General features: G+C 68.1%; 46 protein-coding genes, 1 tRNA gene and 3 pseudogenes (2 of these 50 running past the window's edge). 35 read left to right on the forward strand and 15 right to left on the reverse strand.

From position 1 onward, the window contains the following. Positions 1-1,551, reverse strand: the 5' portion of a protein-coding gene (locus GR168_RS06230; protein WP_058251564.1) for a glutamine synthetase III. Its footprint begins 621 nt before the window's first position; the window shows 1,551 of its 2,172 coding nt (coding positions 1-1,551); it begins with the start codon at positions 1,549-1,551; its stop codon lies off the left edge, out of view. A gap of 201 nt (positions 1,552-1,752) precedes the next feature. Next, positions 1,753-2,964, reverse strand: a pseudogene (locus tag GR168_RS06235) (gamma-glutamyltransferase); the annotation flags it as partial. Here GR168_RS06235 and GR168_RS06240 point away from each other — a divergent pair. Beyond that, positions 2,962-3,300 (forward strand): annotated as a pseudogene (locus GR168_RS06240) (SRPBCC family protein); the annotation flags it as partial. The pseudogenes GR168_RS06235 and GR168_RS06240 overlap by 3 nt on opposite strands. Here the strand turns inward: GR168_RS06240 and GR168_RS06245 are convergent. Both GR168_RS06245 and GR168_RS06250 read right to left on the reverse strand, forming a co-directional pair. Continuing rightward, entirely contained in the window at positions 3,297-4,943 is a 1,647-nt protein-coding gene (locus tag GR168_RS06245) for an MFS transporter (protein WP_159370313.1), read from the reverse strand. The pseudogene GR168_RS06240 and the gene GR168_RS06245 sit on opposite strands and share 4 nt — an antisense overlap. Before the next feature lie 52 nt (positions 4,944-4,995). Beyond that, positions 4,996-5,661 carry a TetR/AcrR family transcriptional regulator gene (locus GR168_RS06250; RefSeq protein WP_065630806.1) on the reverse strand — a complete coding sequence of 222 codons (666 nt, stop codon included), beginning with the start codon at positions 5,659-5,661 and terminating at the stop codon, positions 4,996-4,998. Positions 5,662-5,812: 151 nt separating this feature from the next. On the opposite strand from GR168_RS06250, the gene GR168_RS06255 reads away from it, so the two are divergent. After that, positions 5,813-7,036: an oxygenase MpaB family protein gene (locus tag GR168_RS06255; RefSeq protein WP_058251559.1), complete on the forward strand. Its 1,224-nt coding sequence runs from the start codon at positions 5,813-5,815 to the stop codon at positions 7,034-7,036. 7 nt (positions 7,037-7,043) lie between these two features. Here the strand turns inward: GR168_RS06255 and GR168_RS06260 are convergent, their stop codons facing one another. Continuing rightward, positions 7,044-8,369 carry an acyltransferase gene (locus tag GR168_RS06260; RefSeq protein ID WP_159370314.1) on the reverse strand — a complete coding sequence of 442 codons (1,326 nt, stop codon included), beginning with the start codon at positions 8,367-8,369 and terminating at the stop codon, positions 7,044-7,046. A 318-nt stretch (positions 8,370-8,687) separates the two neighbouring features. Between GR168_RS06260 and GR168_RS06265 the strand changes: the two genes are divergently transcribed. Then, positions 8,688-8,763, forward strand: a tRNA-Arg gene (locus GR168_RS06265). Positions 8,764-8,808: 45 nt separating this feature from the next. On the opposite strand, the gene GR168_RS06270 is transcribed toward GR168_RS06265, so the two are convergent. Next, positions 8,809-9,771 carry a helix-turn-helix domain-containing protein gene (locus GR168_RS06270; RefSeq protein ID WP_159370315.1) on the reverse strand — a complete coding sequence of 321 codons (963 nt, stop codon included), beginning with the start codon at positions 9,769-9,771 and terminating at the stop codon, positions 8,809-8,811. Positions 9,772-9,853: 82 nt separating this feature from the next. Here GR168_RS06270 and GR168_RS06275 point away from each other — a divergent pair, with 82 nt between their 5' ends. Genes GR168_RS06275 through cobF form a run of 3 tightly spaced genes read left to right on the forward strand, consistent with a single transcriptional unit; the run spans position 9,854 to position 11,682 of the window. After that, on the forward strand, positions 9,854-10,078 hold the full coding sequence (locus tag GR168_RS06275) for a hypothetical protein (RefSeq protein WP_159370316.1): 225 nt from the start codon (positions 9,854-9,856) through the stop codon (positions 10,076-10,078). Positions 10,079-10,108: 30 nt separating this feature from the next. Next, positions 10,109-10,918, forward strand: coding sequence for an SDR family oxidoreductase (locus GR168_RS06280; RefSeq protein ID WP_068972458.1), 810 nt, complete (start codon positions 10,109-10,111; stop codon positions 10,916-10,918). Between the two features lie 2 nt (positions 10,919-10,920). Then, on the forward strand, positions 10,921-11,682 hold the full coding sequence (cobF, locus tag GR168_RS06285; RefSeq protein WP_159370317.1) for a precorrin-6A synthase (deacetylating): 762 nt from the start codon (positions 10,921-10,923) through the stop codon (positions 11,680-11,682). A 154-nt stretch (positions 11,683-11,836) separates the two neighbouring features. On the opposite strand, the gene GR168_RS06290 is transcribed toward cobF, so the two are convergent. After that, positions 11,837-12,586, reverse strand: a complete 750-nt coding sequence (locus tag GR168_RS06290; protein ID WP_058251553.1) for an ABC transporter permease — start codon at positions 12,584-12,586, stop codon at positions 11,837-11,839. A gap of 9 nt (positions 12,587-12,595) precedes the next feature. After that, positions 12,596-13,336: a 3'(2'),5'-bisphosphate nucleotidase CysQ gene (locus GR168_RS06295; protein ID WP_159370318.1), complete on the reverse strand. Its 741-nt coding sequence runs from the start codon at positions 13,334-13,336 to the stop codon at positions 12,596-12,598. Positions 13,337-13,361: 25 nt separating this feature from the next. Between GR168_RS06295 and GR168_RS06300 the strand changes: the two genes are divergently transcribed. From GR168_RS06300 to GR168_RS06315, 4 genes are all read left to right on the forward strand, one after another. Beyond that, positions 13,362-14,252: a DNA-formamidopyrimidine glycosylase family protein gene (locus tag GR168_RS06300; protein ID WP_058251551.1), complete on the forward strand. Its 891-nt coding sequence runs from the start codon at positions 13,362-13,364 to the stop codon at positions 14,250-14,252. 53 nt (positions 14,253-14,305) lie between these two features. Continuing rightward, positions 14,306-15,049 carry an SDR family oxidoreductase gene (locus tag GR168_RS06305; protein ID WP_159370319.1) on the forward strand — a complete coding sequence of 248 codons (744 nt, stop codon included), beginning with the start codon at positions 14,306-14,308 and terminating at the stop codon, positions 15,047-15,049. Positions 15,050-15,115: 66 nt separating this feature from the next. Then, positions 15,116-15,652, forward strand: coding sequence for a hypothetical protein (locus GR168_RS06310; RefSeq protein ID WP_159370320.1), 537 nt, complete (start codon positions 15,116-15,118; stop codon positions 15,650-15,652). A 19-nt stretch (positions 15,653-15,671) separates the two neighbouring features. Then, positions 15,672-16,205 carry a hypothetical protein gene (locus GR168_RS06315; RefSeq protein ID WP_159370321.1) on the forward strand — a complete coding sequence of 178 codons (534 nt, stop codon included), beginning with the start codon at positions 15,672-15,674 and terminating at the stop codon, positions 16,203-16,205. A 47-nt stretch (positions 16,206-16,252) separates the two neighbouring features. Here GR168_RS06315 and pgi read toward each other — a convergent pair whose 3' ends face one another. Beyond that, positions 16,253-17,950 carry a glucose-6-phosphate isomerase gene (gene pgi, locus GR168_RS06320; RefSeq protein ID WP_159370322.1) on the reverse strand — a complete coding sequence of 566 codons (1,698 nt, stop codon included), beginning with the start codon at positions 17,948-17,950 and terminating at the stop codon, positions 16,253-16,255. 104 nt (positions 17,951-18,054) lie between these two features. Next, positions 18,055-18,414, reverse strand: a complete 360-nt coding sequence (locus tag GR168_RS06325; protein WP_033203695.1) for a chorismate mutase — start codon at positions 18,412-18,414, stop codon at positions 18,055-18,057. A 98-nt stretch (positions 18,415-18,512) separates the two neighbouring features. Here GR168_RS06325 and GR168_RS06330 point away from each other — a divergent pair, with 98 nt between their 5' ends. After that, positions 18,513-20,354, forward strand: coding sequence for a hypothetical protein (locus GR168_RS06330; protein ID WP_159370323.1), 1,842 nt, complete (start codon positions 18,513-18,515; stop codon positions 20,352-20,354). A gap of 164 nt (positions 20,355-20,518) precedes the next feature. Here the strand turns inward: GR168_RS06330 and GR168_RS06335 are convergent, their stop codons facing one another. Beyond that, positions 20,519-22,075: a hypothetical protein gene (locus GR168_RS06335; protein ID WP_159370324.1), complete on the reverse strand. Its 1,557-nt coding sequence runs from the start codon at positions 22,073-22,075 to the stop codon at positions 20,519-20,521. A 217-nt stretch (positions 22,076-22,292) separates the two neighbouring features. Between GR168_RS06335 and GR168_RS06340 the strand changes: the two genes are divergently transcribed. Beyond that, positions 22,293-24,794: a UvrD-helicase domain-containing protein gene (locus GR168_RS06340; protein ID WP_159370325.1), complete on the forward strand. Its 2,502-nt coding sequence runs from the start codon at positions 22,293-22,295 to the stop codon at positions 24,792-24,794. 259 nt (positions 24,795-25,053) lie between these two features. Here GR168_RS06340 and GR168_RS06345 read toward each other — a convergent pair whose 3' ends face one another. Further along, positions 25,054-26,223 carry a M23 family metallopeptidase gene (locus GR168_RS06345; RefSeq protein ID WP_159370326.1) on the reverse strand — a complete coding sequence of 390 codons (1,170 nt, stop codon included), beginning with the start codon at positions 26,221-26,223 and terminating at the stop codon, positions 25,054-25,056. A gap of 437 nt (positions 26,224-26,660) precedes the next feature. On the opposite strand from GR168_RS06345, the gene sucC reads away from it, so the two are divergent. From sucC to GR168_RS06365, 4 genes are all read left to right on the forward strand, one after another. Beyond that, positions 26,661-27,824, forward strand: coding sequence for an ADP-forming succinate--CoA ligase subunit beta (sucC, locus tag GR168_RS06350; RefSeq protein WP_010843609.1), 1,164 nt, complete (start codon positions 26,661-26,663; stop codon positions 27,822-27,824). A 14-nt stretch (positions 27,825-27,838) separates the two neighbouring features. After that, a complete protein-coding gene (gene sucD, locus GR168_RS06355; protein ID WP_058251543.1) occupies positions 27,839-28,741 on the forward strand; it encodes a succinate--CoA ligase subunit alpha in 903 nt (300 codons plus the stop codon). 93 nt (positions 28,742-28,834) lie between these two features. Beyond that, positions 28,835-29,545 carry a hypothetical protein gene (locus GR168_RS06360; protein ID WP_159370327.1) on the forward strand — a complete coding sequence of 237 codons (711 nt, stop codon included), beginning with the start codon at positions 28,835-28,837 and terminating at the stop codon, positions 29,543-29,545. After that, positions 29,542-30,054, forward strand: a complete 513-nt coding sequence (locus GR168_RS06365; protein ID WP_058251542.1) for an RDD family protein — start codon at positions 29,542-29,544, stop codon at positions 30,052-30,054. The genes GR168_RS06360 and GR168_RS06365 overlap by 4 nt, the downstream gene beginning before the upstream one ends. On the opposite strand, the gene GR168_RS06370 is transcribed toward GR168_RS06365, so the two are convergent. Then, complete coding sequence (locus GR168_RS06370) at positions 30,038-30,502, reverse strand: SRPBCC family protein (protein WP_159370328.1); 465 nt, start codon at positions 30,500-30,502, stop codon at positions 30,038-30,040. The genes GR168_RS06365 and GR168_RS06370 overlap by 17 nt on opposite strands. Before the next feature lie 156 nt (positions 30,503-30,658). Between GR168_RS06370 and GR168_RS06375 the strand changes: the two genes are divergently transcribed. The 3 genes and pseudogenes from GR168_RS06375 (at position 30,659) to GR168_RS06385 (ending at position 33,234) form a co-directional block, all read left to right on the forward strand. Next, positions 30,659-32,131 carry a carboxyl transferase domain-containing protein gene (locus GR168_RS06375; protein WP_159370329.1) on the forward strand — a complete coding sequence of 491 codons (1,473 nt, stop codon included), beginning with the start codon at positions 30,659-30,661 and terminating at the stop codon, positions 32,129-32,131. Then, positions 32,128-32,433 (forward strand): annotated as a pseudogene (locus GR168_RS06380) (NUDIX domain-containing protein); the annotation flags it as partial. The gene GR168_RS06375 and the pseudogene GR168_RS06380, both read left to right, overlap by 4 nt. A gap of 180 nt (positions 32,434-32,613) precedes the next feature. Beyond that, positions 32,614-33,234, forward strand: coding sequence for a nitroreductase family protein (locus tag GR168_RS06385; protein ID WP_159371847.1), 621 nt, complete (start codon positions 32,614-32,616; stop codon positions 33,232-33,234). 15 nt (positions 33,235-33,249) lie between these two features. On the opposite strand, the gene GR168_RS06390 is transcribed toward GR168_RS06385, so the two are convergent. Next, the gene (locus tag GR168_RS06390) at positions 33,250-33,903 is read right to left on the reverse strand and encodes a TetR/AcrR family transcriptional regulator (protein WP_159370330.1); all 654 of its coding nucleotides are present in this window, start codon (positions 33,901-33,903) and stop codon (positions 33,250-33,252) included. 226 nt (positions 33,904-34,129) lie between these two features. Here GR168_RS06390 and GR168_RS06395 point away from each other — a divergent pair, with 226 nt between their 5' ends. Next, positions 34,130-34,798 carry a DUF5336 domain-containing protein gene (locus GR168_RS06395; RefSeq protein ID WP_159370331.1) on the forward strand — a complete coding sequence of 223 codons (669 nt, stop codon included), beginning with the start codon at positions 34,130-34,132 and terminating at the stop codon, positions 34,796-34,798. Next, complete coding sequence (locus tag GR168_RS06400; protein ID WP_159370332.1) at positions 34,776-35,576, forward strand: methyltransferase; 801 nt, start codon at positions 34,776-34,778, stop codon at positions 35,574-35,576. The genes GR168_RS06395 and GR168_RS06400 overlap by 23 nt, the downstream gene beginning before the upstream one ends. A gap of 241 nt (positions 35,577-35,817) precedes the next feature. Here GR168_RS06400 and GR168_RS06405 read toward each other — a convergent pair whose 3' ends face one another. Next, on the reverse strand, positions 35,818-39,390 hold the full coding sequence (locus GR168_RS06405; RefSeq protein ID WP_159370333.1) for an indolepyruvate ferredoxin oxidoreductase family protein: 3,573 nt from the start codon (positions 39,388-39,390) through the stop codon (positions 35,818-35,820). Positions 39,391-39,614: 224 nt separating this feature from the next. Between GR168_RS06405 and GR168_RS06410 the strand changes: the two genes are divergently transcribed. From GR168_RS06410 to GR168_RS06475, 14 genes are all read left to right on the forward strand, one after another. Continuing rightward, positions 39,615-41,192, forward strand: a complete 1,578-nt coding sequence (locus GR168_RS06410; RefSeq protein WP_159370334.1) for a carboxyl transferase domain-containing protein — start codon at positions 39,615-39,617, stop codon at positions 41,190-41,192. 59 nt (positions 41,193-41,251) lie between these two features. After that, positions 41,252-43,294, forward strand: coding sequence for a biotin carboxylase N-terminal domain-containing protein (locus tag GR168_RS06415; RefSeq protein WP_159370335.1), 2,043 nt, complete (start codon positions 41,252-41,254; stop codon positions 43,292-43,294). Positions 43,295-43,304: 10 nt separating this feature from the next. Next, positions 43,305-44,450 (forward strand): acyl-CoA dehydrogenase family protein, encoded by a 1,146-nt coding sequence (locus tag GR168_RS06420; RefSeq protein WP_058251531.1) that lies wholly within the window; start codon positions 43,305-43,307, stop codon positions 44,448-44,450. Next, positions 44,447-44,941, forward strand: a complete 495-nt coding sequence (locus GR168_RS06425; protein WP_159370336.1) for a MaoC family dehydratase — start codon at positions 44,447-44,449, stop codon at positions 44,939-44,941. Before GR168_RS06420 ends, GR168_RS06425 begins: the two co-directional genes overlap by 4 nt. Positions 44,942-44,946: 5 nt before the next feature. After that, positions 44,947-45,861, forward strand: coding sequence for a CoA ester lyase (locus GR168_RS06430; protein ID WP_159371848.1), 915 nt, complete (start codon positions 44,947-44,949; stop codon positions 45,859-45,861). A gap of 55 nt (positions 45,862-45,916) precedes the next feature. Further along, on the forward strand, positions 45,917-47,560 hold the full coding sequence (locus GR168_RS06435) for an AMP-binding protein (protein ID WP_159370337.1): 1,644 nt from the start codon (positions 45,917-45,919) through the stop codon (positions 47,558-47,560). Then, positions 47,557-49,536: an acetoacetate--CoA ligase gene (locus GR168_RS06440; protein ID WP_159370338.1), complete on the forward strand. Its 1,980-nt coding sequence runs from the start codon at positions 47,557-47,559 to the stop codon at positions 49,534-49,536. Before GR168_RS06435 ends, GR168_RS06440 begins: the two co-directional genes overlap by 4 nt. A 170-nt stretch (positions 49,537-49,706) precedes the next feature. Continuing rightward, entirely contained in the window at positions 49,707-50,891 is a 1,185-nt protein-coding gene (locus GR168_RS06445; RefSeq protein ID WP_159371849.1) for a DUF5336 domain-containing protein, read from the forward strand. A 200-nt stretch (positions 50,892-51,091) separates the two neighbouring features. Further along, positions 51,092-52,717 (forward strand): DUF6350 family protein, encoded by a 1,626-nt coding sequence (locus GR168_RS06450; protein WP_203235901.1) that lies wholly within the window; start codon positions 51,092-51,094, stop codon positions 52,715-52,717. Between the two features lie 77 nt (positions 52,718-52,794). Continuing rightward, on the forward strand, positions 52,795-53,418 hold the full coding sequence (gene purN, locus GR168_RS06455) for a phosphoribosylglycinamide formyltransferase (protein ID WP_068972637.1): 624 nt from the start codon (positions 52,795-52,797) through the stop codon (positions 53,416-53,418). Then, positions 53,415-54,989, forward strand: a complete 1,575-nt coding sequence (gene purH, locus GR168_RS06460) for a bifunctional phosphoribosylaminoimidazolecarboxamide formyltransferase/IMP cyclohydrolase (RefSeq protein WP_065630238.1) — start codon at positions 53,415-53,417, stop codon at positions 54,987-54,989. Before purN ends, purH begins: the two co-directional genes overlap by 4 nt. Then, a complete protein-coding gene (locus tag GR168_RS06465) occupies positions 54,976-55,719 on the forward strand; it encodes a sulfite exporter TauE/SafE family protein (protein WP_083229517.1) in 744 nt (247 codons plus the stop codon). Before purH ends, GR168_RS06465 begins: the two co-directional genes overlap by 14 nt. 236 nt (positions 55,720-55,955) lie before the next feature. After that, positions 55,956-56,822 (forward strand): ABC transporter permease, encoded by an 867-nt coding sequence (locus tag GR168_RS06470; RefSeq protein ID WP_159370340.1) that lies wholly within the window; start codon positions 55,956-55,958, stop codon positions 56,820-56,822. A 5-nt stretch (positions 56,823-56,827) separates the two neighbouring features. Next, on the forward strand, positions 56,828-57,671 hold the 5' portion of the coding sequence (locus GR168_RS06475; RefSeq protein ID WP_137808926.1) for an ABC transporter substrate-binding protein. Its footprint extends 224 nt past the window's final position; only the first 844 of its 1,068 coding nucleotides appear in the window; it begins with the start codon at positions 56,828-56,830; its stop codon lies beyond the right edge, outside the window.

Genomic DNA, 57,671 nt, shown 5'->3' on the forward strand with positions numbered 1-57,671 from the left:
GAGTTCGAGACCGTCGGCGAGGAGCTTCTCGAGGTCCGAGGCGATGAAGTCGATGGAGTCGGCGAGGATCGTGTTGATGGCGACCATGGGATCGGAGATCGACTGATTGGAACCCGGTGCGCGGTACTCGAACCGGTTGCCGGTGAACGCGAAGGGGCTGGTGCGGTTGCGATCCCCCGGATCGGCTTTGAGGGGCGGCAGGGTGTCGACCCCGAGTTCGATGACCCCCGCGGCCTTGGAACCGGTGGCGCCGCCCTTGGCGATCTGCTCGAAGACGTCCATCAGCTGGTCGCCGAGGAAGATCGAGATGATCGCCGGCGGAGCCTCATTGGCGCCGAGACGATGATCGTTCGACGCCGAGGCGACCGCCGCGCGGAGGAGCCCGCCGTAGAGGTGCACCGAGCGGATGATCGCGCCGCAGAAGGTCAGGAACTGCATGTTCTCGTGCGGGGTGTCGCCGGGATTGAGCAGGTTGCCCTGATTGGCGTTGCCGAGCGAGAAGTTGACGTGCTTGCCCGAACCGTTGACGCCGGAGAACGGCTTCTCGTGCAGCAGGCATTTCATGCCGTACTTCTCGGCGACGGCCTTCATCGTGGTCATCATCAGCTGCTGATGGTCGTGGGCGAGGACCGACCGCTCGAAGACCGGTGCGATCTCGAACTGGCCGGGCGCGACCTCGTTGTGCCGGGTCTTCGCCGGGATCCCCTGCTTGAACAGCTCGCGGTCGAGTTCGATCATGAACGACAGCACGCGTTCCGGGATGGCACCGAAGTAGTGGTCGTCGAACTCCTGGCCCTTCGACGGCGGTGCGCCGAACAGGGTTCGGTTGCAGGTCATGAGATCTGGTCGCGCATAGAAGAAGTGCTCGTCGATCAGGAAGTACTCCTGCTCGGCGCCGGCGTAGGAGACGACGGTGTCGACGTCGTCGTGGCCGAAGAGGCGGAGCAACCGCATGGCCTGCTTGCTCATGGCCTGTTGGCTGCGCAGGAGCGGGGTCTTCTTGTCGAGGGCCTCGCCGGTCCACGAGATGAAGATCGTCGGGATGCAGAGGGTGTTGCCGTTCGGGTTCTCCAGGATGTACGCCGGGCTGGTGACGTCCCAGCCCGTGTAACCGCGGGCTTCGAAGGTGCCGCGCAGACCGCCGTTGGGGAAGCTCGACGCGTCGGGCTCGCCCTGCAGCAGCGTCTTGCCCGCGAACTCGGCGAGCGATGCACCGGTGGAGTCGGGTTCGAGGAATGAGTCGTGTTTCTCGGCCGTGAAACCGGTGAGCGGGTAGAAGACGTGGGCGTAGTGGGTGGCGCCCTTCTCGATGGCCCAGTCCTTCATGGCCACCGCGACGTAATCGGCGAGGGTGGGGTCGAGCGCGCAGCCGGTGTCGACGGTTGCGGCGACCGCCTTGAAGACGTGCTTGGGCAGCCGCTTCTTCATGACCGACAGGCTGAACACATTGCGCCCGAACGTGTCTGCGAGGGGTTCGGTGAACCCCGGCGCCGACACGTCGTAGGTCGTCACGGCCTCGATCGCCTGTCGGCGGGACATGCTGCCACTCATGGATACTCCTGGATGATCTGGGCCCCCCTGTGCGCGGGGGCGCACGACGACGTCGCTACGCCGTTTGTCGCAATTGCGAGCGCTTCGACGCTATGAGCTGGGTGTATGCGCCCGATTGCCCCTGTGTGACGCCGAGGAAAACTAGTGCCCCTCGGAACCGATCGGGGCAACGCCGTTTTCGAGAACCCGTGGCGCGACGGTCTACCGCAGCGTCGCGTTGTCGCCCATCACCGCGCCCTCGCGGCGCGGATCGGCGCCGCCGATCCAGCCGCCGCCGTGTCGCAGCAGTGCGCTGAGCCCGCTCGACTGTTCCTCGACCGACACCTCGGCTCCGCGTTCCCGGAGGCCGCGGACCAACGGATCGTGTGCGCCGTCGTCCGTGGTGTCGACGAGCGGGTGTTCGCCGCCGACGTTGGAGGTCGGGGTGTTGGCCGAGCCGAAGTCGATCATCGACACGGCCTGCTGGGGATCGAGGCCCCAGTCCAGCATCCCGACGATCGTCTTGATGACGAACTGGATGATCACCGACCCGCCGGGGGAACCCAGGGCCGCGACCACCTCGGCCGGCGCTCCGTCGGCGCCGGGCTGCAGAACGAGTGTGGGCGCCATCGATGAGCGCGGCCGCTTGCCCGGCGAGACCCGGTTGGCGAGCAGCGTCCCGTCGTCGTCGCGGGGTTCGGCGGAGAAGTCGGTCAACTCGTTGTTGAGTAGGAACCCGTCGACCATGTGGTAACTGCCGAAGGCGGATTCGATGGTCGTCGTCATCGTGGCGACGTTGCCGTACCGGTCGGCGACGGTGATGTGACTGGTTCCGTGTTCGGTGCCCGGGTGCGACCCCAGGGGCACCGGTCCGAGGTCACCCGCCGGCGCCTCGCCGAGCGAGGAGTCGGGTGAGATGAGCGCTGCCCGAGACCGCAGATAGGCCGGATCGAGGATGGTCGCGACCCCGCGCCCGGGCAGCGGGACGAAGTCCGGGTCGGCCACATACTTGTCGCGATCGGCGTAGGCGAGGCGTTCGGCCTCGGTGACGAGGTGCACGGCGGCTGGGTCGGGACGCCCGCCGTCGGCGTCGAGATCGGACGGCGGCATCGACGGCAGATCGAAGTTCGCCAGGATGCCCAGCGCCGACGCGACGGCGATCCCGCCGGACGACGGTCCGGGCATGGCCACGATCTGTCGCCCCCGATAGGTGGTGACCACCGGCTCCCGGGCGATGGCACGGTAGTCGCGTAGATCCTGCTCGGTCATCAGGCTCGGTGTCATGCCGCCCGCGGTGCTGCCCGCCTCGGCGACGATGGCTCGGGCGAGCGGCCCGTCGTACATCGCGCCCGCGCCGTCGGCGGCGAGGGCGCCGAGCGTCTTGGCGTACGCGGGGTTGACGAGCCGCGTGCCCGCCGGCTTCGCGGCACCGTCACCCGGTTCGAGCCGACGACGGAGAAGACCAGCGGACTCGGCGCGAAGTTCGCGGTCTCGATGGACGTCGGGCCGAAGACACTGAAGTCGGTGGTCGAGTGCACCGAGTACGTCGAGAACGAGCTCATCGAGTTGAAGGCCGTCGAGGGTTTCGACGCGAACACGACGTGGCGGTTCGCCGACGCGGACGGTGGATCGGGCACCGAACTCGACGTCGAGATCAATTACAACCTCCCCGGCGGTATGGCGGGCAAGCTCCTCGGCAAGGTCGTGGGTCCGTTCGCCGCTCAGGCGGTGCGGCACACGGAAGCGACGATCAGGAAGAAGATCGGCTAGGAGCCGGATTTCGGCTCGGGCTCGGCAGACTTCCGTTCGAGCGCCGGACCGGGTTCCGGTATCCGGTTGGGCAGGTGCCGCGAGAACAGCAACGCCAGCACGAGCAGGCCGAAGACGACGAACAGCGACTGCTGCAGGGCTGCGATCTGCGAATCCGAATAGGCCTGTGACACCGCCTGTGCGGACTCCTCCGAGCCGCCCGCATCGAGGACGAGGGTGCGCGCCTCGTCGGCGGAGATGATCGGCACTCCCTGGTCGTCGACGGCGGCGATGATGCGTTGCTGGTCGGTGGGGGAGAGGTTCTCGGCGTCGTTGACCGCCGACACGAAGCCCGACGACAGCATGAGCAGGAAGACCGATCCCGCGACCGCGGTGCCGAACGACGACCCCAGGTTCTGGAAGGTGCCCTGCAGGCCGCCGACCTCCGAGGTGTCCTTCTCCTCGACGGCGGACATGTTGACGTTGCCGAGTTGTGAAGCGAGCAGACCGAAGCCGGCGCCGACCACGAACATGCCCGCGGCGAAGGCGGCGTTGCGCAGATCGATTCCCACCGAGGCGATGACGAGGAGTGTCCCCAGCGCCATCGTGATCTGTCCGCCGCGGGCGATGAACCGTGCGGAACGCCGTGCGGTGAGCCAGGATCCAAGGATCGAGAACAGGACGAGCCCGACCGAGAGCGGCAGGATCTTCACCCCGGTCTGCAGTGCGTCGCGTCCGAGCATCGTCTGCAGGTAGACGGGGACCACGAAGAACAGGGCGGCGATCGCGAAGTACTGGGCGAGGAAACCGCCGAGTCCGCTTCGGAGAGCAGCGATGCGGAAGAGTTCGACACGCAGCAGCGGTTGGCGGCCGGACTTCGCCAGGGTGCGCTGCCGCAGGACGAACAACCAGAGCACGACGACCCCGGCGAGCAACAGGTATGCCACGGGGGAGACGCCCAGCGGGGCGATCTCGTCCCCGCCGATCTCCGGCGGATGCTGCGGCTTCAGCCAACCCCACGTCTTCGATTGCAGTACGCCGTAGACGATCAGCGACAGGCCGCCGGCGGATGCCACGACGCTGAGCGGGTCGATGCGTACCTCCGGGTCGCGGGGTACGTCACGAATCAGCTTGGCCGCGAACAGGACCGCCACCATGACGACGGTCTCGGCGACGAACACGTAGCGCCACGACAGGTATGTGGTCATCACGCCACCGAGCAGCGGGCCGACGGCGGCGGCCAGCCCGGTGACCGCGCCCAGGATCGAGAATGCGGTGACCCGGGCCTTGCCCGTGTAGTTGATGGCGGCCAGCGATGCGATCGCAGGGATGACGAGCACCGCGCCCAGCCCCTCGACGAGTGACCAGCCGATGAGCAGGACGGTCAGGTTGGGACTCAGCGCCGTGGTCAGCGAGCCGATGCCGTAGATGACCGCACCGATCTTGAATGCTCTTGCGCGCCCCATCAAGTCGCCGAGCTTGCCTCCGGTCAGCATGAAGGCGGCCATCGTCAGCGCATAGAAGGTGATCGCGGCCTGCATGCCGGTGATCGAGGTCCCGAGGTCGTCGGCCACGACCGAGATGGACACGTTCATCACGGTGCTGTCGAGCACCATCACGAACTGTGAGACGGCCAGGATGATGATCACAGACCAAGAGCGCATCGTCAGTCTCCTCAGATGTGGTGAGCGCTCTGATCTTTACAGGTTCGGCGGTTTACTGCGCGGGATTGAGCATCGGTACGAGGAACTGGCGCGCCACCGTGGCGAGCTGCGCGTCGTCGGTGATGTCGACGACGCGGCTGGGCACGGTGAGGAACGACGCGGAGATGCGGACCATCATCTCGGCCACGAGATCGACGTCGAGTTCGTCGGAGATGTTGCCCGCCAGCTGTTCCCGGCGCAGCTGGGCGGCGACGAAGTGCTGGACCGTCGCGAGCAGCATGCCGTCGCCGCCGATCATCGATTCGATCAGCATGCTGGGCTCGGCGTCGCTGATCTCACCGATGAGCGGGTTGCCGGAGATCGCCCGCAGCGAACCGACGAACCCGACGACGACGCGGTCGGCCACGGTGTCGGCGCGGGGGATCTCCGCGCGGAACCGGTCGAAGTACCGACGGAACTCGCGGAGCACCACCTGGTCGACCAGGGCGTCCTTGGTGGCGAACTTGCGATACAGGGTGACCCTCGTGACGCCGGCGCTCTTCGCCACCTTCTCCATCGGCGTCCGTTGCACGCCCAGCCGGCAGAAGAGTTCGAAGGCCGCGTCGAGCAGACGTTCGGCGGTGGGATCGGCGGCCTCGTCGGACTGAGCCGCGGATTCGAGAAACGCCCGCTGGAGAAGCGAGCTGGACAGCGGAGCGCCGGACGGCTGCGTGGTCATTCGCCTCACCCCCTTCCTCACATCATGACCGCATGAGCTTCCATGATCGCAAAATTCGCGAAAGAGGTGTGTTCTGGACCACGCGGTGGTAACAATGATACAAGGATACGTTGTTTGGCACATTGATACATGGAAGTGATGGGACGGGGTCATGGAAGATCTGAACAGGCGGAACCTGATACGCGCGGGCGGTGTCGTCGGCGCAGCCGGTGCGGTCGCGGCGCTCTCGCAGACGACGCCGTGGACGTGGTCGCCGGCGAACTCGGTGCCCGGCCGTGGGCGCGGCGCGGACCCGCGGCAGCTGTGGGACGACGAGGCCGACCCGGTGATCGCCAAGGTCATCGACAGCGGGCAGGTGCGCAACGTCAATCGCCTGCTGCGCACGTGGCATCGTAACTCGCAGCCGCTGCCCGCCGGGCTGCCCTCGGAACTGCGCGACTTCATGGAGCACGCTCGTCAGCTGCCCGCGTGGGCCGACCAGGCCAAGCTGGCCGACGCGGTCCGATTCAACCAGAAGCGCGGAACCTACCTCGGCGTCCTGTACGGCTTCGCCAGCGGCATGATGAGCACCGTCATCCCGCGCGAGGCCCGGTCGGTCTACTACTCCAAGGGCGGATGGGACCTCAAGGACCGCATCACCAAGACCGCGAAGCTCGGATACGACATCGGATCGCTCAACGCCTATCAGCCCGGCGGCGAGATGATCGTGACCTGCGTGAAGACCCGTATGGCGCATGCCGGCGTGCGCCACCTCCTGCCGCAGTCGCCGCACTGGGTGCACGGCGCGACGGAGAAGAAGCCGATCAGTCAGGCCGACATCATGGTCACCTGGCACAGCCTGCCGACGACCGTCATGCGCAACTTCGACAAGTGGAACGTCCCGATCGCGGCCGACGAATCCGCCGGATTCCTGCATTCGTGGCAGATCACCGCTCGCCTGCTGGGCGTCCAGGACGAGTACATCCCCGCCTCCTGGGCCGCCGCCGACTCGCAGGCGCAGCAGGTCCTCGACCCGATCCTGGCGCCGACCCCCGAGGGTCGCAAGCTCGCCGACATGCTGCTCGACCTCGGCATGAACCTCGACCTCTCGCTGATCTCGCGCGGCGTCCTGGGGGCGCTCACGCGATTCGTGCTCGGTGACAAGGTCGCCAACTGGTATCAGATCCCGCGGGAGCCCGTGTGGAGCCCGCTGCTCGAGACGGCGTGGGGTCCGTACGTACAGATCCGCGAGGGTCTGCTCAATGTCGGCATGCCGCGTGAGGCCTACTGGCTGTTCGACGAGTTCCTCCGCCAGTTCGTGCTCTTCTACATGTCCGAACTGCGGATGCCGATCAACATCGAGATCCCGGTGATCAACAACCCGAAGTACAACTAGCCAGAAACTAGCCGGCGGACTCCTTCTCAGCCCCTGCCGACTCACCGACTTCCACCGCCCGGTCCTGCTTCTTCTTGTTCCGCTTCGGCAACAGGGGGATGCGGGGACGGGCGGTGAGCCATTTGCTGAACGGTAGGCGTAGGAGGACGTCGACGAGCGCCAGCGAGGCCGTGAGTACCAGCACGACCAAGATGATCGAGCGCAGGATCGCCGAATGCGGGAACCAGTCGAAGAGGCCGCTGAGGAATCCGACGCGACCGAGGACGTCCAGGATCAGCGGGTGTACCGCGAAGACCCCGAAAGCGCGCAGGGTCGCCTGGGACACCAGTTTTCCGCCGGCAGGCCGGCCGGCCGCGCGTCGGTCATCCCAGACGAGGCCGATCAGCCACAGCAGGACGAAGCCGCCGATGTACCAGGGGAGCGACACCGGGTTCCAGGCCGTGTTGGCCTTCCACGGCACGTTGCCCGGCGATGTCGCCAGCAGGTATCCGACAACGGTGAAGGCCGCGCAGCCCGCCGCGACCAGGACGACTGTCGCCATGTGGTCGCGGAGCCAGCGGTCGACCGCCTCGCGGTGCTGCGCGGCCAGCACGCCCATGGTGATGAAGAGCGCGTACATCGGCAGCGTCTTCCACAGGTGCTGGTAGGCGACGTCCCACGCATGACCCGACGGCCGGGGTAGGTACTGGTAGATGACGAACACCAGGAGCTGGATCGCGGTCCCGCCGGCCAGCATCAGCCACGGCCGGCTCCGGCCCCGCTCGAACAGCCACGAGATCAGCGGGAAGAACAGGTAGATCTGCATCGAGATCAGCAGGAAGTACAGCTGGTACTTGCCCTCGCCGACGAGGAGGTCGTGTGCGAGGCGGGGCGCCATCTCGCCGATCGGCGGGAACGGATTGTCGGCGATGATGATGTGGTCGGTGATCGTGTAGATCAGCGTCCATGCCAGGTAGGGGCCGACGACGAGCCCGAAACGACGCCGCCAGAACTGCCACGGCGACATCTCCCGACCCTGCATGCTCAGCACGAGGACGTAGAGGGTCACCGCCACGAAGCCGTATCGGGTCAGGTGGCACAGGGTGCCGACGAGATTCGCGCCCCTGATCTCGTCGGCACCGCCGTTGATGGCGTTGATGCTGTGCGCGACGACCACGAAGGTGAACAGGACGACCCGGACGAAGTCGGCGGTGTGCGCCCGACCGCGGGGCTTGGTCGTGGGCGCGGGAGGGGCCGACTCGGCGGGACGGCGTGCCACGGAGTCCGCAGACCCTTTCGCGCTGGTCGTGGTCTCGTCGTCGGCGGTGGGTGCCGACCCTGATGCCGCATGCACCAACGAAAAGACCTCCCCGGGTGAAACGGTAGAACGTATGCGGTAGGCAGTGTACGGACACAGGCTGGCAGGAACCTCAACGCCGGGGTGTCCTCAGTGGTGACGATCACAGCCGGAAATGTCCGGTTCGCGTCGGGGTCGATCGTACCGGTGCTCGCATTCCGACGCCGGGCGTCACACATCGTCGTGGGTGTTCCCGGCGACGGGGGGCGAACTACACGATCTTCACCATCTGAGGTGTGTGGTGTGGCCGGGTGAGGTCGCTCGCGTAGACTCCCGCTGTCGGGGAGCCGCGCCACCGTGGGCTCTTCGCGGTCCGCCTTCGTAGCTCAGGGGATAGAGCAACCCTCTCCTAAAGGGTAGGTCGTAGGTTCGAATCCTACCGAGGGCACCAGTCCGGCCGTTCCACTGCGCGAGTGCCGTCTCGCGGGGTTTCGGGCTACGAACTCGCGCCGGATTTCGCGAACCGCCGACGGTAGACGAGTGGCGAGACGCCGACACTCGCGGCGAAATGGTGTCGCAGCAGCGTCGCCGACGTGAAGCCGACCTGGCGTGCCACCTCGTCGACGCTGGCGGTGGTCGTCTCGAGCAGGTTCTTCGCCGACAGCACTCGCTGTTCGGTCAGCCAGCGGCGAGACGAGATGCCGACCTCGTCGACGAAGCGACGCGCAAAGGTACGTCCGGACATGTGCATCCGGGACGCCATGTCGTCGATGCTGATGTCGCGGTCGAGGTTGGCCGTCATCCAGGCCAAGAGCGACCCGAAGCCCTCGTCGGTGCACGCCGGCATCGGGGCCTCGACGAACTGGCGTTGTCCGCCGTCGCGGTGCGGCGGCACGACCATGCGCCGCGCGATGCGGTTGGCGACGGCCGGTCCCCAGGATTCGCGGACCAGATGCAACGACGCGTCGATCCCGGCGGCAGTGCCGGCGCTCGTGGTCACGGGTCCGTCGTCGACGAAGAGGACGTCGGTGTCGACCTGCGCCTGGGGGAACATGCGCGCGAGATGGTCGCCGTAGCGCCAGTGGGTGGTGCACCGACGGCCGTCGAGGAGTCCGGCCGCGCCGGCGACGAACGCGCCCGAGCAGACGGTGAGGACACGTCCGCCGTTGTCGACGACCGCCCGGATGGTGTCCAGGATCTCGACGGGGTAGTCGCCGCTGACGCTTCCGCCGGGGATGACGACGAGATCGACGTCGCGGCACTCGTCCAGGGTGTGCGACACCTGGATCGACACCCCGTTGCCGACGGCCAGCGCGGTGTCGGGGTCCGGTGTGGCGACCCGGAAGTCGAAGGCGGGGACGTCGTCGTCGGTGCGGTCGAGGCCGAACACCTCGTGCACGACACCGAATTCGAAGAGCGCGACGTGTCCGTACAGGAGGACACCAACCGAATGCAGCACCTGACCAGTATGGCAGATAATTTGCGAACATTGACTGAACTGCCACTGGTGGCCGAAATGATGTGGGCGGAGGATTACTGCCATGACACTCCTCTTCATACTCGCCCTTGTCGTCGTCGCCTCGGTCGCCGGCGCAGCCGGCCTACTGAGTCTCACCGCGCGACGTACCCCCGTCGGCCAGCGGACGCCGGGCCAGCGGATTGCCGACTGGTTCACCCGGAATCCGAGGCGCCCCTACGGCCCCGACACCGAGCGTGTGGCTGCAGAACTGAGCATCCTCACCCGCCGGTACGACAAGCTCATCTGACCCGCCGGCCGCTGCGCTACCGTTGCGGTCGTGAGTTCACAGACTGTCCTCGTGACCGGCGCGACCAGTGGCATCGGGGCCGAGGTCGCCCGCCAGTTCGTAGCCAGGGGACACCGGGTCTACGGCACCACCCGCAATCCGGATTCCGTGCGCAACCCGATCCAGGGCGTCACCTATGTACGGCTCGACAACGCCGACTACGAATCCGCCGAGTCCTGCGCGGCCCTCGTCGGCGACGTGGACATCCTGATCAACAACGCGGGCGAGTCCCAGGCCGGTGCGCTCGAGGACACCTCGATGGCGGCCGTCGAGGATCTGTTCCGGGTCAACGTCTTCGGGCCGATCGCGCTGACCAAAGCGGTGTTGCCCGGCATGCGTCTCCGGCGCCGGGGCACGGTCGTGATGGTCGGGTCGATGTTGTCCAGCTTCCCGGTCGCCTTCCGGTCCAATTACGCCGCGACCAAGTCGGCGCTGAAGGCTTTCGCGCTCGCGTCGCGACGCGAGTTGGCGCCGTACGGGATACGGATGATCAGTGTCGAACCCGGCACGATCGCCACCGGCATCGGTGATCGCCGCAGCATTCACATCGGCGACGACTCGCCCTATCGCGCCGAGTACGAGACGCTCGCCGCCGCCACCCGGCGCAACGAGGACGCGGGCATCAGTGCGGCGAGCATGGCCACCCAGATCGTCGACGCCGCGCTGGCCGAGCATCCGAAACCGTTCTACGCCAAGGGCAATCAGGCGGGAGTGGTCTTCCTGCTCCGGCGTCTCGCGCCGCGACAGCTGATCCTGGACATGACCGCGCGCAAGCACGGACTCCCGAAGGTGAAGATCTGACCGTGCGACTCACCTTGCGAGTCATCGGGATCGGGCCCGGCGGACCGCGTCAGATCACGCTGCAGGCGATCGACGCGATGGCCGACGTCGATGCCTTCCTCGCGCTGGAGAAGGGCACGGCGAAGAGCGGCCTGCTCGACGCACGCCGCGCCATCCTCGACGAGCATGCGCGCCAAGGGCATTCGCTGGTGGAGATCCCCGACCCGCCACGCGACCGGGAGCCGGCGGACTACGACGCCGAGGTCCGGCGCTGGCACGCCGCGCGCGCCGAGCTGATCGCCGGCGCACTGCGCGACGAGGTCGGCGACGGGGGAGTGGCAGCTTTCCTCGTCTGGGGCGATCCCGCCCTCTACGACAGCACGCTGCGGATCGTCGACGATCTCGCCGCCCGCGACGACCTCGAACTCGAGGTCGAGGTCATCCCCGGCGTGACCAGCGCGAGCGCGCTCACGGCGGCCCACGGCGTCGTCGCCAATCGCGTCGGCGAACCGATCCACACGACCACGGGCCGACGCCTCGCGGAGACGCCCGCGGGCGCCGACGCGAATCAGATCGTGATGCTCGACGCCGACCTCACCTTCCGGCACACCGCCGACCCGGACGATCACATCTGGTGGGGCGCCTACGTCGGCACCGAGGACGAGATCCTGATCAGCGGCAAGGTCGGTGAGGTGACGGACCGGATCGTCGAAGCTCGCGCCGAGGCCCGGGACCGGATCGGCTGGATCATGGACATCTATCTGCTGCGGAAGAGTCGCCGCTAGCCGGACCCTTCGTGACGCGCCCTCCGCAAGCTCCGGGCGCTCCTCAGGGAACGGAGGGGCTGCGCTCGCTTCCTCGCACCTCGGGGCCCACCCCGCTCCCTGAGGAGCGAGCTTGCGAGCGTCACGAAGGGTCCTGGTGAGATGCGTCGCCAGATCACAGGTGCTCTCGCGCCACCAGTTCCACCGTCACGAGCATCGCGATGGAACTCACCGCGAGCAAGGCGATCAGCACGAACATCTGCATCGCCGCGGCCGCCCACACCGACGCCCCGCCGAGGACCATGCCGACGAACGCGCCGGGGATCGTGACGAGTCCCACCGACTTCGTCTGATCGAGGCCAGGGACGAGCGCGGTCGCCGAGGGCGGGCCGGCGATCTCCATCCGCGCGTCCCGCGGGTCGAAGCCGAGCGACAGCGCGGCTTCCACCTCGCCGCGACGGACCGACAGCTCGTCATGCGCCCGGCGTCCGGCGAGCGAGGCGGTGACCATCGCGCCGCCGAGCATGATGCCGGCAGTGGGGATCACGGCGATCCCGCGGGCGGGAAGCACACCGACTGCCACCAGAGCGGTCACGATCGCGATCGTCGGCGCCGCCACCGGCCCGGCACACCACGCGGTTCCCGCCAGGCGGGGACCCCCCGGTCGCACGCGTCGGGCCGAGGTCCAGGACGCGGCGGTCGCCATCACCGCGACGAACAGCGCTGAGGCCCACAGGTGGGGGATGACGGCGGCGAGCACGGCAGCCAGCGCCGCGAGTTGCGCGCCGGCCCGGAGCGTGGCGACGACGGTCTCCCGGGCCAATCCGCTCCGACGGTTCACCAGCACGGCGACCACGGCCAGCAGTACGACGGCCACCACCAGTGCGGGCCCGATGCGCACCACCGCGTCGCCGATGCCGTTCACCGGTTCAGTTCACCAGATCTGACGCAGCGCGCCGAGCATCTCCTCGCTAATCTCGCTGCGGCAGATGACGAAGTCCGGCATGTACGGATGCCGGTTGTTGTACACGATCTCCGACCCGTCGAGGCGACTGCAGTGCAGTCCGGCCGCCAGCGCGACCCCCACCGGCGCCGCGTTGTCCCACTCGTACTGACCGCCGGCGTGGACATAGGCATCGGCATCGCCGCGGACGACGGCCATCGCCTTCGCGCCGGCCGAACCGACCGGCACCATCTGCAGACCCAACCGGTTCGCCACGTAGCTGGTCTCATACGAGCCGCCCCACCGGGAGGTGACGAGACGCCGGGTCAGTTCGCCGGTGGTCTCCGCGACGGTGTCGGAACGGAACAGTTCACCCGTCGCAGGCAGCGACACCGACGCCTCGGTGACGATCCCGCTCTCGGTCAGGGCGACGTGTACGGCCCAGTCCGACGAGCCGCCGGCGAATTCCCTTGTGCCGTCCAGGGGGTCGATGATCCACACGCGCGACGCGGTGGCCCGGTCGCCGACGTCGGCGGCTTCCTCGGACAACACCGCGTCGCGTGGCCGGTGTTTGCGGAGCACCGTCGAGATCCACGCCTGCGCAAGCGCATCGCCCACATCGCCGAGCATCGCGCCGCCGAGCAGGTCGCCCGAACGGATTCCGAGGAGTACTTCGCCGGCTCCCTGCGCGATCCGGGCGGCCAGCTCGGCGTCGGAAAGTCGGGAGTTCATCCCACAACTAGAGCACACTGGTGGCATGCCTGAGCTCCCAGAGGTGGCCGCCATCGCCGACTACGTCGACGGCCGTGCGGCCGGACTGCCGATCCGCCGGGTCGACGTCGCGTCGTTGTCGGTCCTGAAGACCGCCGACCCGCCCTACACGGCGCTGATGGACCGGATCGTCGAATCCGTCGGCCGGGTGGGGAAGTACCTGGTCATCCGTACCATTCCCGGTTCGGCGGCCACTGCGTCAGAGCCGTTGCTGCAGCTGGTCATCCATCTGTCGCGGGCGGGCTGGGTGCGGTGGAGCGAGGACCTGTCGCCCAAACCCCTGCGGCCGGGCGGGAAGAGCCCGATCGCCCTGCGCGTGCACTGCGGCCTACCCGGTGAGGGGTTCGACGTCACCGAGGCCGGGACGCAGAAACGACTCGCGGTGTGGCTGGTCCGCGACCTCGCCGACGTCGAACGGATCGCCGGTCTGGGACCCGACGCGCTCGAGCTGACGTCCGAACAGTTCGCCGAGATCCTCGCCGGCACCACCGGCCGGATCAAGAACGTGCTCACCGACCAGCACACCATCGCCGGGATCGGCAACGCCTACTCCGACGAGATCCTGCACACCGCACGCCTGTCGCCGTTCGCGTCGTCGAAAACACTGAAGGCCGACCAGGTCGCGACCCTCTACGACGCCATGCGCGGCGTGCTCACCGACGCGACCGGGCGTCTGGAGGGGCAGGCCGTCGCGCGGCTGAAGTCCGAGAAGCGCACCGGTCTGCGTGTGCACGCCCGCACCGGCCTGCCCTGTCCGGTGTGCGGCGACATCGTCCGCGAGGTGTCGTTCGCGGACCGGTCCTTCCAGTACTGCGCCACGTGCCAGACGGGCGGGAAGGTGCTGGCGGACCGTCGGATGTCGCGGTTGCTGAAGTAGGTCGCGCCGGGCGACCGGGAAGGCAGAACTTACCGGCCGGTAGCCTGGTCCTCGTGACGACACGGCAGAGGATTCTCATCACGGGTGCGAGTTCGGGGCTCGGGGAAGGCATGGCCCGACGATTCGCCGCCCAGGGACGTTCGCTCGCCCTCGCGGCGCGCCGCCGCGAGAAGCTGGACGCGCTGGCCGGCGAACTGCGGCCCACCGCCGCACAGGTCGAGGTCGCGACGCTGGACGTCACCGACGTCGACGCCGTCCCCGAGGTCTTCGGGAGGCTGGCCGACGGTCTGGGCGGTCTCGACCGGGTCATCGTCAACGCCGGACTCGGCAAGGGCGCACCCCTCGGCACCGGCAAGGCCGCCGCGAACATCGAGACGGTGCAGACCAATCTCGTCGGCGCGCTGGCCCAGGCCGAGGCGGCGCTGGAGATCTTCCGCGCGCAGAACGCCGGGCACCTCGTGCTGATCAGCTCCATCTCGGGTGTTCGCGGCATGCCCAAGTCGCAGGCCGCCTATTCGGCGTCGAAAGCCGGGCTGACGGCGCTGGGGCAGGGACTCCAGGCCGAGTTCGCGTCGTCGCCGATCACGGTGTCGGTGGTCGCGCCGGGCTACATCGAGACCGATATCAACCGAGGCGTGCAGACGTCCCTGATGGTCGAGACCGACAGGGGCGTCGACGCGCTCGTCAAGGCGATCGAGGCGGAGAAGGACTGGGCCCCGGTGCCCGCGTGGCCCTGGACACCCATCGCGGCCGCGCTGAAGTTCCTGCCGGCGTCGGTCAGCCGCCGACTGGTCTGACTTGTGTAGTTCGTTCAGACAGTGGATGTTTCGCGTTCGACTCCGGCGACGGGCTACCGTTACGGGATGGGTGTTCATCGGTTCGAGCGGCTGATGGCCGTCCTCGCCGCGTGCGCCGCGGGGTCTGGCGTTCTCGCGGGTTGTGCGCCTGCGGCACCGCACGATCGCGATCCGATCCCCTCGCCTCCGGCGTCGACGTCAGCGCCGCCGCCCTCCACCAAGATCGTGACCGCCGGCCCACAGCGTGACGAGGGGCCGGTGATCAGACGGTTTCCGCTCCTGCAGGGTTCGGTGATCGAGGGTTGGACGGCCGGCACCCTCGGTGGCAACTCGTCGGACAGGGTCCCCGGACCATCCACGTACTGGTTCGACGCGGTCGTGAACGTCGGTACCGAGCGCGCGGCAGCATGGGCGGGGCAGTACGACGCCGATCCGGTGGCCCCGCCTGACTCGGTGGCGGGCGCGTTGCGCGACCTGGTGCCGCCCGGCGGCTTTGTCGGCGGGCCCGCCCTCGACCGTGCGTTTTCGTCACCGGAGTGGCGCGCGACGGTGTACCTGTCGCTGACGACGGGTCGCGTGGTCGTCCTGGGTATCGACGACTGACCTGCGTAAGGTGGCCGTCGTGGCGAACAAGCAGGGACAAGTGGTGGCCTCGGGCGCGTTTCAGGTGTTCGGCGCTCGACAGCGGGATCAGGTCGGCGAACTGCTCGGCGAGATCTTCGACCGCACGGACATCGCGGCCTTGGGCTCCGACTGGCGGGGCATCGTCTACTTCACCCTCTCCGACGACGAGACCACCGCCGCCGACACGGTTCTCGGCTTCGACCCGTCGAGCGGGACCTCGGGTGAGCTGGCCACCGTCGACGAGGTGTACGAGGCCGTCCGGACCGGCGACGTCGCCGAGGCCGTCGACGTGGCGAGCTTCGATGCGTGGCGGGAGGCGACCGGTACCCGCGCCCTGGACATGGGTGCCTGCGTGCCACCCGCCCTGTATGAATTCCTCGGCGGTGATCCCGCCGAACGAGACGTCGAGCCAACCGATCTCGTCACCTACGTGGCGACCGTGGCCGCGATCATGGGCCGCATCCAGTCGCTCGGCGTCGAACCCGGGGACGAGATCCCCGATGCGGTCTTCGACGAGGAGTACTGGACCTAACCGCCGGTTGAGCCGCCCTTGTGCCGGTTGAGCTTGTCGAAACCCCCTCAGACCGCGCGGCCTCGTCGTTCCCGGTACCACGTGACGAGGGCGTCGGTCGACGAATCGTCGTGTGTGTCAGGGGCTTCGGGTCGGGTGATGGTGCCGAGTAGTTCCTTGGCCTGGGTCTTGCCGAGTTCGACGCCCCACTGGTCGAAGGGGTTGATGCCCCAGATGGCGCCTTCGACGAAGACCTGGTGCTCGTAGAGCGCCACGAGCTGGCCGATCACCGAGGGGGTGAGCTGCGGGGCGAGGATCGAGGTGGTGGGGCGGTTGCCCGGCATCACCTTGTGGGCCACGACATGTGCGGGCACGCCCTCGGCGGCGATCTCGTCGGCGGTCTTGCCGAAGGCGAGCACCTTGGTCTGGGCGAAGTAGTTGCTCATCAGCAGGTCGTGCATGGAACCCGAGCCGTCGGGAGCGGTCGGCAGGTCGTCAGTGGGTTCGGCGAAGCCGATGAAGTCCGCGGGCACCATCCGCGTGCCCTGGTGCAGCAGTTGGTAGAAGGCGTGCTGGCCGTTGGTTCCCGGTTCGCCCCAGAAGATCTCGCCGGTGTCGGTGGTGACGTGCTGGCCGCCGGCGGTGACCGACTTGCCGTTGGATTCCATCGTCAGCTGCTGCAGGTAGGCGGCGAAGCGGGCCATGTCGTTGCTGTAGGGCAGGACCGCGCGAACGCCGACATCCCAGAAGTTGTTGTACCAGAGGCCGATCAGGCCGAGGATGACCGGCGCATTGCGTTCGAGGGGCTGGGTGCGGAAATGCTCGTCGACCAGGTGGAAGCCGTCGAGGAACTCGGCGAAGCGTTCTTTGCCGATCGCGGCCATCACCGACAGCCCGATCGCGGAGTCGACCGAGTACCGGCCGCCGACCCAGTCCCAGAAGCCGAACATGTTGTCGGTGTCGATGCCGAACTCGGCCACTTCGGCGGCGTTGGTGCTGACGGCGACGAAATGCTTTGCCACGGCGTCGGTGTCGGCGTCGAGCGCCTGCAGGAGCCAGGTGCGTGCGGCGGCGGCGTTGGTGAGTGTCTCGAGAGTTGTGAAGGTCTTCGAGGCGATGATGAACAGTGTCGTCTCGGCGTCGAGGTCGGCGAGGGTGCCGACCATGTCCGCGGGGTCGACGTTGGAGACGAAGTGGCAGCGGATCCCGGCGTCGACGTAGTGGCGTAGCGCCTGATAGACCATCACCGGACCGAGGTCGGAGCCGCCGATGCCGATGTTGACGACGTCGGTGATGGGTTTTCCGGTGTGTCCCTTCCACTCTCCGCTGCGGAGGCGGTCGGTGAACTCGCCCATCCGGGTCAGGACCTCGTGCACGTCGGCGACGACGTCCTGGCCGTCGACGGTCAGTGTCGCATCGGCCGGCAGGCGTAGCGCGGTGTGCAGGACGGCGCGGTCCTCGGAGGTGTTGATGTGGGCGCCGGCGAACATGTCGTCGCGGATCTCCTCGAGACCGACCTCGCGGGCCAGGCTCATCAGGAGTTCGAGCGTCTCGCGCAGCACCCGGTGCTTCGAGTAGTCGATGTGCAGATCGCCGACGTCGACGGTGAGTTCGCGCCCGCGCGTGGGATCGATCGCGAACACCTCACGCAGGTGCATGGCGTACACATGCGGCTGATGAGCCGCGAGCGCCTGCCAGGACTGCGTCGCGGTGATGTCGCCGTGGTCGGTGCCGGTGAAGTCGCTGCCAGGTGCCTGGGTGCTCATGACCACCAACCTTATGTGCTCGGCGTCGTGCCCGCGACGGTCGTCACACGTGGCGCGCAGGCGTCAGCGGATCACCGCGTCGTCGGTGTCCCGGGGCCGACAGGTCAGCGGCCCAGTGGCCCTCGCCCCAGACGCAGCAGCAGCATCGCGAGGGTGTGCCCCTCCTGACCGAGATCCTGGAAGCGCTCGAGCACCTTCACCTCGCGGCTGTGGACCAGGCGAGGGCCGCCGGAGGCCATGCGTGCGGCACCGATCTTCTTCGACACCGCCGACCTGCGCTTGATCGCGGCGAGGATCACGGCGTCGAGCCGGTCGATCTCGAGCCGCAGCTGGTCGATGTCGTCGGGCAGGTCGCCGACCTCGGACGAGAGCTCGTACTTGTCGAGGTCGATCGAGTGCTCGAACGACGTGCCGCCGGAAGGGCGGGGGTCCTGAGCGCCGGGGCTGGGGCTGCGGTCGGTCACGCGCCCGATTTTGCCACGACGCCCCGCGACGGCCCGCACGCGGCCGAGTCACCCGACCCGACCACGACGCAGCTCGCGCCACATGGAAACTGGAGCGCATGCCCAACGCGCGGATGGTGTCCCTCGTCGCCCTGTCCCTGATCGTGGGTCAGCTGATCATCCGCGGCTGGCTCGTCGCGACGGGCAACTTCTACTGGGACGACCTGGTCCTCGTGGCACGCGCGTCGTCGAACCCGATCCTGTCCTGGGAGTACCTGGGCCACAGTCACGACGGGCACTTCATGCCGGCGGCGTTCCTGCTCGCCGGGGTGGCCACGTGGCTGGCACCGCTGAACTGGGCGCTGCCGGCGCTGATGCTCGTGGCGATGCAGGCGATCGCGTCGGTGGCGGTGTGGCGGATGGTGCGGGTCTTCGCGCCGCGCGCCCGCATCGGTGCACTCGTCGCGCTCGCGTTCTATCTGTTCAGTCCGATGACGGTGCCCGCCTTCGCCTGGTGGGCGGCCGGCCTCAACACCCTGCCCCTGCAGGCGGCGATGGCGTGGATCGTCGCCGACGCGGTCCGCCTCGCGCGCGGTGACGTCGACGACGCGCGACGCCGGCTGGTGTGGATCCGCTCGACGATCGTCTTCCTGATCGCGCTGGCGTTCTTCGAGAAGTCGTTGTTCATCCTCCCGGTGGCGCTGGTGGCCGCGGTCCTCGCGAACGGCGGTCCCCGCGCGACGACGGCGACGCTGCGGGCCGCCCGGGAGCTGTGGCTGGCGCTGACCGTCGTCGCCGCGTCGTGGGTGGCGGTGTACTTCATCACCACCGACCCGACGTCGGGTGAGCATTCGGTGGCGCAGACCGCGCGCCTGGTCTGGCGGTCGGTGACCGATGCGATCGTGCCGTCGCTCGTCGGCGGGCCGTGGGAATGGGAGCGGTGGACGCCGAGTCCGCCGACCGGCTTCCCACAGATGTGGATGATCGTCGGCGGCTGGCTGGTGCTGGCCGCGGTGACCTGGTGGGCGGTGGCCCGCAGACGCGGCGGCGCGGCGATCGTCGTGTCCGCGTTGATCTACGCCGTGGCCGCCCAGATCCCGGTGATGTGGAACCGGTCGAGTCCGCAGACGGCGATCGAACTCGCCCAGCACATGCGCTATCTCCCGGACACGGCGCTGGTGTTCACCATCGCTCTGGCCCTGCTGTGCGCCGCGCCGGCCCGGTCCACCGACGTGGGCGGACGGCATGCGCGCACGTCCGACGCCGAGGCCGGGCGAGATGAGGAGCGGTCGGCCGCGCTGCCCGCGTTCGCGTCCGTCGTCGGTGCGCTCGTCGTGGTGTCCGCGCTGGTGTCGCTGGTCTCGTTCTCGTCGTCGTGGCGGGACAACCCGACCGGTGACTACCTCGAGACCGCGACCGCGTCGCTGCACGACGCCGCGATGCAGGGGCCGAATGGCGTGACCATGCTCGACCAGTCCGTGCCCCTGGAGATCCTGCAACCCTTCGTCTACCCCGACAACCAGGTCAGCCGCATCTTCGGCCGCGTCGAACCCCGCCCCGACTTCGGGGTGGCCACCGACCGGTTGTTCGTGCTCGACACCGCGGGAAATCTCGTGCCCGGCGGCGTGACGCAGCGTCGCACCATCTACGCGGGGGCGGGGACCTGCCGGACCCCGGAGGTCGACGGACCCACCCGACTGCGACTCGACGGTCCGCTCTTCTCCTGGCCCTGGACGATCGCGCTCAGCTACTGCGCGACCCGGGACGGCGAGATCGAGATCGCGCTCGCGGACGGGGAAGCGGTCCGGGCACCGGTTCGCGCGGGACTGGGGTCGGTGTATGTCCGGATCAACGGTGGCGGCGACCACGTCGATCTGCGGCCCCTGACGCCGGGGCTGCGGCTGCACACCGGCGCCGGCCGGGTGGGCGAGGCCGCCGAGGCGCGCTTCGCGGGCGGCTGAGTTTTAGTGGTGTGTCTCGGAAATAAGCGACTGGTCTCCGGCGCTCGATCGGCGCCTGGCTGCGTTGTCGTCGGTCGCGATAGCTCCGCTATCCCTCCCTCCTCCGCCTTCCAGACCACCGATCGCTCCACCGGATACCGGCCACCTATTTCCGAGACACACCACTAGTCGTAGTAGAACGCGGAGATGTTGTCGCTCTGGTTCTCCGCGGCGATGAGGGCTCGCAGCGCCGACGCGGTCTCCTCCTCGGCGACGAAGTAGACGACCTGCGCGTCGCCCGCCGCTGCGACCTGCTGCTCCATCTGCTTGCGGAGCACCTCGGTGCCTTCCCAGGACGGATCGAAGGTGCCGCCGACGATGTGGTCCTGATACCCCTCACCGAAGGTGATGTGCATGTTGCCGTCGGTGCCGATGCCGTCGAAGACGTAGTCGCCGCGCTTGATCGCGTAGTAGCTCGGCAGGCCGGTCACGCCGGAGCCGAACCGGGCCTGTGCCGGTTCCTTGTTGCCGGTGCGGACGTAGACGATCTCGGTGTTGGTCTGCTTCTCGTTGTTGTCGATGAGATCGTTCAGTTCGTCTGTGGTCGCGTCGATGAACGCGAGATAGGTGAAGGTGTACCGCGACGCGATGTTGGTGTCCGGCGGGAGGTTGGTCGCCGCGCAGCGGGTGGTTCCGTTGCGTCCGAAGTCGACCCGCAGGACCACCTTGCACTCACCGCCGACGGCGCCGGGCGGGCGGTTGCCGACCGCGAAGTTCAGCGTCAGGCCGTAGTTGAAGTGGCCGCGGACGTCGTCGGCGTACGGGCTGCCCTGCACGGTGTAGTCGAAGGCGCAGGACGAGGTGGTGCATGCACCCGTCTGGCGCGAGGACACCACCGGCTGCTCCATCCAGAGGCCGGGAGCGGGCACCGACAGCAGGTCCGAGACGAGTGCACGCTGGTTCGCGAACACCTTCTGGGCCTGGTCGGCCGGCTGCAGGCTGACCGCGGCGTCGATGTCGTAGGTGACCGGGCCCTGCACGCTCTGACCCTTGACGTTCGTGACGTTCTTCGTCTCCGGGTCGAAGGTGACCTCCCACGCTCCGATCTTCACCTTGTCGTCGCCGACGAACTCGATCGGCGGGTCGGTGGTGGGCCAGCGCCGGGCGTCGGGGGTGCCCTTGTTGGGCGCCGGGAGCTCGGCCCCGAGCTGCGGCGCGTCGCCGTTCTCGATGTTGCCGATGTCGCCGGCGAGGTTGTCCGGGCCGAGGATCGTGCCCAGGCGCGGCAGGCTGGTGAAGCGGGTCGAGGCCCACTTGTTGTCGAGCGGCGCGGCATCGAGATTCGTCTTCTCGGCGTCGACGAGGAGTTCGTTCCACAGAGCGCCGGGGGCGCTGAGGAACGGGCTGTTGCCGATCTGCCGGTACTCGCCCTGCTGTGAGCCCAGGGTGATCGTGCCCTCGGCGGTGTTCGACGTGGTGACGATCAGGTCGTCGAACTCGACCGTCCCCTCGCCGCGCTCGTCGTCGTACTTGTAGGTGACCTTGCCGGTGAACTTCGCCGCCGGGCTGGTCGCCATCTTGAACAGCACCTCGTCGAGGCTCTTCTGCGCGCGGAAGGCGGGGGTGGGCTCCACGGTGCCGGCGCTGCTGAACGGGACGAACGACAGGACGAGCGCGATGACGAGGGCCAGTGCTCCGACACCGAGGGCGATGGCGGCGGGGATGATGGACGGTCTCTTCATGGCGCCTCTTCCTGCTCGCCGGGGCGTCGTCGCCGCGTGCGAGTTGTTCGCAGACAGGGCACCCCGAGCCGGTGATACCGCGTCATATTAGCCGCGGGACACGGCGATCGGGGCCTCAACCCACGGGGCCGGTCGGCTGTTCGGTCGACCACGTGCCGGGGTGGAGCGGACCGGCCGACGGGGGTCTGTCGGCGGTGGCGGGTAACCTGGACAACCGATGAACAGCTCTTCTTCTGCCCCCCTTCTCGCCGGTCGCGCGGGCGCCGCTCCCTCGGGTGCGGCCGCCGACGACCGGGTCGCGCGCCTGCTCGACGGTCTCAACCCGCAACAGCGCGCCGCGGTGCTCCACGCCGGCGCGCCATTGCTGATCGTGGCGGGCGCGGGCTCGGGCAAGACGGCGGTGCTGACCCGCCGGATCGCCTACCTGCTCGCCGCGCGGGACGTCACGCCCGGGCAGATCCTGGCCATCACCTTCACCAACAAGGCCGCCGCAGAGATGCGCGAGCGGGTCATCGACCTCGTCGGCCCCCGCGCCGCCTACATGTGGGTCTCGACCTTCCACTCCACATGCGTGCGCATCCTCCGGGCGCAGTCGGGGTTGCTGGAGAAGATGAACTCCAACTTCTCCATCTACGACGCCGACGACTCGAAGCGGTTGTTCGGCATGGTCATCCGGGACCTAGACCTCGATCCCAAGAAGTTCAGCCCACGCGGGGTCTCGGTGGCCGTGTCGAACTTCAAGAACGAACTGATCTCGCCCGACGAGGCGCTGGCCGCGGCACCCGAGGACGACCCGACGTCGACGACGATCGCGCAGATCTACGCCGAGTACCAGCGCCGTCTGCGCGCCGCGAACGCCTTCGACTTCGACGATCTGATCGGGGAGACCGTCGCTCTGCTGCATCGGCATCCGCAGGTCGCGGAGTATTACCGGCGCCGGTTCCGTCACGTTCTCGTCGACGAGTACCAGGACACCAACCACGCGCAGTACGTGCTCATCCGCGAACTGGTGGGGGAGCAGACCACCGCGAGTGGTCTGGAGCCCTCGGAGCTGTGCGTCGTCGGCGACGCCGACCAGTCCATCTACGCCTTCCGCGGCGCCACCATTCGCAACATCGAGGAGTTCGAACGCGACTTCCCGTCCGCCGAAACCGTTCTGCTCGAACAGAACTACCGGTCGACACAGACGATCCTGTCGGCGGCCAACGCCGTCATCGCGCGCAACTCGAACCGGCGCGAGAAGAAGTTGTGGACCGACTCCGGTGACGGCGAACTCATCGTCGGCTACGTCGCCGACTCCGACCGTGACGAGTCGACGTTCATCGCCAAGGAGATCGAGGAACTCACCGACTACTCGATCGGGGGGAGCTCGAGCCACAAGTACTCCGACATCGCGGTGTTCTACCGCACCAACACCGGCTCGCGTGCGATCGAGGAGGTGTTCGTCCGGCACGGGATTCCGTACAAGGTCGTCGGCGGCACCAAGTTCTACGAGCGCAAAGAAGTGCGGGATGTGGTGGCCTACCTGCGGGTGGTCGCCAACCCCGACGACTCGGTCAGCCTGCGCCGGATTCTCAACACCCCTCGGCGCGGTATCGGCGATCGCGCGGAAGCCTGCGTCGCCGTGCATTCGGAGAACACCGGACGGAGCTTCTACGAGTCGCTGATGGACGCTGCCGAGGGCAAGGTCGCATTGCTCAACACGCGGGCGGTCAAGCAGATCGGCGGGTTCGTCGAACTCATCGAAGGGCTCCGGTCGGACTTCCTGACCCACTTCGGCGAGGCCGGCACGGAGGACGCGGATGTGGCCTTCCTCGATGCCACCGAGGAGTCGGCCGACATCGGTGAACTCGTCGACGCGATCGTCGAGCGCACCGGCTACCGCGCCGAACTCGAGGCGTCCAACGATCCGCAGGACGGCGCACGCCTCGACAACATCAACGAACTCGTCGCCGTGGCACGGGAATTCAGTGCCGACGCCGCGCAGGTCGACGCCGATGCCGACGACCCCGACGTCGAGGTGGACCGCGAGGGCGAGCCCGAACCCGGTTCGCTCGCAGCGTTTCTCGAGCGGGTCTCACTCGTCGCCGACGCCGACCAGGTGCCCGACGAGGGCGAGGGCGTGGTCACGATGATGACCCTGCACACCGCCAAGGGCCTCGAGTTCCCGGTCGTCTTCGTCACCGGTTGGGAGGACGGCCATTTCCCGCACATGCGCGCGCTCGGCGACCCGGCCGAGCTGAGCGAGGAACGGCGCCTGGCCTACGTCGGGATCACGCGCGCCAAGCAGCGTCTGTACCTCACCCGGTCGGTCACCCGCGCCTCCTGGGGGCAGCCGGTGTCGAACCCGGAATCCCGCTTCTTGCAAGAGATCCCGCAACACCTCGTCGACTGGCGCCGAACCGAACCCAAGCGCTCCATGCGCGGCTTCGGCGGATCGTCGGGCGGCGTGTTCGGCCGCGACGGGGCATTCTCCGGTTCGGGTGGTTCGTCGATGGGCCGTGGCCGGTCGTCGTACTCGTCGGATCCGGCGCGCGGACGCAACAAGCAGGTTAAGCTCGACATCGGCGACCGACACAACCATCCGAAGTACGGCATGGGCAAGGTCGTGGCCAAGGAGGGCAGCGGCGCCACCGAACGCGTCACCATCGACTACGGCGGCAGCGCGGGACGCGTCACGCTTCTCACCGCGGGCGGGATTCCCGGGGACAAGCTCTAAAGGCGGGCCAGACCCTTCGTGACGCTCGCAAGCTCGCTCCTCAGGGAGCAGAGATTGACGCTCGCCAGCTCATTCCCCGGTTCGATTGGAAATTCTCGTCCCCCTCAGCATGGTCGAAGGGCAATGTGCCCTTCAATCATGCTGAGATGGACGAGAATTTACGTCAGTTCGCAATCCGGCCAGGTATCACTACGGATGCGCAGCGTGAGTGCGCTGGAGTGGCGCCACCAAGCAAAAGGGGACCTGTGGGGCCCTTCTGCTAGCCGGTGTAGCCGGAGAGCTTCACGCCCTTGGCGGCGAGCCAGGGCACGGGGTCGATCTTGGTGTTGCCGTTCTTCCACACCTCGAAGTGCAGGTGCGGGCCGAACGAGAAGCCTTCGTTGCCCACCAGGGCGATGACGTCGCCGGCGGTGACGCGCTGGCCTTCGGTGACCAGGACGCCCGAGGAGGCCATGTGGCCGTACATGGTGACCGTGCCGTCGGCGGCCTGGATCTGAACCCAGTGGCCGTATCCCGACGCGGGCTCGGCCTTGATCACGACACCGTCGGTGGCGGCGTGGATCGGGGTGCCGAGGGGAGCGGCCATGTCGATGCCGCCGTGCATGGTGCCCCAGCGCATCGCGAAGGCGGAGGTGAAGTCGTAGCTGCCGAGCGGGATCGGCGAGGTGAAGAGCGGGCGCCGGGCCAGGGCCTCGCGACGATCCTGGTCCGCCGCCATCTTGGCGCCCACACCCAGCTGGTTGGTGAAGACGTTCATCTGGTCGGTCTGGGCGGTCGCAGCAGCGACGCCGGGGCCCAGTTCCACGGGTGCGGCGCCCGGGGCGGTGGCGTCGTTGACGGCCGCGGCGTTCACGGGTGCGGGCGCCTCGTCGTTCGTGCCGACCTGGGCGACCGCGGCGACGGCCGCGCCGGCGGCCATGGCGATGAGGGCTGCGCGTCCGCCCTTGAGGGCGTTCGGCGGCGCCGCGATGCGGTGCTTGCCGCCACGTCGGACCCGTTGTCCGGCCGGATTCGTCCGGAAGGGGCGATGCTCGGTGTCGTCATCGAGATCGTCGTCGTCGAGCGAACGGAGTTCGCCCCCGTCGAAGATGTCGAGCTCGGCGCCCTCGACGTCGAACGGCTCGTCGTGCTCGTACCGATCGAACTCGTGCTCGGGGATCAGGATGTCCTGAGTGATCTCCGAACGGGTGGGACGGTAGTAGCCCTGCCACGACGACGGCGTCCAGCCGGCGTCGGAGTGCTCGCGAGTGGAGGTGTCGGAGTCTGCGAAGTCGAACTCGTAGTCGGTGAGGTCGTACCCGGCCGCGTCGTCGGTGTCGACGATGGGGATGATCGTGGTCATCTCTTCCGCTGTGACGTCATCGATCAACCCGCCCGATCGGACGCGGCCCGATCCGCGTGAGACACCGAGTCCCGCCAAATCGTCCACCTCATCTCTTCGCTACCGCATCTCGTCGCCGGCGGATCGAAGTCACCGTCCGTAATCCTTCTGTGACCACCGCTGAGAGCCGACGGTAACGAAATGATTGCGGCAAGTCCAACCGTAGAAAGCGACAAACCGGCATATTGTGAGCTGAGTCACATGACTGGTCGCCGAGTATAGAAATGCCGGATCTTCTGTTCACTACAGCAAATTCAACCTGTGAAGACCGCGCACCGATGGATTCTGCGGTCGTCGCAGTTCATGGGGTCGCACCGTCGCTGTGGACCTCACGTCCCGACGTCAATACTGTGAGAACCGACCGAGCGAGTGATCTGTCGCACAAGCGCAGGGTGCGCGCGGGGTGGCGATTTCCGACAGGTTTAAAGTCCGATATGGCCCGCATTACACCCTTGCGCGGGCAAATCTACGAGATGGTGAGCTGAATGGATCTCTTCGAATACCAGGCGAAGGAACTGTTCGCCAAGCACGGGGTTCCCACCACACCCGGTCGGGTGACCGATGATGCCGCCGATGCGCGGGCGATCGCCGAGGAAATCGGCAAGCCCGTGATGATCAAGGCGCAGGTCAAGACCGGCGGGCGTGGCAAGGCAGGCGGCGTGAAGTACGCCGCGACCCCGGACGACGCGCAGTCCCACGCTTCCAACATTCTTGGCCTCGACATCAAGGGCCACGTCGTCAAGAAGCTGCTGGTCGCCGAGGCCAGCGACATCGCGGAGGAGTACTACATCTCCTTCCTGCTCGATCGCACCAACCGCTCATACCTGGCCATGTGCTCGGTCGAGGGTGGCATGGAGATCGAAGAGGTCGCGGCGACCAAGCCCGAGCGCCTCGCGCGGGTCGCCGTCGACGCCGTGAAGGGTGTCGATCTGGAAACCGCGCGCTCGATCGCCGAGCAGGGCCATCTGCCTGCCGAGGTGCTCGACGCCGCAGCGGTCACCATCGCGAAGCTCTGGGAGGTCTTCGTCAAGGAGGACGCCACCCTGGTCGAGGTCAACCCGCTCGTCCGCACTCCGGACGATCAGATCCTCGCCCTCGACGGCAAGGTCACCCTCGATGCCAACGCCGACTTCCGTCAGCCCGGCCACGAGGAGTTCGAGGATCGCGACGCCACCGATCCCCTGGAGCTCAAGGCCAAGGAGAACGACCTCAACTACGTCAAGCTCGACGGCGAGGTCGGCATCATCGGCAACGGCGCGGGCCTGGTCATGTCGACCCTCGACGTGGTCGCCTACGCCGGTGAGAAGCACAACAACGTGAAGCCCGCGAACTTCCTCGACATCGGCGGCGGCGCCTCGGCCGAGGTCATGGCTGCCGGCCTCGACGTCATCCTCGGCGACGAGCAGGTCAAGAGCGTCTTCGTCAACGTCTTCGGTGGCATCACCGCATGTGACGCCGTCGCCAACGGCATCGTCGGTGCTCTCGAGAAGCTGGGGTCCGACGCCAACAAGCCGCTGGTCGTCCGCCTCGACGGCAACAAGGTCGACGAAGGCCGCAAGATCCTGGCCGATGCGAACCACCCGTTGGTCACGCTCGCCGAAACCATGGACTCGGGCGCCGACAAGGCCGCCGAGCTGGCGAGCAAGTAAGGGAGCCACGGAACATGTCGATCTTTCTGAACAAAGACAACAAGGTCATCGTCCAGGGCATCACCGGCGGTGAGGGCACCAAGCACACCGCTCTGATGCTCAAGGCCGGCACCAACATCGTCGGCGGTGTCAACGCGCGCAAGGCCGGCACCACCGTGTCGCACGTCGACGCCGACGGCAACAACGTCGAGCTGCCGGTGTTCGCATCGGTCGCCGAGGCCATGAAGGAGACCGGGGCCGACACCTCGATCGCCTTCGTGCCGCCGAAGTTCTCCAAGGACGCCATCATCGAGGCCATCGACGCGGAGATCCCGCTGCTCGTGGTCATCACCGAGGGCATCCCGGTGCAGGACTCCGCCTACGCGTGGGCCTACAACGTGGAGAAGGGCGAGAAGACCCGCATCATCGGCCCCAACTGCCCCGGCATCATCACGCCGGGTGAGGCGCTGGTGGGCATCACGCCGAACAACATCACGGGCAAGGGTCCGATCGGTCTGGTCTCCAAGTCGGGCACCCTGACCTACCAGATGATGTACGAGCTGCGCGATCTCGGCTTCTCGACCGCCATCGGCATCGGCGGCGACCCGGTCATCGGCACCACCCACATCGACGCCATCGAGGCGTTCGAGAAGGATCCCGAGACCAAGCTGATCGTGATGATCGGTGAGATCGGCGGCGACGCCGAGGAGAAGGCCGGCGAGTACATCAAGGCCAACGTGACCAAGCCCGTCGTCGGCTACGTCGCGGGCTTCACCGCGCCCGAGGGCAAGACCATGGGCCATGCCGGCGCCATCGTCTCCGGCGGTGCGGGCACCGCCCAGGGCAAGAAGGAAGCCCTCGAGGCTGCGGGCGTCAAGGTCGGCAAGACGCCGTCCGAGACCGCCGCGCTGGCCCGGGAGCTCTACGAGGCACTGTAAGAAGTCACGAGAACCGAAGAACCCGAGCGGGTCTGCCCGCTCGGGTTTTTTCGTGGGCCGACCGACCGGATCGGCCCGTGCGATAATTCGTCGGTGAACTCCCCGGCGCGACGCGGCGCGATCTCCCAGCTGGCAGGGGAGTCGATGCGGTTCGCCGGGGTGGTGGCCGATGTCGCGGAACGTCTACCCCTCGCGGGCGGGGTCATCGGGTCCGTCCGCGCGCGGCTGGCCGAGGCCGCCGACACCGCTGTCACCGTGGTGGTCTCGATGACGCGAGCTGTTCTGGGAGTCGTCATCCGTGAAGTCGTCGACGCATTGGTAGAGGAGGTCGACCTCACCGACCTCGTCCTCACCCACGTCGACCTGAAACGTCTCATCAGCGAGGTCCTCGCACTCATCGACATCGACGAGGTGATCACCACGGTCGATCTCGATCGGGCTGTCGCACAGGTGGATCTGATGGCGGCGATCGATCTGGTGGACCTCGACAGGGTGATCGGCAAGGTCGATCTCGACTCCGTCGCCACCCGGATCGACATCGACGCCATCGCGGCCCGGATCGACATCGACGCCATCCTCGGGCGCGTCGACCTGATCGGACTCGCCGAAGAGATCATCGACGGTGTCGACCTTCCCGACATCATCCGGGAGGCGAGCACGTCGGTGACCGCCGATGTGATGACCGACGTGCGCAGCACCAGCGAACGTGCCGACGACGCGGTGGCCAACGCGGTCAACCGATTTCTGCGTCGCCGCGGTGCCGCGGCCATCGAGGCCGCTCCCGATGAGGAGGGGCCACGATGACCGCGGAACCGAAACCGACAGAGCCGCTGCAGAACTCGTCCCCGACGACGCCCGGTCTGCCGCCCGTGCACAAGGCCCATGCGGTGCAGGACCGGGACAAGAACGCGGGCATCGTGAGCCGGGGTGTCGCCTCGTTCCTCGACCTCCTCGTCGTGTGGACGATCCTCGGTGCCGCCTATGCGGGCCTGTCCCTGATGAAGTTCGTGCTCTCGGTCAGCGAATTCTCGTTGCCGGAGGTCAATCTGGTCTTCACCACGACCGGCTTCGTGCTGGTGGCGGTGCTCTACCTCGCGACGTGCTGGGAGGTCTCCGGACGCACCCTCGGGTCGGTCGTGATGGGCCTGCGGGTGGTCAACTCGGAGGGTGCACGCATCCGGCCGACCATCGCGGTGCTGCGCGCCCTGCTCTGTACGTTCTTCGCGATCGGTCTGGTGTGGGTGGTCGTCGACCGGCGTCGGCGGTCGGTGGCCGACGTCCTCCTGCGCACCCGGGTCATCTACTCTCGCTGACCGCCTTGAGCTGAGCCAGTCCCTTCTCGAAGTCCTTGCCCAGCATCTTGTCGAAGATGCCGAAGAACCCTGCCACGCGGCTGAACAACGTCTGTGCGCCGACCATCGTCCAGGACACCCGCGTCGCCTGTCCCTCCGGCGCGAGTTCGAAGGTGACGGTGTTGGTGGCCTTCATCGGCTTCTCGAAGGCCAGGTGCACCTCGACCTCGCGCGGCTCGTCGACGCGCGTGATCTCCATGGCGCCGTGACCGGCCTTCTTGTTGCCCGACCACGCGTACTTCGCCCCGACACCGGATTCCGCACCGGAGTAGTCGCGCGTCATGTCGGGGTCGACTCCTTCCCACGGCGACCAGTGCACCCACTGGTGGAAGTCGACCAGGTAAGGCAGCACCGCAGAGGGCGGCGCGTCGATGATGGTGGATCGGGTGATGCGGAAGGTGTCGGACATGCGGGCCCCCGGAAGAGATCGGTCGGATACGGAACGGGTGTCGGGCTGACGAGAGTATGACACCGTGCGCCGACGGAAATCGTCGCGCCGGGGCGTCGCGGAGGGTGTCGACGTCAGGCCGGAGCCGCCCGGCCGCGGCGGGATACGGTGTGAGGCATGGGTGAGCGGGCATGGCTGACGGCGACAGACCTGCGCGTGATGATCGTCGACGACGGTACGTGGGAACCGTGGGATGCGCCGGTCGGTGAGCCGGCCACGACGTCCGATGGTGCGGACGACACCTATGCCATCGAGCTCGACCGGGCACGCCGAAAGAGCGGTTCGGACGAATCGGTCACCACCGGCGCCGGCGCGATCGGCGGCCGGCGAGTGGCGATCGTGCTGGGGGAGTTCGAGTTCCTCGGCGGGTCGATCGGGCGCGATGCGGGGGCCCGGATCGTCGCAGCGGTCCGACGCGCGACACGCGAACGACTTCCGCTGCTGGCGTTTCCCGCCTCCGGAGGCACCCGGATGCAGGAGGGGACCGCGGCGTTCCTGCAGATGGTCGCCATCACGGGTGCCGTGACCGACCACAAGGCCGCCGGCCTGCCCTACCTGGTGTACCTGCGTCATCCGACCACGGGCGGGGTATTCGCGTCGTGGGGTTCGCTCGGCCACATCACCTGGGCGGAACCCGGAGCGCTCATCGGTTTTCTCGGGCCGCGCGTCTACGAAGGCCTGTACGGGGAGCCCTTTCCGGCCGATGTCCAGACCGCGGAGAATCTGGTACGCACAACGGTTGTCGACGACGTGGTCGATCCCGTCGATCTGCCGGCCCGCCTCGCCGCGGTGCTGCGACTGCTCGACGCGCGTGACCGGCCGTCGTCGGACGGCTCGGTGACGGTACGTCCGCAGCGCGCGCAGACGGGGGAGCAGGAGGACACCTGGGCCTGTGTGCTCGCCACCCGCGAGGCCGGACGCGCGGGCCTGGTCGAGTTCCTGGCCGGCGGGGATTCGGCGCCACTGTCGGATGCCGGGCCACTGCGCTTCTCGCTCAGCGACTTCGACGGTCGGGTCGCGTTGGTCGTCGGCTACGACCGGACGTCACAGGCGGCGGGCGACCTCCCGGGGCCGCGACACCTGCGCGAGGCGCGGCGGGCGATCATGGCGGCCGGCGACCTCGGACTCCCGGTGGTCACCGTGATCGACACCCCGGGCGCGGAACTGTCGGTCGTCGCCGAGGAGGGTGGCCTCGCCGCGCAGATAGCGCGCTGCACAGTCGAATTGCTCAGTGTGCGCGTGCCGACGGTCTCGGTCCTCCTCGGGCAGGGTGCGGGCGGCGCCGCGCTCGCGCTGTTCCCCGCCGACGTGCGGGTCGCGCGCGCCGACGCCTGGCTCTCGCCGTTGCCGCCCGAGGGAGCGAGTCTCATCGTGCACCGTGATCTCGACCATGCCGGTGAGATGGCCTCGCGGCAGGGCATTCTCGCCGGGCGCATGGCCGAGCAGGGCATGATCGACCACGTCGTCGACGCCGGATCGGACGACGAAGCGCTGTCGGCGATCCGCGACTGGATCGGCCGGTACCTCGCGGGATCGCCGGTTCCGGACGACGAGGCACGAACGCGCGTGCCGACGAAGGACGCGCGATGAGCGCGCGCGTCGTCGCCGTCGGGGCGCTCATCACCGACGAGTCGGGGCGGATCCTGTTGATCCTGAGGCGGAACGAGCCGTCGGCCGGGCACTGGAGCCTTCCCGGCGGTCGGGTGGAACCCGGGGAGTCGCTGGAGCAGGCGGTGATCCGCGAGGTCGAGGAGGAAACCGGTTTGCGGGTGACGGTCGGCGAACCGGCCATCCAACTCGAGATCCCGGTCGGCGACGGACGGGTGTATGAGGTCCACGACTTCCGTGCCGAGATCCGTTCCGGGGAACTACGTCCAGGTGACGACGCCGCGGACGCGGCGTACTTCACACCGGCCGAGGTCCGTCGGGCGAAGGTCACGAACCGCTTGGTGGAGTACCTGGAGCAGGCCGGTGTGTTGGGCCGCCGGAGTCGCCCTGACGGCCCACCGCCGACGGTCCCGGCGCAGCGGGCCGACGTGGTGCACGGACGTGGTTTTGTGCAGGATGGGGGGATGACCGATCTACTGCCCCTGGACCCTGACCAACTCCTCACCACCACCCGCTCGGTGCGCAAGCGTCTCGACTTCGAGCGTCCCGTGCCGCTCGACGTGGTCAAGGAGGCGCTCGAGGTCGCGTTGCAGGCACCGACCGGCAGCAACAGCCAGACCTGGCACTGGATCGTGCTCACCGATCCCGAGCTGAAGCAGAAGGTCGCGGATTACTACGCACAGTCGTTCGCCAAGTACTACACCGGCCAGGCTCCACGGGACGAGACCGGCAAGCGCGTCGCGTCCAGTGCCCAGTACCTCGCCGACACGATGGGTCAGGTCCCGGTGCTCGTCATCGGGGCGATCTACACCGGTGGCGACCTGCCGTCGGGTAACCAGGCCGGCGTCTGGGGCTCGCTGCTGCCGGGTGCCTGGAGCCTGCAGCTGGCGTTGCGTGCCCGCGGCCTCGGGTCGGCGTGGACGACTCTTCATCTGAACTACGAGAAGGAGGTCGCCGAACTCCTCGGCATCCCGGCCAACATCCATCAGGGCGTGTTGCTGCCGGTGGCCTACAGCAAGGGCACCGATTTCAAGCCCGCGCCGCGGAAGCCTCTCGACTCGGTCCTCCACATCGACGGCTGGTGAGGGCGGGGTGCCGGATCACGGCTGACCCGGCACCTCACACCGGAGTGCCGCCAGCGCCATCGCGGTGAGGAGGCGGCGCAGTCCGTGCTGGTCGAACGCGGGCAGGCGAGGCGACGAGTTGAGCAACCCGAACATCGCGTGAACGCGCACGCGGGCTTCCTCGCGGTCGAGTGTGCCCCCGTTCTCGTCGACCACCGCGAGGAGGACGTCCACCCACCGTTCCACGTAACGGCGCTGCAGCAGCCGGACCCGGTGATTGGCGTCCGGGGTCATCGACGGCAGGTCCCGATCCTGCACCGTGATGAGGTCGGGACGGGTGACGAGGACGTCGATGTGAAAGCCGATGAGCGCCACCAGGGTTTCCGACGGTGAGCCGCCGCGGTCGGCGACCTCGCTGCCGCCGTCGTGCAGTCGCTGACTGATGTCGATGAGCATCTCGTCGAGTAGCTCGGTCTTGGAGGAGAAGTGGCGGTACATGGCCGGGCCGCTCACCCCGACGGCTCGTCCGATGTCCTCCAGTCGCACGCCGGCGAACCCGCGCTCGGCCATCTGGTGGGCGGCGGCGGACAGCAATTCGGCACGACGGGCCGCCTTGGCCTGGGTTCGGCGCGTCGGCGGACGATTCGTGATTCCCGATTCGTCCTCGCGCGGTTCATGCGTCGCGGACATCGATCCCGAACTCTACGCGTTCGCGCGTGCGGAAGAGATGCAGCGTGTCCGACGTCGGCGCGTGGATCGCGGGGTGGGTGACCCGGTCGAATGAAAACTGCACGGGCCGGTGCTCACGAGGCCGGGAAGGGCTTAGTCTTGCGCATGATCGCGCGCCGGACGGCGGGCGCAGAACAGCCCGCGAGGGCGGCGGGCCGAGTCCCGCAGCAGCGACGAGGAGCGGATCGTGAATCCAGGCGAACCCCAGCACCCCGGCGGTCAGTGGTCAGGCGTTCCGCAGGGCCCGCCGCAGACCGGGGGCTTCGCCGGCAACCAGGATCAGACGGCCCACGTCCAGCACCCGGGCACCGGGAGTCTTCCTCCTCAGCAGTGGAACCCCGGCGCGCAGTACCCGCCTCCCGGTCCCGGCTGGGGACAGCCGGCACGCGGACCACGTGCGGACCTGTCGGTGATCTTCGCGCTGGCCTCCGCGGTCGCGGGGGTGGTCACGTACTTCATGGGCTTCCTCGGGTGGATCTCGGTCGGGGTCGGTGCCGAGGAGGAACTCAACCGTTGGGGAACGGATTTCGAGGAAGGGCAGGGCGGCATACCCGCGTACTTCTCCTATGAGATCGTCCTGAACCCCGGCAAGTTCTTCATCCTGCTCGGGGTCGTCGGCATCGCGGCGACGTTCGTGCTGGTTCCGAGCTACCGCAAGGCACTGCCGTTCCTCGCGGTCGTCGGAGTCGCCGCATGGCTGGCCCTGTTCGCCGCGGCACTGATCACGCCGCCGTTCCTCGACCTCGGCGCCGGTGCGATCGTCGGGCTGATCCTGGGATTCCTGCAGGTGGCGCTGCTCATCGCAGCAGCGTTCTTTTACGGTCTGAAGAAGGATGACTCGCCCAACCGGGGATGACGGCCCCGACGATCCGATCGTTCGCCTCCTACGTCGCGCGGGATGTGTCTTCGCCGACGAAGAAGCTGCGCTGCTTCGCGAACACACCGCCGACGCAACCGAACTCGACGCGCTCTGTGCCCGACGCGTGGCCGGCGTGCCGATCGAGCATCTGGTGGGCTGGGTGCAGTTCGGCGAGTTGCGGTTGTTCGTGGGCACGGGCGTCTTCGTCCCGCGGCAGCGCTCACTGTTGTTGGCGCGCACCGCGGTCGACGCAGCAGATGCGTGCCGGTCGCCGACCGTACTCGAGGCGTTCTGTGGTGTCGCACCCATCGCCGCGAGTGTTGCGGCCGCGGTGCCCGGCGCCGAACTGCATGTCGTCGATGCCGACGCCACCGCGCTCGGCTTCGCGCGCCGAAACCTGCCGGGCGGGACCGGGATTCACCTCGGTGCCGGGCTCGTCCCGCTGCCGCCAGCACTACGCGGCCGCCTGGACGTGATCGCCGCAGTACCTCCCTACGTGCCCGAGTCTGCGCTCGGACTGCTGGCGCCGGAGGCGCGGGATCACGAACCGCGCGGCGCGCTGCTCGGCGGCCGGGACGGCCTCGACCACGTCACGGCGTTGATCGCCGACGCCCGGAGATGGCTTGCCGTCGGTGGCGAGTTGCTGATCGAGATGAACACCGCCCAGTACGACCTGGTCGCCGTCGCCCCGCCGACCAGAGCGCACTACGAGTGCGAGGTCGTCGCGGGCGACGACGGCCAGACCGCCGTGGCGCGTCTTCGGCGGGCACGCTGAGGACGGATGGTATGAGCGAAGCGCTCCTACCTGCCTCTGAGGTGCGAGCGAAACGCTCCTAACTGCTCCCTGAGGTGCGAGCGAAGCGAGCCACGAAGGGCCTCGCAAGGTAATCTCACCAAGCCCTTCGAGGCTCGTCGCTATCGCTCCTCGCACCTCAGGGGGCAGTGGTTTGGCGGTTCGTTCAGATTGGGGAACAGTTGTTCTCAGGTTGTGTCGGATCATGGACCGGTGCTCAGCCTCAGATCCCCAGCACCTCCCGCTGCCGTGCGACCGCTTCCCGGTAGCGCTCGACGTTGGCCATCTTGATCCCCTCGTAACCCCGGACCATGTCCGGTAGTTCCGCGAGGTCGACGACCGCGGGTAGCTGGTCCGCGCCGATGCGCCCACTCGCGAGCGCATCGAGCGCGGCGTCGACGAGTTCCCGGTATTCGATGATCAGCGCACGTTCGGTGCGACGGATCTCGCTGCGGCCGAACGGGTCCAGGCGGGTTCCCCGGAGGCGCTTCATCTTCGCGAGCGCGCTCAGCGGGGTGTCGGCCCACGATCCCAGCGCCAGCTTCTCGCGCATCCCCATACTCCGCAGGGTCGGCGGATGGAGCCGCACCGCGACCTCGGCGTCGGCGCCGAACTCGTCGGCGATGCGCGCGGCGAACGCCGGGTCCTGCGTGAGCCGGGCGACCTCGTACTCGTCCTTGTAGGCCATCAGCTTGAACAGGTTCCGGGCGACGGCGGCGGTGAGCGAGGGGTCGGATGCGACGCGTCGTACGCGGTCGACCGTGTCGAGGTAGGTTCGCGCGTATTTCTCGTCGGAGTGGGCGGTCAGCTCGTCGTACCGGATCGCGATGGTGCGCCGGAGGTCGGCGTCGATATCCCCGAGCGCGCTGACCACCTCGAGGGCGTGGCGGCTCGGTTCGATCTCGGCGACCCCGCGACCGTGCAGTCCGTCGATGGTGCCGGACACGGAGTCGGGATCGGCCACGACCTGCCGCCCGCGCCGGAACGCCTGGACGTTCGCATCCACGGCCACGCCGTTGAGCTCGATCGCCCGCTCGATGGATTCCGCCGAGATGGCCAGCGCCCCGGCTTGATACGCAGCACCGACCATCAGCATGTTGGCGTACTGCTCGTCGCCGAACAAGGCTGTCGACACCGCTCCCGAATCGAGGTACACAGTCCGCGCGACCCGGGAGTCGACCGCGGAGTGGACGGCGGAGTCCGCCGGGAACCCGACCGAGGTGTCGATGACCATCAACCCGGTCGGCACCTGGGTGGTCGAGACGATCGCGACCGTCTTCTCGGGAGCGGTGACCTTGAGGTTGACCGGGTCGGTGCCGACCAGCGGATCGCACACGAGGTACAGGTCGCAGTCCTCGGACGCCACCTTCGCCGCCTGCTCCAGCGGATGCGGGGCCACCTTGATGTCGCTGACCACGGCGCCGCCCTTCTGCGCGAGCCCGGTCATGTCGACGGTCCGGGCCGAGTGGCCGTCGAGGACGGCAGCGGTGGCCAGGACCTGGGACACGGTCACCACGCCGGTACCGCCGATACCCGTGATGCGCAGGGAGAAGGTGTCGCGGATGGCGGGGACCGCGGGCATCGGCAACACGGTGTCCGCCAGATCGGCTGCGCGCGTGCGGATGCGGTCGGTGCCCGGGGTGACCGTGACGAACGACGGGCAGTCGCCCTTGAGACAGGAGAGGTCGAGGTTGCACGAACTCTGGTCGATGCGCGTCTTGCGTCCGAACTCGGTCTGGACCGGGTGCACCGAGAGGCAGTTCGACTTCTCGCCGCAGTCGCCGCACCCCTCGCAGATGCGTTCGTTGATCACGACGCGACGAGTGGGGGTGGGCATGGCGCCGCGCTTGCGCTTGCGGCGCTTCTCGGCGGCGCAATGCTGATCGTGCACGAGCACCGTGACGCCCGCGACGCCCGCGAGTTCGGTCTGTACCTCGAGCAGGTCATCGCGGTGGCGGACCTCGACGGTGTCGGGGAGTCCCAGCGTACGAACATGTTTCGGGTCGTCGGAGGTGACCACGACCCGGCTGACGCCTTCGTCGAGCAGCAGTGACGTCAACCGCGGCAGGGTCATCCCGCCCACCGGGTCCTGTCCGCCGGTCATCGCGACGGTGCCGTTGTAGAGCAGCTTGTAGGTGATGTTCGCGCCCGACGCCACGGCCGCCCGCAACGCCAGCGACCCCGAGTGCGAGAAGGTTCCGTCGCCGATGTTCTGCACGAAGTGGTCCGCGGACACAAACGGGGCCATGCCGATCCACTGCGCGCCCTCGCCGCCCATCTGGGTGACCCCGGCGATGTCGCCGACCTGCCGGGGATCCATCAGCAACACCATCGCGTGACAACCGATGCCGGCGCCGACCAGGGTGTTCTCGGCGACCTTCGTCGAACTGTTGTGGGGGCAGCCGGAGCAGAAGTACGGCGTGCGCACCGCCAACGGGAGTTCGATGCGGGTGCGGCGAGCGGCTTTGCGGTCGAGCCAGATCCGCGCGGCGTCGACCCCGTGGCGGGCGAGACGGTCGGCGAGTCCTCGGGTCACCGCGTCGACGTCGAGTTCGCCGAAGCGGGAGAACAAGGTCGATCCGTCTTCGTGCACCTTCCCCACGATGCGCGGGGCCCGCGGGTGGCGGAACAGGATGTCGCGCATCATCGTCTCGATGAAGTCGCGCTTCTCCTCGACCACAATGACCTCGTCGAGATCGCCGGTGGAGGTGTCGAACATGAAGCGATTCAGGATCTCTCGCTCGATCGGGTAGACCATGCCGAGCTTGAGGATGCGGATTCCGAGCCGGCGCAGATCGTCGTCGTCGATCCGCATCAGTCGCAGTGCTTCCCGGAGATCGAGGTAGGTCTTTCCCGCGGCGACGATGCCGATGCGGTCGTCGGGACTCGAGACCACGATCCGGTTGAGGCCGTTGAGCCGTGCGTACTCCTGCGCACGCGGGAGCCGGGTCGTCAGCTGATTCTGTTCGAGTTCCATGAGATGGGCGCCGAGTAGGCGCCCGCTGGGCACGTGGGGGCTCGTCCCGAGGTCGCCGTAGACGGGCACTATGCGGTCCGGGTCGACGCGTGCGGTCGACGCTCCGTCCGCGACGTGCGCGGAGATCTTGAGCGAGGTCCAGACCCCGCTGGTGCGGCTCATGAGCGCCGCATGGACACCGAGATCCAAGATGTCCTGGGAATCGGCCGGATAGAGGATCGGGATGTAGAGGTCGGCCAGAGCCATCTCCGACGCGCACGGGACCGTCGAGGATTTCGCACCCGGGTCGTCACCGACGAGCGCGACCGCGCCGCCGGCGGAATGGGTTCCGATGAGGTTCGCGTGCCGCAGGGCGTCCGTCGCGCGATCGAGACCGGGCGCCTTGCCGTACCAGTATCCGACGACGCCGTCGCGGGGGAGCCCGTCCGCGGACGGCGTCAATTCGGCACCGCCGATGACCTGTGCGGCGAGCTGCGAACCCATCACCGAGGTCGCGGCGAGCTCTTCGTTGAGACCGGGCCGGTGGATGACGTCGTACGGGGCGAGATGCTCGTGCCGTCGGGCGAGTTCGAGATCGTAACCGGCGAGGGGAGAGCCCTCGTAGCCGGAGATGAACGAGGCCGTCCGGAGGCCGGAACGGCGGTCGACGCGAGCGCGGTCGCGGACCATGCGTACCAGGGCCTGGATGCCGGTGAGGTAGATGTCGCCGGACTCGCGGGTGTAGCGGTCGTCGAGCGAGAACCCGGTGGCTGCCGTCTCGGGCGGCGTGCCGGGGGTCGGGACGTGCTCGGAGCGAGCGCGGTCGTCTGCGAGGGTCATGGGGTCACCTGGCCTTCTATGTGCGGTGGCCGGTCCGGGGTTCCGGGGTGTCGGCGCATCGGTTGTGTCGGCCCGGGGGTGGTGGGCCTGCCACAACAGTACGAGAAGACGTGATGCGCGTCACGTAGGTTATGTCGACGCGGTGGATGAACCGGGGCGTGACATGGGCCGCTTCATCGCGTACGATCACTTTCAGTTAATAGCCACTAACTGAAGGGTCGACGGTGACCAGCACGCTCGACGGCTTCCGGGCCGCACATCAGCGCAATCTCGACCTGCTCGACGAACGCCTGCGAGAGGTGTCCGCCGGCGGCGGCGCGAAGGCTCGTGATCGCCACGTCGCTCGCGGAAAGTTGCTTCCGCGGGACCGGGTCGACGGGCTGCTCGACGTCGGGTCGCCGTTCATCGAGGTGGCCCCGCTCGCGGCCTTCGGGATGTACGGCGGCAAGGTGCCCGCCGCCGGGGTCATCGCCGGCGTCGGGCGTGTTGCGGGTCGCGAGTGCATGATCGTCGCCAACGACGCCACGGTCTCCGGCGGCACGTACTACCCGGTCACGGTCAAGAAGCATCTGCGTGCGCAGGAGATCGCGGCGGCCAACCGGCTCCCGTGCATCTACCTCGTCGACTCGGGCGGCGCGATGTTGCTCCAGCAGGACGAGGTGTTCCCCGACCGGGATCACTTCGGACGGATCTTCTTCAATCAGGCGACCATGAGCGCCGCCGGCATCCCGCAGATCGCCGCGGTGCTCGGGTCGTCGACCGCCGGCGGGGCCTACGTCCCGGCGATGAGTGACGAGACGGTGATCGTGCGCAATCAGGGCACCATCTTCCTTGCGGGCCCGCCGCTGGTGAAGGCGGCGACCGGGGAAGACGTCTCCGCCGAGGACCTGGGCGGTGGTGCGATGCACTCGTCGGTTTCCGGTGTCACCGATCACCTCGTCGACAACGACCAGCAGGCGCTCGCCAAGGTCCGCGAGATCGTCGCGACCCTCGGGCCCCGCGAGGCGCCACAGTGGGAGACGATCCCGGTCCGCGAGCCGGTGCGGCCGCAGACCGACATCTACGACGTGGTGCCCACCGACCCGCGAACTCCGTACGACGTCCGGTCGGTCATCGAGATACTGTGCGACGGAGGAGGATACAACGAGTTCAAGGCGAACTACGGCACCAGTCTGGTGACGGCGTTCGCGCACCTGCACGGTCACCCGGTGGGGATCGTCGCCAACAACGGTGTCCTGTTCAGCGAATCCGCGCTGAAGGGAGCTCATTTCATCGAACTGTGCGATCAGCGTCGCATCCCGTTGCTGTTCCTGCAGAACATCACCGGCTTCATGGTCGGCAAGGCCTATGAGCAGGGCGGCATCGCCAAGAACGGGGCCAAGATGGTCAATGCCGTGGCGTGCGCACGCGTGCCCAAGTTCACCGTCATGGTCGGCGGCTCCTTCGGCGCGGGCAACTACTCGATGTGCGGACGCGCCTACTCGCCCAGATTCCTCTGGATGTGGCCCAACGCCCGCATCTCGGTCATGGGCGGACCGCAGGCCGCCGACACCCTCGGAACGGTGCGACGCAACCAGATCGAGCGATCCGGCGCGGAATGGTCCACCGAGGACGAGGAAGCGTTCAAGGCCCCGATCCGCGAACAGTTCGAACAACAGTCGGATGCCTACTACTCGACGGCCCGGCTGTGGGACGACGGGATCGTCGACCCCGCGCAGACCCGGACACTGCTCGGCCTCGCTCTCGAGACCGCCCGCTACGCACCGCTCGCCGATCCGCGCTACGGCGTCTTCCGGATGTGACCGCCGAGTCCGAACCCGATCTCCACCGCCCCGTCCCGCCGAGCCCGAGGACCCCGACCGTGAGTACCAGACCCATCCGCAGCGTCCTGGTGGCCAACCGTGGTGAGATCGCCTGCCGGGTGATAGACACCCTGCGCCACATGGGAATCCGCAGTATCGCCGTCTATTCCGACGCCGACGCGCAAGCGCGCCACGTCCGGGAGGCCGACGTCGCCGTGCACATCGGCCCGGCCGCCGCCACCCAGAGCTACCTCGACATCGCAAAAGTGGTCGACGCGGCACGCAAGACCGGTGCCGACGCCGTCCACCCGGGCTACGGATTCCTGTCGGAGAACCAGAAGTTCGCGGCCGCTCTGGCGGAGGCGGGCATCGTCTTCATCGGGCCGCCCGCGGAGGCGATCGCGACGATGGGAGACAAGATCACGGCCCGGGCCGCCGTCACCGCTCGCGACGTGCCGGTGGTGCCGGGTCTGTCGCGCCCCGGCCTGACCGACGACGACCTCATCGCCGCGGCACCCGACATCGGGTTCCCGGTTCTCATCAAGCCCAGTGCGGGTGGCGGTGGCAAGGGGATGCATCGCGTGGCCGAGGCGTCGGAGCTGCCGGCCGCGCTGGAGCGGGCCCGCCGCGAGGCCGCCGCCGCGTTCGGCGACGACGCGCTGTTCCTCGAGCATTTCGTCGACACCCCGCGCCACATCGAGGTGCAGGTCCTCGCGGATCAGCACGGGAACGTCATCCACCTCGGCGAGCGCGAGTGCTCATTGCAGCGGCGGCACCAGAAGGTGATCGAGGAGGCGCCGTCGGCGCTGCTCGACGCCGAGACCCGTGCTCGCATCGGTGAGGCCGCGTGCGATGCCGCGCGCAGTGTCGGCTACACCGGCGCGGGCACGGTCGAGTTCATCGTGTCGGCGCACCGGCCCGACGAGTTCTTCTTCATGGAGATGAACACCCGCCTGCAGGTCGAGCACCCGGTGACCGAGCTCGTCACCGGAGTCGACCTCGTGGAACAACAGATCCGCGTCGCCCGCGGAGAAGTCCTGGGTCTGACGCAGGACACGATCACCCTCAGCGGCCACGCGATCGAGGCACGCGTGTACGCCGAGGACCCGGCCCGCGGTTTCCTGCCGTCCGGCGGCACGATCGAGCATCTCGTCCATCCCGACACCTCGGCCGGCGGCGGCATCCGCGTCGACTCGGCCATGCTCGACGGATTGCGCGTCGGCAGTGACTACGACCCGATGCTCGCGAAGATCATCGCCTACGGTGCCGACCGGGAGGAGGCGCTCGAACGTCTCGATCAGGCACTGGCCCACACACGCGTGCTGGGCGTGGTCACCAACATCGACTTCTGCCGCTTCGTCCTGCGTCAGCAGGCGGTCGTGGACGCCGACCTCGACACCGAGCTGTTGGACCGCCTTGTCACCGATTACGCTGCGCCGGAGCCCATTCCCGAGGCGCAGGTGCTCGTGGGTCTGGCGCGGATCGGTGCTCGCGATGCCGACGACATCTGGTCCTCGGCGGTCGGATGGCGGGTCGGTCGATCCGCTCCGGTCCGCACCCGCCTCGTCGCCGGCGGACGGCATTCGACGGTGGCCATCCAGGTCGATGCCGCCGACGAATGGTCCGTCTCGGGAACCGCCACCGTCACCTTCGACGACGACGCCGAGGCGTCGTGGACCGGGCACGTGGTCTACCAGCCGGCGCAGCCCGGCGACGGTCGCGGCTCGGACCGCCTGGTCGTCGACGGGGTGACGCAGTCGTGGTCGAGTGTTCGCGTCGGGGAGAGCTGGTGGGTGGGAGGGCCGTCGGGCACCTGGGTCCTCGAACTCGCGAAGCCCCTGCTCGACGAGGCCGCCGACGAGCACGCCGGCGAGATCACCAGCCCGATGCCGGGCACCGTGGTCGCCGTCGCCGCCGAGATCGGGGCCGACGTCTCCGCCGGCCAGTCGGTCGTCGTCGTCGAGGCGATGAAGATGGAACATGCACTCACCGCGCCGGTGGACGGCACCGTCGACATCTCCGTGAAGGTGGGGGACAAGGTCGACGCGGGACAGATCCTCGCCGTCGTCACCGCACCCGAATCAACTGTCGACTCCCAGTAGAAGGGCTCACATGGAACTCACCCAGGAGTACACCGACCTCATCGCGACGGTCCGCGACTTCGCGCAGACCGTGGTGGCGCCGGTGGCCGCGAAACACGATGCCGAGCACAGCTTTCCGTACGACGTCGTCGCCCAGATGGGCAAGATGGGACTGTTCGGTCTCCCCTTCGACGAGAAATACGGCGGCATGGGCGGCGACTACTTCGCCCTGTCGCTCGCGCTGGAGGAACTCGGCAAGGTCGACCAGTCCGTCGCCATCACCCTCGAAGCCGGGGTGAGTCTGGGCGCCATGCCGATCTACCGATTCGGCAGCGAGGAGCAGAAAGAGCAGTACCTCCCCGAACTCACGGCGGGCACGGCGCTCGCCGGCTTCGGGCTGACCGAACCCGGGGCGGGATCGGATGCCGGGGCCACCGCGACCACGGCCCGCGACGACGGTGACTCGTGGATCATCAACGGCGGCAAGCAATTCATCACCAACTCGGGGACCGACATCACCTCACTGGTGACGGTGACCGCGGTGACCGGGGTGAAGGAGAACGGCAAGAAGGAGATCTCCACCATCATCGTGCCGTCCGGCACGCCGGGTTTCACCGCCGAGCCGGCGTACAACAAGGTCGGGTGGAACGCCTCGGACACCCATCCGCTGACCTTCACCGACGTACGCGTTCCCAAGGAGAACCTGCTCGGTGTCCGCGGGCGCGGATACGCCAACTTCCTGTCCATCCTCGACGAGGGGCGGATCGCCATCGCAGCCCTCGCGACCGGCGTGGCCCAGGGCTGCGTCGACGAGAGCGTGAAGTACGCCAAGGAGCGACAGTCCTTCGGCAAGGCGATCGGTGAGTACCAGTCGGTGTCCTTCGCGATCGCCCGGATGGAGGCGCGCGCGCACGTCGCGCGGACCGCCTACTACGACGCGGCGGCGAAGATGTTGGCGGGCAAGCCCTTCAAGAAGGAGGCGTCGATCGCCAAGATGATCGCCAGTGAGGCGGCGATGGACAACGCCCGGATGGCCACGCAGATCCACGGCGGGTACGGCTTCATGAACGAATATCCCGTCGCCCGGCACTACCGCGATTCGAAGATCCTCGAGATCGGTGAAGGCACGACCGAGGTGCAGCTCATGCTCATCGCGCGCGAGTTGGGGTTCGCATGAGCGACACCACCGGCGGGCGTCGAATCGTACAGCGCGGGTTGTGGTTCGAGGAGTTCGAGGAGGGCACGATCTACGAACACCGGCCCGGACGCACTGTCACCGAGGCCGACAACGTGCTGTTCACGACACTGACCATGAACACGCAGGCGCTCCACCTCGACGCCGCCTGGTCGGCCGAACAGCCGGGTTTCGGCGGGCAACGCCTGATCAACTCCATGTTCACCCTCTCGACGATCGTGGGATTGTCGGTCTCCCAACTCACCCAGGGCACCCTCGTGGCGAACCTGGGTTTCAGCGAGGTCGCCTTCCCGGCGCCGTTGTTCGCCGGCGACACCCTGTACGCGGAGACCGAGTGCACCGGTAAACGCGAATCGCGGTCGCGACCGGGTGAGGGCGTGGTGAACTTGACCCACATCGGACGCAACCAGCACGGCGTGGTCGTCGCCCGCGCCGCACGAGCAACGCTGGTGCGCAGGCAATGGACGGAGTGACGACGATGTTCTTCGAGGACCCACCCGGCGGCCCGGTCGCGGGTTCCGGACTGTCGGGGCAGCTCACCAACGCGTGGCTGCCGCCCGGGCCGGCGATGTTGTTCTGCCCGGCGGACCGTCCCGAGCGATACCAGAAGGCCCTCGACCGGGCCGACGTCGTCATCCTCGACCTCGAGGACGCGGTGTCGCCGACGAACCGCGCCGCAGCCCGGGAGGCTCTGGTCGCCAATCCGGTCGATCCGGACCGCACCATCGTGCGGATCAACCCGGCCGGTACCGGCGACTACCGGCGCGATCTCGCCGCCGTCTCGGAGACGAACTACCGGGTGGTGATGCAGGCCAAGGCCGAGGACGTGTCCTCGATCCTGGACACCGCGTTCCAGACGATCGCACTGATCGAGACGCCGCTCGGCGCGACCCGCGCCCGCGACATCGCCGCCACCTCCAACTGCATCGGACTGATGTGGGGGGCAGAGGATCTCGTCGCGGGCCTCGGCGGCACGTCGAGCCGGTTCGGTCCGGGTGAACCCCGGCCGGGTGAGTACCGGGACGTCGCGAGTTGGGTCCGGTCGATGGTCCGCATCGCGGCCGCCGCGTACGGAAAGTTCGCCGTCGACTCGGTGCACCTCGACATCGCCGACGTCGACGGACTCGTCGCCGAGGTCCGCGACGCGGTGGCCCTGGGTTACACCGCGACCGCATGCATCCATCCGTCCCAGGTCGATCACATCCGGAACGGTTACCGCCCGTCGGACGAGGCGGTCGAGTGGGCGCGCAAGGTCCTCGACGGTGCGGCCGAACACGCGGGCGGGGTGTTCAGCCTCGACGGTCAGATGATCGACGGGCCGGTCCTGCGCCAGGCGGAGGTCGTCCTGTCCCGTGTGAGCGGTACGCGTACCGATCCCGCCCCCGAGAACTGACGAAGCCCCCGACCATCCGGGCATCCACCCCCCGAGAACAGACCGGAGCAAGAACATGAGCACCGAGGCTCACCCGAAGCCTGCACACACGCGCGGTGAGGAGACACCGGCACTGCTCACCGAGACCATCGGAGCCACCCTGGCCCGAACCGTCGCGGACCACGGCGAGCGAACCGCGTTGATCGACGCCGCCGCACGGCGGGAATGGCGATACACCGAGTTCCACCGTGACGTACGCGCGCTCGCGGCCGGATTGCTACGACTCGGCGTGTCGGTCGGCGACCGCGTCGGGCTGTGGTCGCCGAACCGGTTCGAATGGGTGTTGACCCAGTACGCCGCGGCCGAGATCGGCGCCGTGCTGGTCAATCTCAATCCCGCGTACCGGCAGAACGAGATCGAGTACGTGCTGCAGCAGTCCGGGACGAGCGTCGTCCTGGCCGCCGAGAGCTTCAAGGACTCGGCCTATTCGGCGATGCTCGAACAGGCCCGGCCACAGTGCCCGGAGCTGCGCGAAGTGGTCCTGTTCGAATCCCCCGGCTGGGATGCGCTGTGTGTCGAGCCGAGCGCCGACGAGCTCACACGCGTCGACGAGATCGCTGCGTCGCTCTCACCCGACGACCCGATCAACATTCAGTACACGTCGGGCACAACGGGTTTCCCGAAGGGTGCGACGCTGTCACATCGGAACATCGGGAACAACGGGTATCTCGTCGGCGAACTGCTGAACTACACCGCCGACGACCGGATCTGCCTACCCGTGCCCTTCTACCACTGCTTCGGCATGGTGATGGGTAACCTCGCGGCGACGAGTCACGGTGCCGCGATGGTGATTCCGGCGCCGGCCTTCGACCCGCGGGCCACCCTCGAGGCGGTCGCGGAGTACCGCTGCACCAGCCTCTACGGCGTGCCCACCATGTTCATCGCCGAACTCGGCCTGCTCGACGACGGGCTCGACATCGACCTGTCGAGCCTGCGTACCGGCATCATGGCGGGGTCGCCGTGCCCCGAGTACGTCATGCGGCAGGTCGTCGACCGCATGCACATGCGTGAGGTGTCGATCTGTTACGGCATGACCGAGACGTCGCCGGTGTCGACGCAGACGCGGGTCGACGATCCCCTCGAGTTGCGTGTGACCACCGTCGGGCGGGTCGGCCCGCACCTGGAGATCAAGGTCGTCGATCCCGGAACCGGGGAGACCTCGGCGCGCGGCGAGACGGGCGAGTTGTGTACGCGCGGTTATTCGGTGATGACCGGATACTGGAACGACCCGGAGAAGACGGCCGAGGCCATCGACGCCGACGGCTGGATGCACACCGGCGACCTCGCCGACATGGACGAGAACGGTTATGTCCGGATCACCGGGCGCATCAAGGACATGGTGATCCGCGGCGGGGAGAACATCTACCCGCGCGAGATCGAGGAGTTCCTCTACACCCATCCCGACATCCTCGACGCCCAGGTGATCGGGGTGCCCGACGTGAAATACGGCGAGGAGCTGATGGCCTGGGTGCGGTTGCGCGACACCGCCACCGAGTTCACCGCCGACGACCTGCGCGAGTTCGCGACCGGCAAGATCGCGCGACACAAGATCCCGCGGTACGTCCATGTGGTCGAAGAGTTCCCGATGACCGTCACCGGGAAGGTCCGCAAGGTGGCGATGCGCGACGAGGCGGTCTCGATCCTCGAGCAGTTGCGATGACCACGTCGAGGACTGCGGAGCGGGTCACGAGCACCCAGATGGACCGGTTCGGTCGCTTAGTCGCCGAGCGATTCGGGTCCGGCACAGGCGATTACGACGATCTGTGGTCGTGGTCGGTGGAACATCCGGCCCGGTTCTGGCGTGCCGTCTGGGAATTCTTCGACCTCGACGCCCTCGCCGCGGAACCGCTCGGGCCCGGGGACGAGGCGGTGCTCGCCGACGACCGGATGCCCGGTGCGGTCTGGTTCCCCGGGATGCGGTTGAACTACGTCGATCAGATCCTCCGGCACGCCGCCCTGCCCGGTGCCGCGATCGTGGGCATCGACGAGGCCGGTGACCGTTCCGAGATCGCGTGGGCGGAACTGCCGGCGCAGGTCGCGGGCCTGGCCGCGACCCTGCGTGCGCGCGGAGTGGGGTCGGGGGACGTGGTGGCCGCCTACCTCCCCGACATCCCGGAGGCCGTCATCGCCTTCCTGGCCACCGCATCCCTGGGCGCGATCTGGACCGGATGTGGACAGGACTATGCCCCGCAGGGGGCAGCCGGTCGACTAGGCCAACTCGCACCCAAGGTCCTGTTCACCGCCGCCGGATATCGCTACAACGGCAAGGTCGTCGACAAGCGCGCCGACAGCGCCGAGCTCGCCGGGCTACTGCCGGAACTGTTCGCGCACATCACGATCGGCGCGACCGCGGAGTCCTCGTCGGCCCTCGACTATGTCGATGCCGTCACCAGCGACCCCGGCGATTTCCACCCCGTCAAGGTGCCCTTCGACCATCCGCTCTGGGTGCTGTTCAGTTCTGGCACCACCGGACGCCCCAAGGGCATCGTGCACGGACACGGGGGAGTCCTGCTGGAGCACCTGAAAGCCGGTGCGCTGCACGGCGATCTGTCGGCAGACGACGTGTTCTTCTGGCAGACGGCCCTCAGCTGGATGATGTGGAACTATCAGGTCGCCGGACTTCTCTGCGGTTCGCGGATCGTCTGTTACAGCGGCTCGCCCCTGTACCCGGACGCCGACCGCCTGTGGCAGGTCGTCGACGACGAGCACGTCACCTACTTCGGCACGAGTCCCGGTCAGCTGCAGGCCTCGCGGAAGGCGGGTCTGGAACCGGGTCGCCGGCACGACCTCGGTCGGTTGCGCACTCTCGGGAGTACCGGATCATCGCTCGCCGCAGATCTTTTCACCTGGGTCGACGACCACGTCGGGTCCGGGTTGCCCATCTCGTCGATCAGCGGCGGCACCGACATCGTGTCCGCATTCGCCGGCGGCTCCACCGGTGTACCGGTCGTCCCGGGGGAGCTGTCGGTGCGCTACCTCGGTGTGGCACTGGAGAGTTGGTCGCCCGATGCCCGCCCGCTGGTGGGGGAGGTGGGTGAACTCGTCGTCACCGCGCCGATGCCGTCGATGCCCGTGAGCTTCTGGGACGATCCCGACGGTGCGCGCTACCGCGCGGCTTATTTCGCCCACGAATGGGAGGGCGGTGCGTCGAATCCGGAGAGGCCGGTCTGGCGGCACGGCGACTGGGTGACGGTGACCGAACGCGGGTCGCTCGTGATCCACGGCCGCAGCGACGCAACGTTGAACCGCCACGGGATCCGGATGGGATCGGCCGACATCTACGAGGTCGTCGAAGCGCTCGACGAGATCGCCGAGGCCTTCGTGCTCGGTGTCGACGGACCGGACGGCGCCTATTGGATGCCGCTGTTCGTCACCCTGGTCCCCGGCGCGACGCTCGACGACGCGCTGATCGGCCGGATCGCGGGCGCGGTCCGCGACCGCCTCTCCAAACGCCATGTGCCCGACGAGGTCATCGAGGCCCCCGGGATTCCGCACACCCGGACCGGAAAGAAGCTCGAGGTTCCGGTCACCGCGATTCTGGCGGGCCGTTCCGAGGTCAACATCGACCCCAAGGCGGTCGACGACTACGCGCTGATCAACTGGTACGCCGAGCAAGGGCGCGCGCATCGCTGGTGAGCGGGATTCTGGCCCGGCGGGGCGACCCCGATGTGCAAGGGTCATCGGACCCGGCGGGTATGTGTACTAGCGTGGTCGATAGTTCTGCGCTCGTGGGGGGCGACGGCCGGACGCCGTCACCTCGACGCGACCCGCTGATCCTGACCGACCGACCCGACCAGGAGATCGTCATGACCTACCCACCCGGCGGCTACGGGCAGCAGCAGCCCGAGTCCGGCCAGTCCTACGGCCAGTACGCCAATCAATCCGGATATCCCCAGTCCGGCGCGCACAACACGGGTCCGCAGGCGAGCCCCGCGCCCGGCTCGGACCAGTACGGTCAGGCCCAGCAGTACGGGGGTCAGCAGTACGGGGGTCAGCGGTACGGTCAGAGCGGACAGTCCTACGGCCAGGGGCAGCCGGGTTACGGCCAGAGCCCCGCGCAGGGATATGGCCAGCAGGGGTACGGCCAACCCGGATACGGCCAGGACCAGCAGGGCCAGCAGGGCTACGGTCAGTACGGATACTCCCCGCAGCCGACCAAGGCGCCGAGTCAGGGACTGCCGGCCATCACCCCGGTTCTCCTCGCCGCCGCGATCGGCGCCTTCGGCCTCATCGTCCTCTTCAGCGGGTTCCTGTCCGCCGCCGAGACCTATGACTTCGCGCTCAAGCTGTTCCAGACCCAGTACAACGCGCCGTACACGCTGATCAGCGTTGCCGGAATCCTGGCGCTCATCTCGCTGATCCCGGGCATCAAGGTGCCTGCGGCGCCGATCGTGGCGTCGCTGGCGATCACCTCGTTCCTGATCACGCTGTTCCAGTTCCTCAACATCGACGACAACGGTGCCGGGGCGATCGTGCTGCTGATCTTCACCCTCCTGTCCGCGGTCCTCGCAGTCGTGTGGTTGCTCGTCGACGCCGGCGTCATCAAGGTGGCGCCCGCGGTGGGCTCGGCAACCGCAGCGGTGGCCCCCGGCTCGTCGGCCGCGCAGTCCGACACCGGCGCTCACCAGCAGACCGGTGGCTACGGCGACGCGCAGACCACCGCCTACGGCACCGGCAGCGCGCAGGCTCAATACGGCCAGCAGTCGTCGGCGAACTACGACCCGTCGGCCTACTCGCAGTCGTCGGGCGCGTCGACCGCCGGTCAGAGCGGTTACTCCGGCGGTGCGAGCGAATCGTCGGCATCGGCCTCCGGTCACGGCGAGTCGGGCTACGGGGACTACCGACCCGGCCAGTACGCGGCCGGCGCCTCGGGCGCATCCCCGGCCGCGCCCGGTGGATCCGCTGGCCCCTCGGGCACCGACACCCCGGCCGGAGACCACTCGACCACGGTCTTCCAGAAGCCGGAACCGCCCACCGGCAGCGGCAACTGACAGAACCCCACAGTGCCCCGTCGACCATCGGTCGACGGGGCTCTGTGTTTCGCCGTCGGCCAAGCCGGCCCCCGCTGGTTGAGCCGGTGAGGAGCGCAGCGACGAGCCGAGTCGAAGCCACACGGTGAGCTGACTCCCTTTCGCAGCCCGCTCGGCGCGTCTACGACGGCCTCGGCCGGGACCGTGTCAGGCTCATGACGATGCCCTCCCTCAAGTCGGACCCGACCACGGACAATCTGGCGTCGCAGCTGCGTAACCTGCGGCGATCCCGTCGTGCGCAGCGCACGGCGGCCGAGGGCTCGGCCCGGCAGCTCGCGGTTGTCGCGTTCACCGTTCCTGCGATCGCGCTGGTGACGCTCATCGTCGTGATGCTCTCGGTGCTGCTGCTGGCCGGCAGCGGCCTGACCGGACTGCCGAGTGCGATCGCCTCGGGCTGGCTGGCCATCCACCAGGTGCCGGTCACGATCAGCGGGGTCACCATAGGCGTGCTGCCGCTGCTGCCGACGCTCGCGGTCGCTGCCGGCACTGCCTGGCTGACGGCCCGGGCTGTGGCCGGTGGCACGAACTCGAACGAACGCGATCGGCACGACCTGTTCGACCTCGGCGCCGTCGTGTTCTCGGCGGTGATCGGTCCCGTTCTCATCACCGCGATGTCCCTGGCGGTCGTCATGGATGGCGGGTCGGTCCTGCCGGTGCAGACGCCCAACGCGCTGCTGGCGTTCCTCTACACCCTCGGCGTCCACGGCGGTGCGGCTACCGCCGGTGTCGTGTGGAGCCGACGACGCGACTTCGCCGTCCGCGGGGGCGTGACCCACGCCGATCGTCGCGGTTTCCGGTACGGGCTGGTGGCGGCTCTGCTGCTACTGGTCACCGGAGCCGTGCTGGTGTGTCTGCGCATGTTGATGAGGCACGGGCAGATCGGTGAACTGATCGAGACCGGTTACGACTTCGACGGGTTCCTGGGACTCACCCTGCTGTCGATGCTCTACCTCCCGAACGTGATGGTCGCCGCGATGGCGGTGCTCGTGGGTTCCGACGTCCAGATCGGTGCGACTACCGTCGACCTGTTCACGGTCCGCGGTGACGCCGTCCCGCCCGTCCCGGTTCTCGCGGTCCTTCCCGACGGGCCGGGTGCCGGGGCATGGGGATTCGTCGGACTGCTCGTGCCGGCCGGGGTCGCCGCGTTCGTCGGCTGGCGATGCCGCGACCTCGATCCCATGGCCCACGTGCGTTCGGTGGGTGTCGCCGCGGCGGTCGCGGCCTCGGTGGTCGCCGTTCTCACCGTCTCGGCGGGTGGAACGCTGGGGGAGTTCGGCGAGGTCGTCGTGACGGTGTCGGCGGCCGGGGTCTTCACGCTGGCTTGGATCGCGGTCGTCGGCCTGCTCATCGTGCTCGTCTACGCCTTCCTGCCGTCGACCCGAGCGGCACGTCTCGCTGTCGGCGATGAGTACTTCGAGGATCCACTCGACCTCGGTTACGAGGACGAATACGTCATCGTCACCGATCTGGACGAGGACGACGAGTACGCCGAGTACGCCGAGTACTCCGAGGTCGAGGACGACGAATTCGAGGACGGCGAGTACGAGGATGCGGAGTACGACGACGGCGAGTTCGACGACGGTGTTTTCGGGGACGCTGACCTCGCGGACGACGACGCGGAGTACGTCGCCGAGTCGGACCCGGAGGACTCCGATCTCGACGCCGCATCCGGGCGCGCGCCGGTGAAGAACCGCGTGTACGACGATGATCTCGACGTGGCGGACCTCGCCGTCGACGTGGATCACGACCTCCATCCCGGTTCGCACGGGACCTCGCGGCAACGCTGACAGCGCGCTTCCCGGGCGCGCCCCGGCGGCGCCACCCGGCGCGGGCGGCCCAACGTGCGGCGATTAGTCTCGACGACGTGACATCCCCGACGGCACCTGGTCGCACCCCGCTGGTGGTGATGGCGTCGGGCACCGGTTCGCTGCTGGAGTCGCTGATCGCGCGCGCCGGTGACCGGGATGCCCCGTTCCGGGTCGCGGCGATCGTCGTCGACCGCGCGTGCCGGGCGCAGGAGGTCGCGCAGCACCACGACATCCCGCTCATCACCTGCCGTGTCGCCGACCACGCCGACCGTGCGACGTGGGATCGTGCGCTCACCGACGAGGTCGCCGCGATCGACCCGGAATGGGTGGTGACCGCCGGTTTCATGAAGATCCTCGGCCCGGCCTTTCTCGGCCGGTTCGGCGGGCGCGTCGTCAACAGTCATCCAGCGCTGCTGCCCGCGTTCCCGGGCGCCCACGGGGTCGCCGAGGCGCTCGACTACGGCGTCAAGGTCACCGGCGCGACGGTGCATCTGGTCGACGAGGGCGTCGACACCGGCCCGATTCTGGCGCAACAGGTGGTCGGCGTCGTCGACGACGACACCGCCGACACCCTGCACGAGCGAATCAAGACGGTCGAGCGCGTGTTGCTCGCCGACGTGGTGACCGCACTGGTCACCAGAGGAGTAGTCATCGATGGACGAAAGGCCCGCATCCCGTGAACGCACCCAGCTCTGACAGCTCTCGCCGACCGATTCGGCGCGCGCTGGTGAGTGTCTACGACAAGAGCGGTCTCGCCGATCTCGCGACGGCACTGCATGCTGCCGGAGTGGAGATCGTGTCCACCGGGTCCACCGCGAAGACCATCGCCGGCGCGGGCGTGCCGGTCGTGGAGGTGTCCACGCTGACGGGCTTCCCCGAGTGCCTCGACGGCCGCGTCAAGACCCTGCACCCCAAGGTGCACGCGGGCATCCTCGCCGATACCCGTAAGTCCGATCATGTGGCTCAGCTCGACGAACTGGGCGTCGCCGCATTCGATCTCGTCGTCGTCAATCTCTATCCGTTCACCGAAACGGTGGCGTCCGGTGCGACTCCGGACGAGTGCATCGAGCAGATCGACATCGGCGGCCCGTCGATGGTGCGTGGGGCCGCGAAGAACCACCCGTCGGTCGCTGTCGTGGTCGATCCCGATGACTACTCGCTGGTGACCGAGGCCCTCGCGGCCGACGGGTTCTCGCTCGTCGACCGGAAGAAGCTCGCGGCCAAGGCTTTCCGGCACACCGCCGACTATGACGTCGCGGTGGCGTCGTGGATGTCGAGTGTGGTTGCGCCCGAGGACGAGTCGCAGTTCCCGGCGTGGGCCGGTGCGACCTGGACCCGCTCCGCGGTGCTGCGTTACGGCGAGAACCCGCACCAGCCGGCCGCACTGTATGTCGGCAACGCGGGGGCCGGCGGGGTTGCGACCGCCGAGCAGCTCCACGGCAAGGAGATGAGCTACAACAACTACACCGACGCCGACGCCGCGTGGCGCGCCGCCTACGACTTCGATGCCCCGGCGGTCGCGATCATCAAGCACGCCAACCCGTGTGGCATCGCGATCGGCGCCGACATCGCGGAGGCGCATCGCAAGGCGCACGCGTGCGATCCGGTCAGTGCCTACGGCGGCGTGATCGCGGCGAATCGCGAGATCACCGTCGCGATGGCCGAGCAGGTCGCCGAGATCTTCACCGAGGTCATCGTCGCGCCCGGCTTCGCCGACGGCGCGCTCTCGGTGCTGACCCGCAAGAAGAACATCCGCGTCCTGGTGGCCACCCCGCCGGCCGCAACCGGGATCGAGACGAAGCCGGTGTCGGGCGGACTGCTGATGCAGCAGCGCGACGTCCTCGACGCCGACGGTGACAATCCGGCCAACTGGAATCTCGTGGCGGGCCCGCCGGCCGACAACCAGACCCTCGCCGACCTCGAATTCGCCTGGCGGGCATGTCGATCGGTCAAGTCCAACGCCATACTTCTGGCCTCCGACGGGGCGTCGGTCGGCGTCGGGATGGGCCAGGTCAATCGTGTCGACTCCGCACATCTGGCCGTGCAACGCGCCGGCGATCGGGCGGCGGGGAGCGTCGGGGCGTCGGACGCGTTCTTCCCCTTCCCGGACGGACTGCAGGTACTGCTGTCGGCCGGGGTGAAAGCCGTTGCGCAGCCGGGCGGTTCGATTCGCGACAACGAGGTGATCGAGGCGGCCGACGAGGCGGGCGTGACGCTCTACCTCACCGGGGCGCGTCATTTCGCTCACTGAGCTCGCTCTACTGGTCGTCGCCGGTTTCGGCGCCGGCCTGATCGGCTACATCACCGGGCTGGCCTCGATCGTCAGCTATCCCGCACTGCTCGCGGTCGGACTCAGTCCGATCGCGGCCAACGTCACGAACACGGTCGCGCTGGTCGCCGTCGGGGTGGGCAGTACCGCACAGTCGGGACGCTCCCTCCTCGACGGTGACCGCAGGCGGCTGATCATCGGCGCGATCGCCTCGCTCATCGGCGGCACGGTCGGGGCGGTGCTGTTGCTGTCGACGCCGGCCGAGGCGTTCGAAGCCGTTGTGCCGTTCCTGGTGGCGATCGCCGCGATCGCCCTGTTGGCGCAACCGGTTCTGCGGCGGTGGGCCACCTCGCACGTCGAGCGTCCCTGGGTGTTCATCCTGGGCCTGACGCTGATCTCGGTGTACGGCGGGTACTTCGGGGCGGGCGCCGGCATCATGATCCTCGCGCTGATGCTCGTGGTGACCAGCGAACCATTGTGGCGCGCAGCGTTGTCCAAGTCGTTGTTCCTCGGCATCGCCAACACGATCGCTGCCATCGGTTTCATGATCTGGGGTCCCGTCGACTGGTGGGCGGCGCTCGCCATGGCCGTCGGCTGTCTTGCCGGCGGGTGGTGCGGCCCGCCTGTCGTGAAACGGCTGCCGCCCGGGCCGCTCCGGATCGTGGTCGGGGTGTGCGGGCTCGGGCTCGCGGCGTGGCTCGCGGTCAGCTGACGTCGGCGTGATGAGCAGGCGGTTGTCGTAGGTGTGCCCGCGGCAGATGTCGCACATCGTTGCGCCCAGCGCAACGACACACTACATCTGCGGGCGGGAGACTACCGAGCAGTGCCCGACCGGAGAAACCCCACGCCACAAGCACATCGCGCCGGATTCGTATGCATCCGGCAGGAGTTTTCCTCTCGGAGAGGAAAACCCTGGTCGCCGGGGTTCGCGATGTCTAGACATGCACGGTGACCTTGTTTGTGGACATCACCCCGGACGAAGCGGGTGGTGGGGCGGAGCGCACGTCGCCCGGCGGTTCGTCTCGCGCGCGATCGCTGTTGACCCGGGTGGGACTCCCGTTGCTCTCGGTGGTGCTGTTCGCCGCCGTGTGGCAGGTCGTCGCCGTCAGCGGGATCTGGAGTGAGACCTTCGTGCCGCGCCTGGGCACCGTGTGGCAGGCCTTCGTCGACATGTCCACGACGCACGACGGAATCCGCGGCTATGCCGACTATTACTGGTGGGAACACCTGTACATGACGCTGCGCCGGGTTTTCGCAGGTGTGGCGATCGGCGTGATCCTCGGCGTGCTGCTCGGTCTGGCGATGGGAACGGTGGGGTGGTTCCGACGCCTGCTAGAACCGTGGCTCACGTTCCTGCGCGCTCTACCGCCGCTGGCCTACTTCTTTCTGTTGGTCATCTGGCTCGGCATCGACGAGGCGCCGAAGATCACGCTGCTGGCATTGGCCGCGCTACCGCCCGCGGCGGTGGCGACCACCGCCGCCGTCAGTGCCGCGCCGGTGAGTCTCATCGAGGCGGCGCGCGCGCTCGGGGCCTCGCGATCCGAGGTGATCCGCGACGTCGTCGTACCCTCGGCGCTGCCCGAGACCTTCACCGGCGTGCGGCTTTCGGTCGGCATCGCGTATTCCTCCGTGGTCGCTGCCGAGCTCTTCAACGGCATTCCCGGAATCGGTGGCGTGGTCAAGGACGCCAGCAACTACAACAACACCCCCGTCGTCCTGGTCGGCATCATCGCCATCGGTCTGTCCGGACTGATCATCGACGGGCTCCTACGAACAATCGAGCACCGAGTGGTGCCGTGGCGCGGAAAGGCCTGAAAGACATGACAATCACACGCAAAGGGGCCGGTTCGTCCCGGGTGCGCCGGTCGCGCTTCGGCGCGGTGCTCGGGATGATCGCCGCAGTGGCGTTGGTGCTCGCCGGTTGCTCGGTCGACAACTCCGGGGACGACAGCAAGCCGACGATCCGGCTTGCCTACCAGTCGTTCCCGAGCGGCGACCTGATCGTCAAGAACAACGGGTGGTTCGAAGAAGCGCTGCCGGACTACAACATCAAGTGGACCAAGTTCGACTCCGGTGCCGACATCAACACCGCGTTCGTCGCCAAAGAGGTCGACTTCACCGCCATCGGGTCCAGCCCGGTGGCCCGCGGACTGTCCGCGCCGCTGAACATCCCGTACCAGGTGGCCTTCGTGCTCGACGTCGCCGGCGACAACGAGGCCCTTGTCGCGCGCAACGGAACCGGCATCGAGACCGTCGCCGATCTCAAGGGCAAGCGGGTCGCGACAGCGTTCGCGTCCACCGCCCATTACAGCCTGCTCGCCGCGCTGGACCAGGCCGGCGTGAACCCGAAGGACGTGAACCTGATCGATCTGCAGCCGCAGGCCTCGCTGGCGGCCTGGCAGCGCGGCGACGCGGTCTACACCTGGTTGCCCACGCTCGACGAATTGCGCCAGGACGGAACGACTCTCATCGCCAGCCGGCAGTTGGCCACCGCGGGCAAGCCCACGCTCGACCTCGGTGTGGTCTCCAGTGAGTTCGCGACGGCGAACCCGGAGGTCGTGAACACCTGGCGGCAGGTCCAGGCCCGCGCGCTCACCCTCATCAAGGACGACCCGCAGGCCGCTGCCGACGCCGTCGCCGCGCAGCTGGGCACGACCCCGGAGG

It is taken from the genome of Gordonia sp. JH63 (assembly GCF_009856645.1).
Classification (GTDB): Bacteria; Actinomycetota; Actinomycetes; order Mycobacteriales; family Mycobacteriaceae; genus Gordonia; species Gordonia hongkongensis.

What these genes read in the sequence shown, in the direction of transcription:
- GR168_RS06245 (WP_159370313.1), bottom strand. Translation starts at nt 4,943, where the DNA reads ATGCGCTCTTGGTCTGTGATCATCATCCTGGCCGTCTCACAGTTCGTG.
- GR168_RS06250 (WP_065630806.1), bottom strand. Translation starts at nt 5,661, where the DNA reads ATGACCACGCAGCCGTCCGGCGCTCCGCTGTCCAGCTCGCTTCTCCAG.
- GR168_RS06255 (WP_058251559.1), top strand. Translation starts at nt 5,813, where the DNA reads ATGGAAGATCTGAACAGGCGGAACCTGATACGCGCGGGCGGTGTCGTC.
- GR168_RS06275 (WP_159370316.1), top strand. Translation starts at nt 9,854, where the DNA reads ATGACACTCCTCTTCATACTCGCCCTTGTCGTCGTCGCCTCGGTCGCC.
- GR168_RS06295 (WP_159370318.1), bottom strand. Translation starts at nt 13,336, where the DNA reads ATGAACTCCCGACTTTCCGACGCCGAGCTGGCCGCCCGGATCGCGCAG.
- GR168_RS06300 (WP_058251551.1), top strand. Translation starts at nt 13,362, where the DNA reads ATGCCTGAGCTCCCAGAGGTGGCCGCCATCGCCGACTACGTCGACGGC.
- GR168_RS06310 (WP_159370320.1), top strand. Translation starts at nt 15,116, where the DNA reads ATGGGTGTTCATCGGTTCGAGCGGCTGATGGCCGTCCTCGCCGCGTGC.
- pgi (WP_159370322.1), bottom strand. Translation starts at nt 17,950, where the DNA reads ATGAGCACCCAGGCACCTGGCAGCGACTTCACCGGCACCGACCACGGC.
- GR168_RS06330 (WP_159370323.1), top strand. Translation starts at nt 18,513, where the DNA reads ATGCCCAACGCGCGGATGGTGTCCCTCGTCGCCCTGTCCCTGATCGTG.
- GR168_RS06335 (WP_159370324.1), bottom strand. Translation starts at nt 22,075, where the DNA reads ATGAAGAGACCGTCCATCATCCCCGCCGCCATCGCCCTCGGTGTCGGA.
- GR168_RS06340 (WP_159370325.1), top strand. Translation starts at nt 22,293, where the DNA reads ATGAACAGCTCTTCTTCTGCCCCCCTTCTCGCCGGTCGCGCGGGCGCC.
- sucC (WP_010843609.1), top strand. Translation starts at nt 26,661, where the DNA reads ATGGATCTCTTCGAATACCAGGCGAAGGAACTGTTCGCCAAGCACGGG.
- sucD (WP_058251543.1), top strand. Translation starts at nt 27,839, where the DNA reads ATGTCGATCTTTCTGAACAAAGACAACAAGGTCATCGTCCAGGGCATC.
- GR168_RS06365 (WP_058251542.1), top strand. Translation starts at nt 29,542, where the DNA reads ATGACCGCGGAACCGAAACCGACAGAGCCGCTGCAGAACTCGTCCCCG.
- GR168_RS06370 (WP_159370328.1), bottom strand. Translation starts at nt 30,502, where the DNA reads ATGTCCGACACCTTCCGCATCACCCGATCCACCATCATCGACGCGCCG.
- GR168_RS06375 (WP_159370329.1), top strand. Translation starts at nt 30,659, where the DNA reads ATGGGTGAGCGGGCATGGCTGACGGCGACAGACCTGCGCGTGATGATC.
- GR168_RS06385 (WP_159371847.1), top strand. Translation starts at nt 32,614, where the DNA reads ATGACCGATCTACTGCCCCTGGACCCTGACCAACTCCTCACCACCACC.
- GR168_RS06390 (WP_159370330.1), bottom strand. Translation starts at nt 33,903, where the DNA reads ATGTCCGCGACGCATGAACCGCGCGAGGACGAATCGGGAATCACGAAT.
- GR168_RS06400 (WP_159370332.1), top strand. Translation starts at nt 34,776, where the DNA reads ATGACTCGCCCAACCGGGGATGACGGCCCCGACGATCCGATCGTTCGC.
- GR168_RS06405 (WP_159370333.1), bottom strand. Translation starts at nt 39,390, where the DNA reads ATGACCCTCGCAGACGACCGCGCTCGCTCCGAGCACGTCCCGACCCCC.
- GR168_RS06420 (WP_058251531.1), top strand. Translation starts at nt 43,305, where the DNA reads ATGGAACTCACCCAGGAGTACACCGACCTCATCGCGACGGTCCGCGAC.
- GR168_RS06425 (WP_159370336.1), top strand. Translation starts at nt 44,447, where the DNA reads ATGAGCGACACCACCGGCGGGCGTCGAATCGTACAGCGCGGGTTGTGG.
- GR168_RS06430 (WP_159371848.1), top strand. Translation starts at nt 44,947, where the DNA reads ATGTTCTTCGAGGACCCACCCGGCGGCCCGGTCGCGGGTTCCGGACTG.
- GR168_RS06435 (WP_159370337.1), top strand. Translation starts at nt 45,917, where the DNA reads ATGAGCACCGAGGCTCACCCGAAGCCTGCACACACGCGCGGTGAGGAG.
- GR168_RS06440 (WP_159370338.1), top strand. Translation starts at nt 47,557, where the DNA reads ATGACCACGTCGAGGACTGCGGAGCGGGTCACGAGCACCCAGATGGAC.
- GR168_RS06445 (WP_159371849.1), top strand. Translation starts at nt 49,707, where the DNA reads ATGACCTACCCACCCGGCGGCTACGGGCAGCAGCAGCCCGAGTCCGGC.
- GR168_RS06450 (WP_203235901.1), top strand. Translation starts at nt 51,092, where the DNA reads ATGCCCTCCCTCAAGTCGGACCCGACCACGGACAATCTGGCGTCGCAG.